44 protein-coding genes (1 of these 44 running past the window's edge) are annotated in these 57,671 nt (G+C 70.3%); 18 read left to right on the top strand and 26 right to left on the bottom strand.

Annotation, left to right across the window (positions count from 1 at the left end; genetic code table 11):
• The 8 genes in view from ACFWMR_RS20360 to ACFWMR_RS20325 are tightly spaced (at most 32 nt apart) and all read left to right on the top strand, a layout consistent with a single transcriptional unit that may run on beyond the window.
• A protein-coding gene (locus ACFWMR_RS20360; RefSeq protein ID WP_378379472.1) for a siderophore-interacting protein crosses the window boundary here: on the top strand, nt 1–607 show its 3' portion. The gene continues 248 nt to the left of window position 1, outside the view; the window shows 607 of its 855 coding nt (coding positions 249–855); its start codon lies beyond the left edge, outside the window; the stop codon is at nt 605–607.
• A 32-nt stretch (nt 608–639) separates the two neighbouring features.
• On the top strand, nt 640–1,644 hold the full coding sequence (locus ACFWMR_RS20355) for an ABC transporter substrate-binding protein (protein ID WP_093937294.1): 1,005 nt from the start codon (nt 640–642) through the stop codon (nt 1,642–1,644).
• Nucleotides 1,641–2,624 carry a FecCD family ABC transporter permease gene (locus tag ACFWMR_RS20350; RefSeq protein ID WP_378379471.1) on the top strand — a complete coding sequence of 328 codons (984 nt, stop codon included), beginning with the start codon at nt 1,641–1,643 and terminating at the stop codon, nt 2,622–2,624. The genes ACFWMR_RS20355 and ACFWMR_RS20350 overlap by 4 nt, the downstream gene beginning before the upstream one ends.
• Complete coding sequence (locus ACFWMR_RS20345; protein WP_378379470.1) at nt 2,621–3,661, top strand: FecCD family ABC transporter permease; 1,041 nt, start codon at nt 2,621–2,623, stop codon at nt 3,659–3,661. Before ACFWMR_RS20350 ends, ACFWMR_RS20345 begins: the two co-directional genes overlap by 4 nt.
• A complete protein-coding gene (locus ACFWMR_RS20340; RefSeq protein WP_093932285.1) occupies nt 3,658–4,434 on the top strand; it encodes an ABC transporter ATP-binding protein in 777 nt (258 codons plus the stop codon). Before ACFWMR_RS20345 ends, ACFWMR_RS20340 begins: the two co-directional genes overlap by 4 nt.
• A complete protein-coding gene (locus ACFWMR_RS20335; protein ID WP_378379469.1) occupies nt 4,428–14,387 on the top strand; it encodes an amino acid adenylation domain-containing protein in 9,960 nt (3,319 codons plus the stop codon). The genes ACFWMR_RS20340 and ACFWMR_RS20335 overlap by 7 nt, the downstream gene beginning before the upstream one ends.
• The gene (locus ACFWMR_RS20330; RefSeq protein WP_378379468.1) at nt 14,384–15,790 is read left to right on the top strand and encodes a DHA2 family efflux MFS transporter permease subunit; all 1,407 of its coding nucleotides are present in this window, start codon (nt 14,384–14,386) and stop codon (nt 15,788–15,790) included. Before ACFWMR_RS20335 ends, ACFWMR_RS20330 begins: the two co-directional genes overlap by 4 nt.
• Nucleotides 15,783–16,820: a 3-deoxy-7-phosphoheptulonate synthase gene (locus ACFWMR_RS20325; RefSeq protein WP_378379467.1), complete on the top strand. Its 1,038-nt coding sequence runs from the start codon at nt 15,783–15,785 to the stop codon at nt 16,818–16,820. Before ACFWMR_RS20330 ends, ACFWMR_RS20325 begins: the two co-directional genes overlap by 8 nt.
• Before the next feature lie 223 nt (nt 16,821–17,043).
• On the opposite strand, the gene ACFWMR_RS20320 is transcribed toward ACFWMR_RS20325, so the two are convergent.
• The 9 genes from ACFWMR_RS20320 to ACFWMR_RS20280 all read right to left on the bottom strand — a co-directional run bounded on the left by ACFWMR_RS20320 (nt 17,044) and on the right by ACFWMR_RS20280 (nt 26,295).
• Nucleotides 17,044–17,475: an SRPBCC family protein gene (locus tag ACFWMR_RS20320; RefSeq protein WP_378379466.1), complete on the bottom strand. Its 432-nt coding sequence runs from the start codon at nt 17,473–17,475 to the stop codon at nt 17,044–17,046.
• A 344-nt stretch (nt 17,476–17,819) separates the two neighbouring features.
• A complete protein-coding gene (locus ACFWMR_RS20315; RefSeq protein WP_093935925.1) occupies nt 17,820–18,446 on the bottom strand; it encodes a hypothetical protein in 627 nt (208 codons plus the stop codon).
• Between the two features lie 136 nt (nt 18,447–18,582).
• The gene (locus tag ACFWMR_RS20310) at nt 18,583–19,125 is read right to left on the bottom strand and encodes a hypothetical protein (protein ID WP_378277181.1); all 543 of its coding nucleotides are present in this window, start codon (nt 19,123–19,125) and stop codon (nt 18,583–18,585) included.
• A gap of 99 nt (nt 19,126–19,224) precedes the next feature.
• The gene (locus ACFWMR_RS20305) at nt 19,225–19,881 is read right to left on the bottom strand and encodes a response regulator (RefSeq protein ID WP_378277180.1); all 657 of its coding nucleotides are present in this window, start codon (nt 19,879–19,881) and stop codon (nt 19,225–19,227) included.
• Nucleotides 19,860–20,927 (bottom strand): histidine kinase, encoded by a 1,068-nt coding sequence (locus tag ACFWMR_RS20300; protein WP_378379465.1) that lies wholly within the window; start codon nt 20,925–20,927, stop codon nt 19,860–19,862. Before ACFWMR_RS20300 ends, ACFWMR_RS20305 begins: the two co-directional genes overlap by 22 nt.
• Nucleotides 20,920–22,023: a sensor histidine kinase gene (locus ACFWMR_RS20295; protein WP_378277177.1), complete on the bottom strand. Its 1,104-nt coding sequence runs from the start codon at nt 22,021–22,023 to the stop codon at nt 20,920–20,922. Before ACFWMR_RS20295 ends, ACFWMR_RS20300 begins: the two co-directional genes overlap by 8 nt.
• 24 nt (nt 22,024–22,047) lie before the next feature.
• Complete coding sequence (locus ACFWMR_RS20290) at nt 22,048–22,947, bottom strand: TolB family protein (protein WP_378379464.1); 900 nt, start codon at nt 22,945–22,947, stop codon at nt 22,048–22,050.
• Nucleotides 22,944–24,158, bottom strand: coding sequence for an MFS transporter (locus ACFWMR_RS20285; protein WP_378379463.1), 1,215 nt, complete (start codon nt 24,156–24,158; stop codon nt 22,944–22,946). The genes ACFWMR_RS20290 and ACFWMR_RS20285 overlap by 4 nt, the downstream gene beginning before the upstream one ends.
• A 16-nt stretch (nt 24,159–24,174) precedes the next feature.
• Nucleotides 24,175–26,295 (bottom strand): metallophosphoesterase, encoded by a 2,121-nt coding sequence (locus tag ACFWMR_RS20280; protein WP_378379462.1) that lies wholly within the window; start codon nt 26,293–26,295, stop codon nt 24,175–24,177.
• A 189-nt stretch (nt 26,296–26,484) separates the two neighbouring features.
• Here ACFWMR_RS20280 and ACFWMR_RS20275 point away from each other — a divergent pair, with 189 nt between their 5' ends.
• Both ACFWMR_RS20275 and ACFWMR_RS20270 read left to right on the top strand, forming a co-directional pair.
• Nucleotides 26,485–27,384, top strand: a complete 900-nt coding sequence (locus ACFWMR_RS20275; protein WP_378277172.1) for a helix-turn-helix domain-containing protein — start codon at nt 26,485–26,487, stop codon at nt 27,382–27,384.
• Nucleotides 27,385–27,455: 71 nt separating this feature from the next.
• Complete coding sequence (locus tag ACFWMR_RS20270; protein ID WP_378379461.1) at nt 27,456–29,111, top strand: choice-of-anchor A family protein; 1,656 nt, start codon at nt 27,456–27,458, stop codon at nt 29,109–29,111.
• On the opposite strand, the gene ACFWMR_RS20265 is transcribed toward ACFWMR_RS20270, so the two are convergent.
• Together ACFWMR_RS20265 and ACFWMR_RS20260 are read right to left on the bottom strand one after the other, a co-directional pair.
• Complete coding sequence (locus ACFWMR_RS20265) at nt 29,080–29,982, bottom strand: DUF2268 domain-containing protein (protein WP_378379460.1); 903 nt, start codon at nt 29,980–29,982, stop codon at nt 29,080–29,082. The two genes, ACFWMR_RS20270 and ACFWMR_RS20265, sit on opposite strands and share 32 nt — an antisense overlap.
• Before the next feature lie 342 nt (nt 29,983–30,324).
• Nucleotides 30,325–31,710, bottom strand: coding sequence for an alpha/beta fold hydrolase (locus ACFWMR_RS20260; RefSeq protein WP_378379459.1), 1,386 nt, complete (start codon nt 31,708–31,710; stop codon nt 30,325–30,327).
• Nucleotides 31,711–31,842: 132 nt separating this feature from the next.
• Between ACFWMR_RS20260 and ACFWMR_RS20255 the strand changes: the two genes are divergently transcribed.
• Complete coding sequence (locus ACFWMR_RS20255; RefSeq protein WP_378379458.1) at nt 31,843–32,736, top strand: helix-turn-helix domain-containing protein; 894 nt, start codon at nt 31,843–31,845, stop codon at nt 32,734–32,736.
• Here ACFWMR_RS20255 and ACFWMR_RS20250 read toward each other — a convergent pair.
• Together ACFWMR_RS20250 and ACFWMR_RS20245 are read right to left on the bottom strand one after the other, a co-directional pair.
• On the bottom strand, nt 32,733–33,404 hold the full coding sequence (locus tag ACFWMR_RS20250; RefSeq protein WP_378379457.1) for a GntR family transcriptional regulator: 672 nt from the start codon (nt 33,402–33,404) through the stop codon (nt 32,733–32,735). The genes ACFWMR_RS20255 and ACFWMR_RS20250 overlap by 4 nt on opposite strands.
• Nucleotides 33,401–34,834, bottom strand: a complete 1,434-nt coding sequence (locus ACFWMR_RS20245; protein WP_378277388.1) for an aldehyde dehydrogenase family protein — start codon at nt 34,832–34,834, stop codon at nt 33,401–33,403. Before ACFWMR_RS20245 ends, ACFWMR_RS20250 begins: the two co-directional genes overlap by 4 nt.
• Nucleotides 34,835–34,972: 138 nt before the next feature.
• On the opposite strand from ACFWMR_RS20245, the gene ACFWMR_RS20240 reads away from it, so the two are divergent.
• Entirely contained in the window at nt 34,973–36,418 is a 1,446-nt protein-coding gene (locus tag ACFWMR_RS20240) for a GMC family oxidoreductase (RefSeq protein WP_378277389.1), read from the top strand.
• On the opposite strand, the gene ACFWMR_RS20235 is transcribed toward ACFWMR_RS20240, so the two are convergent.
• The 3 genes from ACFWMR_RS20235 to ACFWMR_RS20225 are packed head-to-tail and all read right to left on the bottom strand — an operon-like array spanning nt 36,402 to nt 39,395.
• Complete coding sequence (locus ACFWMR_RS20235; protein WP_378379456.1) at nt 36,402–37,325, bottom strand: alpha/beta hydrolase; 924 nt, start codon at nt 37,323–37,325, stop codon at nt 36,402–36,404. The genes ACFWMR_RS20240 and ACFWMR_RS20235 overlap by 17 nt on opposite strands.
• Nucleotides 37,322–38,281: an aldo/keto reductase gene (locus ACFWMR_RS20230; RefSeq protein ID WP_378379455.1), complete on the bottom strand. Its 960-nt coding sequence runs from the start codon at nt 38,279–38,281 to the stop codon at nt 37,322–37,324. Before ACFWMR_RS20230 ends, ACFWMR_RS20235 begins: the two co-directional genes overlap by 4 nt.
• Nucleotides 38,282–38,291: 10 nt before the next feature.
• Nucleotides 38,292–39,395, bottom strand: a complete 1,104-nt coding sequence (locus ACFWMR_RS20225; protein ID WP_378379454.1) for a zinc-binding dehydrogenase — start codon at nt 39,393–39,395, stop codon at nt 38,292–38,294.
• A 100-nt stretch (nt 39,396–39,495) separates the two neighbouring features.
• Here ACFWMR_RS20225 and ACFWMR_RS20220 point away from each other — a divergent pair, with 100 nt between their 5' ends.
• Entirely contained in the window at nt 39,496–40,824 is a 1,329-nt protein-coding gene (locus ACFWMR_RS20220; RefSeq protein ID WP_378379453.1) for an amidohydrolase, read from the top strand.
• Here ACFWMR_RS20220 and ACFWMR_RS20215 read toward each other — a convergent pair.
• Nucleotides 40,741–41,457, bottom strand: coding sequence for an SDR family NAD(P)-dependent oxidoreductase (locus ACFWMR_RS20215; protein ID WP_143254569.1), 717 nt, complete (start codon nt 41,455–41,457; stop codon nt 40,741–40,743). The two genes, ACFWMR_RS20220 and ACFWMR_RS20215, sit on opposite strands and share 84 nt — an antisense overlap.
• Nucleotides 41,458–41,526: 69 nt before the next feature.
• Between ACFWMR_RS20215 and ACFWMR_RS20210 the strand changes: the two genes are divergently transcribed.
• Nucleotides 41,527–42,468 (top strand): aldo/keto reductase, encoded by a 942-nt coding sequence (locus tag ACFWMR_RS20210; RefSeq protein WP_378379452.1) that lies wholly within the window; start codon nt 41,527–41,529, stop codon nt 42,466–42,468.
• Nucleotides 42,469–42,650: 182 nt separating this feature from the next.
• On the opposite strand, the gene ACFWMR_RS20205 is transcribed toward ACFWMR_RS20210, so the two are convergent.
• The 5 genes from ACFWMR_RS20205 to ACFWMR_RS20185 are packed head-to-tail and all read right to left on the bottom strand — an operon-like array spanning nt 42,651 to nt 48,578.
• Nucleotides 42,651–43,343, bottom strand: a complete 693-nt coding sequence (locus tag ACFWMR_RS20205; protein WP_378379451.1) for an alpha/beta fold hydrolase — start codon at nt 43,341–43,343, stop codon at nt 42,651–42,653.
• 36 nt (nt 43,344–43,379) lie between these two features.
• The gene (locus ACFWMR_RS20200) at nt 43,380–44,300 is read right to left on the bottom strand and encodes an ABC transporter permease (protein ID WP_378379450.1); all 921 of its coding nucleotides are present in this window, start codon (nt 44,298–44,300) and stop codon (nt 43,380–43,382) included.
• Entirely contained in the window at nt 44,297–45,241 is a 945-nt protein-coding gene (locus ACFWMR_RS20195) for an ABC transporter permease (RefSeq protein WP_020636398.1), read from the bottom strand. Before ACFWMR_RS20195 ends, ACFWMR_RS20200 begins: the two co-directional genes overlap by 4 nt.
• Nucleotides 45,238–46,821, bottom strand: coding sequence for an ABC transporter substrate-binding protein (locus ACFWMR_RS20190; RefSeq protein WP_378379449.1), 1,584 nt, complete (start codon nt 46,819–46,821; stop codon nt 45,238–45,240). The genes ACFWMR_RS20195 and ACFWMR_RS20190 overlap by 4 nt, the downstream gene beginning before the upstream one ends.
• Nucleotides 46,818–48,578 carry a dipeptide ABC transporter ATP-binding protein gene (locus tag ACFWMR_RS20185; protein ID WP_378379448.1) on the bottom strand — a complete coding sequence of 587 codons (1,761 nt, stop codon included), beginning with the start codon at nt 48,576–48,578 and terminating at the stop codon, nt 46,818–46,820. The genes ACFWMR_RS20190 and ACFWMR_RS20185 overlap by 4 nt, the downstream gene beginning before the upstream one ends.
• A 234-nt stretch (nt 48,579–48,812) precedes the next feature.
• Between ACFWMR_RS20185 and ACFWMR_RS20180 the strand changes: the two genes are divergently transcribed.
• Together ACFWMR_RS20180 and ACFWMR_RS20175 are read left to right on the top strand one after the other, a co-directional pair.
• On the top strand, nt 48,813–49,799 hold the full coding sequence (locus ACFWMR_RS20180; RefSeq protein WP_378379447.1) for a methyltransferase family protein: 987 nt from the start codon (nt 48,813–48,815) through the stop codon (nt 49,797–49,799).
• Nucleotides 49,796–50,731: an alpha/beta hydrolase gene (locus ACFWMR_RS20175; RefSeq protein WP_378379446.1), complete on the top strand. Its 936-nt coding sequence runs from the start codon at nt 49,796–49,798 to the stop codon at nt 50,729–50,731. Before ACFWMR_RS20180 ends, ACFWMR_RS20175 begins: the two co-directional genes overlap by 4 nt.
• A 302-nt stretch (nt 50,732–51,033) precedes the next feature.
• On the opposite strand, the gene ACFWMR_RS20170 is transcribed toward ACFWMR_RS20175, so the two are convergent.
• Genes ACFWMR_RS20170 through ACFWMR_RS20155 form a run of 4 tightly spaced genes read right to left on the bottom strand, consistent with a single transcriptional unit; the run spans nt 51,034 to nt 55,968 of the window.
• Entirely contained in the window at nt 51,034–51,621 is a 588-nt protein-coding gene (locus ACFWMR_RS20170) for a TetR/AcrR family transcriptional regulator (protein ID WP_378278702.1), read from the bottom strand.
• Between the two features lie 41 nt (nt 51,622–51,662).
• Nucleotides 51,663–53,297 carry an amidohydrolase gene (locus tag ACFWMR_RS20165; protein ID WP_378379445.1) on the bottom strand — a complete coding sequence of 545 codons (1,635 nt, stop codon included), beginning with the start codon at nt 53,295–53,297 and terminating at the stop codon, nt 51,663–51,665.
• Nucleotides 53,298–53,300: 3 nt separating this feature from the next.
• On the bottom strand, nt 53,301–54,092 hold the full coding sequence (locus tag ACFWMR_RS20160) for a molybdenum cofactor biosynthesis F family protein (protein ID WP_378237040.1): 792 nt from the start codon (nt 54,090–54,092) through the stop codon (nt 53,301–53,303).
• 10 nt (nt 54,093–54,102) lie between these two features.
• On the bottom strand, nt 54,103–55,968 hold the full coding sequence (locus ACFWMR_RS20155; protein WP_378379444.1) for a primary-amine oxidase: 1,866 nt from the start codon (nt 55,966–55,968) through the stop codon (nt 54,103–54,105).
• 122 nt (nt 55,969–56,090) lie between these two features.
• Between ACFWMR_RS20155 and ACFWMR_RS20150 the strand changes: the two genes are divergently transcribed.
• Both ACFWMR_RS20150 and ACFWMR_RS20145 read left to right on the top strand, forming a co-directional pair.
• Complete coding sequence (locus tag ACFWMR_RS20150; RefSeq protein WP_378379443.1) at nt 56,091–56,810, top strand: SDR family NAD(P)-dependent oxidoreductase; 720 nt, start codon at nt 56,091–56,093, stop codon at nt 56,808–56,810.
• A 14-nt stretch (nt 56,811–56,824) separates the two neighbouring features.
• Nucleotides 56,825–57,622: an SDR family NAD(P)-dependent oxidoreductase gene (locus tag ACFWMR_RS20145; protein ID WP_378379441.1), complete on the top strand. Its 798-nt coding sequence runs from the start codon at nt 56,825–56,827 to the stop codon at nt 57,620–57,622.
• The last annotated feature ends 49 nt before the right edge of the window (nt 57,623–57,671 follow it).

The raw sequence follows: 57,671 nt of genomic DNA, 5'->3' as shown, positions 1-57,671 counted from the left end.
GGTGCAGGACGGCGACATGCTGCGCTGGCCGAAGCCGTCGCCGACGTCGCGCGAGTACACGGTCCGCCGGTACGACCCGGCTTCCGGCGAACTCGATCTCGACGTGGCACTGCACGAGGGCGGTCTAGGTTCCGGCTGGGCGGAGAAGGTCACCCCCGGCACGCCGGTGCACGTCGCCGGCCCGCCCGGCGGGCTGATCGTGCCGCACACCTACGACCGCTACCTGCTCGCCGGTGATCTCACCGCGCTGCCCGCGATCGCGCGCTGGCTCGAAGAGCTGCCGCGCACCGCCGCGGGATGGGCGTTCATCGAGGTCACCGACGCGAGCGAGGAGATCGCGCTGTCCGCGCCCGAGGACGTCGAGGTGCACTGGCTGCACCGGGGCGACGTCGCGGCGGGCGCCTCCGACGTACTGGCGCGCGCGGTCCGGACGATCGAGGTCCCGGCCGGGGAACGGCTCTACGCCTGGGTCGCCGGGGAAGCGGGACAGATCAAACCGCTGCGCCGCTGGCTCAAGAACGACCTCGGGCTCGGCAAGGACGACCACGACGTGACCGGGTACTGGAAACGCGGGGTCGCCGACTTCGACGACGAGCACGACCACTGATCCCCACCCAGAAGAAAAAACGAGGAAAACCCATGCGCACCACAAGAACTCGCCGGCTCACCGGAGCGCTCGCGCTCGCGTTGACGGTCGCGACCGCGGCCACCGCCTGTGGCTCCGGCGAAGACGGCAAGGCGGCCGAAGGCGGTCAAACCAGGGTGTTCGCGGCCGACAACGGCCAGATCACCATCCCGGTTTCGCCGAAGCGGGTCATCGCCACCGGCTACGCCGTGCCCGCGCTGCTCGAAGCCGGCGCGCCGCTGGTCGGGGTGTCCAGCTGGAAGCGCGGCATCCCGCTGTTCAACGAGCAGGAGCGCAAGAAGTACGACGAGCTGGCGAAGGTCGCGGGCGAGGCGGCTTCGGAGACGAACTACGAGGCGATCGCCCAGGCGGATCCGGACCTCATCGTCATCGGCGTGCCGAAGCCGGTGCTGGCCGACATCGACATCAAGCGGCTCGAAGCGATCGCCCCGGTCGTGGCGATCGGCCCGTCCGTGCCGTCGATGTGGCGTGACCTGTCCCGCAAGCAGGCCGACGCCGCCGGCGCGGCCTCCGGGTTCGACGCGCTCAAGACCGCGTACGACACCAAGGCCAAGGGGCTGGCCGAGAAGTACAAGGCCGTGGTGCCGCAGCTGAAGCTGGGTCACGTCGGTGCCTACGGCGAGGTCGCCAAGGGCAACTTCCAGCGCGAGTTCAACGGTTCCTGGGGCACCAACATCGCCCAGGACGTCGGCGCCACCTACTACGGCCAGGTCAAGGTCAAGGGCGGCGGCTCGAAGGACGTCAGCGAGTACCCGTCGATCGAAGAGCTGTCGACCGCGTTCGCCGAGGCCGACGCGATCACCTACTCGGTCAGCGCCGACGGTTCCGTGCCCGCGCCGGTCAAGTACGTCCTCGACTCGCCGCTGTGGAAGGAACTCCCCGCGGTGAAGGCGGGCAAGGTCTACCCGTTCCGCTACACCGAGGCCGCCACCTACCGGGCCGCGACGTCCACTTTGGACGCCGTCGACCAGGCGTTCGCGCCGCTGCTGAAGAAGTGACCACCACCGGGCGGGCCGCGCTGCTCGGCGCCGCACTGCTCGGGCTCGTCGTGGTCGCCGTGCTGAGCGTCGGCATCGGCGCGCACGCCATCGCCCCCGGCGAGGTCGTGCGCGCCCTGCTGGGCGACGGGAATCCGAGTGACCGGGCGGTCGTCCTGGACATCCGGATGCCGAGGGCGGTACTCGCGATCGGGGTCGGCGCGGCGCTCGCCGTCGGCGGGGTGCTCGTGCAGGCCCTGTCGCGCAACGCCCTGGCCGAACCCGGCGTGCTCGGCGTGACCGCCGGGGCCGGGTTCGCCATCGCGGTGGGGTCCTCCCTCGGTCTCGCCGCGTCGGCGCCGGCCGAACTGGGCCTGGCCGTGGTGGGCGCCGTCGGCGCGTCGGCGTTGGTGTACGCCGTCGGCAGCCGGTCGCCGCTGCGGCTGGTGCTGGCCGGGACCGCGCTGAGCGCCGTGCTGCTCGGCCTGACCCTCGGCCTGCGCCTGCTGTTCCCGGACACCTTCGACGTCTACCGGTTCTGGTCGGTGGGTTCGCTGGCGGGCCGGGAACAGGCGCCGACCACGGTCCCGCTGATCATCATCGGCCTGTCCCTGCTGGGCGCGTTCGCGGTGAGCCGTCACCTGAACGCGATCGCGCTCGGCGAGACGGTCGCGCACACGCTCGGCGCGAACGTCGCCCGGGTCCGGACGGTCACGTTGCTGCTGATCACGCTGATGGCGGGCGCGGCGACCGCGCTGGCCGGGCCGATCCTGTTCGTCGGGCTGATCGTGCCGCATCTGGTGCGGCGGGTGGCCGGCGCGTCGATCCCGTGGCTGATCGCGTTCGCCGCGCTGCTCGGCCCGGTCCTCATGCTCGCCGCGGACGTCGGATCCCGGGTCCTGCTGCCGACCGGCGAGGTCCCGGTCGCGATCGTGACCGCGTTCCTCGGCGGCCCGGTGCTGATCTGGGCCGTCCGCAAATACGGGGCGGCGCCGCTGTGACCACTGTGAAAGAAGCGACCGCGCTCGTCGTGCGGCGCGGGCGGTTCTCCGCTCGCATCGAACGCCGCACACTCTGGTTCCTGGTCGCGATGCTCGTGGTCATCGCCGGGCTGACCCTGCTCGGGCTCTGCTACGGCGCGGCGTGGGCGAGTCCCGCCCGCGTGTTCGCCGCGCTCACCGGTTCCGGTGGCGGCCCCGGCGTGGTCATCCGCGAATGGCGCCTGCCGCGCGTCCTGGCGGGGCTCGTCTTCGGTGCCGCGCTCGGGCTGGCCGGCGCGATCTTCCAGAGCATCACCCGCAACCCGCTCGGCAGCCCGGACGTGATCGGCCTCGACGCCGGCGCCTACACCGGCGCGCTGTTCGCGATCACCGTGCTTTCGGGGACGTCGACGCAGCTGACGATCGGTTCGGTGCTGGGCGGGGTGGTCACGGCGGCCGTCGTGTACGCGCTGTCGCTCGGCGGCGGGCTGTCCGGGTTGCGGCTGATCGTCATCGGCATCGCGATCAACGCGATGCTGATGGCGTTCAATTCGTGGATCGTGTTGCGCGCCGAACTCGAGATCGCGATCGCGGCGGTCGGCTGGAACGCCGGTTCCCTCAACGGGGTCGGCTGGGACGACGTCGCCATCCCGTTCGGGGTGCTCGCGGTGCTGTTCGCCGTGCTGTTCACCCGGGCACCGGCGCTGCACCAGGCCGCGCTCGGCGGCGCGCTGGCGGTCACCACCGGTGTCCGCTGGGACCGGCTGCGGCTGGTCCTGGTGCTGATCGGCGTCGGCTGCACCGCCACGGTCACCGCCGTCGCCGGGCCGATCGCGTTCATCGCGCTGGCGGCACCGCAGATCGGGCGGCGGCTGGCCCGCACGCCCGGGATCGGACTGCTGCCGGCGGCCCTCACCGGCGCCGTGCTGCTGACCGGTGCCGACCTGGCCGCCCAGATGCTGCTCGCGCCGGAATCGCTGCCGGTCGGTGTGGTCAGCACCGTGATCGGCGGCGGCTACCTGATCTGGCTGCTCACCAAGGAGGTGCGGCGCACATGAGTGCCCGCTTGACCGCGCGGGAACTGACCCTGCGCTACGGCGACCGGATCGTGTCGACCCGGCTGAGCCTCGACGTGCCCGACCGCGCGTTCACCGCCGTCGTCGGACCGAACGCGTGCGGCAAGTCCACCTTGCTGCGCGCGTTCGTCCGGCTGCTGAATCCGGCGAGCGGCGAGGTGCGGCTCGACGGGAAGAACGTCGGTTCCTTCCACGGCAAGGGTTTGGCCCGGGAACTCGGTTTCCTGCCGCAGGACCCGGTCGCGCCGGAGGACGTCCGCGTCCGGCAGCTGGTCGCGCGCGGCCGGTTCCCGCACCAGTCGCTGTTCGCGTCGTGGTCCGAAGAGGACGAACGCGCGGTGATCGAGGCGATGACCGCGGCCGGGGTGGCGGGACTGGCCGACCGGCCGGTGCAGGAACTCTCCGGCGGACAGCGTCAGCGCGTGTGGGTGGCGCTGGTGCTGGCGCAGAAGACGCCGTACCTGCTGCTCGACGAACCGACGTCGTTCCTCGACATCGCGCACCAGTACCAGCTGCTGAACCTGCTGGCGCGCCTGCGTGACGAGGGCCGCACGGTGATCGCCGTCCTGCACGACATCAACCAGGCCTGCCGCTACGCCGATCACCTCGTCGCGTTGCGGGACGGCCGGATCGTCGCCGAGGGCGCGCCCGCCGAGATCGTCGACGCGGAGCTGATGAAGGAGGTCTTCGATCTCCCCAGCGTCGTCGTGCCCGACCCGGTGACCGGAACCCCGATGGTGGTGCCCTCATGCTGAACCTGACCGGAGCCCAGCTGGGCATCTGGACCGCGCAGCGCCTCGAACCCGATTCGCCGTACTACGTCGTCGGTGACGTCGTGGAAATCACCGGCGATCAGCCGGTCGACCTCGGCGTGCTCACCGAGGCGATCCGGGCGACCGCGGAGGAGGCCGACAGCCTGCGGTTGCGCGTCTTCGAGACACCGGACGGCCCCCGCCAGCAGGTCTCCACGGAACCGCTGCCGTCGCCGGACGTCGTCGACCTGAGCGGTGAGGCCGATCCGGAGACCGCGGCGCACGCGCGGGTGGAGGCGGAACGGCGCCGCGTCGCCGAGGCCTGCCGGGGCATGCTGGACCGGCCGCTGTTCGCCCATCTCGTGCTGCGGCTGTCGGAGTCGCGGGTGTGGTTCACCCAGCTCGGGCACCATCTGGTGTTCGACGGCTACACCGCGGCGATGCTCGCGCGCCGGACGGCGGCCCGCTACACCGCCTCGGTCCAGGGTAAGGACGTGCCGCCTTCGACGTTCGCCCGGTTCGCCGATCTCGTCGAGGCCGACCGCGACTACCGCGCGAGCGAACGGTTCGAGCAGGACCGCGAGTACTGGCGCGAACGGTTCACGCCGCTGCCGGATCTCGACGACGGTGGCAGCGCGTCGGGTCCGCCCGAGAACACGGTGACCGCGCGGTCGGTGCTGCCCGCGTCAGATGTGGCGCGCCTGCGTGAACTGGGCAAACGGGCCGGAACGACCTGGGGCGACGCGCTGATCGCCTGCTACGCCGCCTTCCTGCACCGCGTGCTCGGCTGGACCGACGTCGTGTTCGCGATGCCGTTGATGTGCCGCGAAGGAGCGGCGTTGCGGACCCCGGCGATGGCGGTCAACGTGCTGCCGCTGCGGGTCACGGTGCTCCCGGAGGATTCGGGGACCGACCTGACCGCGCGAGTCGCGGGCGCGCTCAAGGAGATGCGCGCGCACCAGCGTTACCGGGGCGAGGACCTGCCGCAGGATCTCGCGGTCCCCGGCGCCGGAGCGCTGCTGCACGGCCGCGGCATCAACCTCAAGGCGTTCGACCTGAAGCTCGACTTCGCGGGCTCGCACGGCGTCATGCGCAACGTCGCGGGCGGTCCGCCGGAGGACATGGGCCTGTCCGTGCTCCCGACCTCGGACGGGGGACTGCTGCTCGGTTTCGAGGTCGACGCGCGGACCCACGACCAGGCCGCGGTCGACGCCAAGCTGACCGCGCTGCGCTGCCTGATCACCGCGCTGACCGAACCGGACGGCCCGGTCGTCGGCGGCGCGGACCTGGTCCCGGCGGGGGAGCGGGACGCGCTGCTGGAGGCATGGTCGACGCCCGCGCCTTCCTCGGACCTCGCCGGTGTGCCGGAATTGCTGGCCGGACTCGACCCGGACCAGACGGCCTTGGTGTCCGGTGACGAGCGGCTGACCGGCGGCGAACTCGTCACCCGTGTGCACCGGCTCGCCCGGGCGTTGCGGGCACGCGGTGTCGGGGCCGACGACGTCGTCGCGCTGGCCTTGCCGCGGTCGGCGGATCTCGTCGTCGCCCTGCTGGCGGTGCTCGACGCCGGAGCCGCGTTCCTGCCGCTGGATCTCGCCCATCCCGTCGAGCGGTTGCGGGAACTGGCGGCCGAAGCCGGTGCCGTGCTCACCGTGGCCCACGATCCGGAAATCGTGCCGGGGCCGCAGTTGCTGCTCGGCGAAACCGATCTGTCCACACTGGACTCAACGCCGCTGGAGATTTCGCGGCATCCGGAACATCTCGCGTACGTCATCTTCACCTCCGGTTCGACCGGCCGCCCCAAGGGTGTCCTCGGCCGGGTCGGCGGCCTGGCCACGTTGCTGCGTCATCACCGCGCGACCACGGTCGCCGAGACCGAACGCGCCGCGGGCAGGCGGCTGCGGGTCGCGCACACCTACTCGTTCGCCTTCGATTCCGCGCTCGATCAGCTGATGTGGCTGCTGTTCGGGCACGAACTCCACGTCTACGGCACCGACGTCGCCCGTGACGCCGACGAACTGCTGGCCGCGTTCGCCCGGGACCGGATCGACGTCGTCGACACCACGCCGTCGATGGCCGCGCCGCTCGTCGACGCCGGACTGCTCGACGGGCCGGACCGGCCCGCGTTGCTCGTCCTCGGCGGCGAAGCGACTCCGCCGGCGCTGTGGCGCCGGGTCGCGGAGTCCGGTGTCCGTGCCCGCAACATGTACGGCCCGACCGAGGCCACCGTGGACGGTGCCGGATCCTGGCTGGACGCCGGGGAACCGACCATCGGGACCGCGGTACCGGGGACTTCGGTCCGGGTGCTCGACGCCGCGCTGCGCCCGGCGCCCGCGGGTTCGCCGGGCGAGCTGTACCTCGCCGGACCGCATCTGGCGCGCGGCTACCTCGGGCGTCCCGGCGCGACCGCCGAGCGGTTCGTCGCCGATCCGTTCGGCGCGCCCGGCGACCGGATGTACCGCACCGGGGACCTCGTCCGCTGGGTGCCCGGTCGCGGGCTGGAGTACCTGGGCCGCCGCGACGGTCAGGTGAAGGTGCGCGGCCACCGCGTCGAACTCGGCGAGGTCGAGGCCGCGCTGGCCGCCGTTCCCGGTGTGCGCGCGGCCGCCGCCGCCGTGCGAGGACCGAGGCTGGTCGGGTACGTCGTCGGCGAGGTCGTCCCGGACGAGGTCCGCGCCGAACTGGCCGGGCGCGTGCCGGAGCATCTAGTCCCCGCCGCCGTGGTCCTGCTCGACGCGCTTCCCTTGACCCCCAACGGGAAGATCGACCGGATAGCGCTGCCCGCCCCGCGCGCGGCGGCCGGGCGGACCGCGGCCACCGACCGCGAACGGCTGCTGTGCGCGACCATCGCCGAGGTGATCGGCGTCGATGAAGTCGCGGTCGACGACGACTTCTTCGCGCTGGGCGGCGACAGCATCACCGCGATCAGCGTCAGCAGCAGGCTGCGCGCGCACGGCCTCGACCTGCGCCCGCGTGATCTGCTGGCCCGCCGCAGTTTCGAGGCGCTCGCCGCGGCGAGCGCCGAGATCGGCGGTCCGGTGGCCCCGCCGGACGAGCCCGACGGCGTTGTCCCGGCCCCACCGATCGTTCGCGCGCTTCTCGACCCGCATCCGGACGTCGCGACGGTCGCCGGCTACACGCAATGGACCGCGATCCGGCTCGGCGAGGACCTTCCGCCCACCCTGCTGATCGAGGGCGTCCAAACACTTCTGGACCATCACGACGTCCTCCGTCTGCGTTCAGAGGACGAACTGCGCGTCCGCGAGCGCGGCGCGGTGAAGGCGTCCGACGTCGTCATCGAGACGACCGGTGACCCGGCCGAGGTCGCGGCGGAACTCGCGGCGTCGCTCGACCTCCGGACCGGGGTGCTCCGGGTCGCGCTGCTGCCGGACCACCTCGTGATCGTGATCCACCACCTGGCGGTCGACGGTGTCTCTTGGCGCGTCCTCCTGCCGGACCTGCGTGCGGCCTGTGCGGGCGAACCACTCGAACCGGTCGGGACGTCGTGGCGACGGCACGCGCTTCTCCTTGCCGAGCAGGGGGAATCCGGCGCCCGGCGCGGAGAACTCGACCACTGGCGCGGCGCGCTCGACGGTCCGCGTCTCGGCCACCGGCCGCTGGACCGGGCCGCCGACACGGTCGCGACCGCGCGGCGTTCGGTCACCGTCGCCTCGCCGGAACAGACCGACGCGGTGCTCACGAGCCTGCCCGTGGCTTATCGCGCCGGACCGGACGACGTCCTGCTCGCCGCGCTCGTACTCGCCCTCCGGTCGTGGCGGGACGCCCCGGTCGAGGCGGAAACCGTGTCCCTCGAAGGACACGGCCGGGACCAGGACGGCCTGGACCTGTCGCGCACGGTCGGCTGGTTCACCGCCGAGCATCCGCTGCGCGTGCCCGCCGCGGCGGTGGCGGCGAGCACCGATTTCGACAGCGCGTGCGCGGGCGGCGACGCGGCAGGAAAGCTGCTGCGTGCCGCCAAAGAAGCCAAGCGCGCCGTGCCGGACAACGGGATCGGCTTCGGTGTCCTGCGGTATCTGGACCCGCTGACCCGGGACGAGCTCGCCGCCGTCCCGCCGCCGGACGTCGTCCTGAACTACCTCGGCCGGTTCGCGGCCCTGCCGGGGACGGGCTGGCGGCTACCGGAGGAGGACCCGTTCGCGGTCACCGAACCTGAGGCGAAGTCGCTGGAACAGGTACTGGCGCTGAACTGCTTCGTCCGGGAGGACGGCAGTCCCCGGCTCGCCGTCGAGTGGACCGCGGCCAGTGAAGTGCTCGACCCTGAGAGCGTCGAGGCCCTCCAGGAAGCGTGGTCACGAGCACTGGAGGCTTTGGCCGCGCACGCCGCCCAGATCGGACCGGACGGCGGCGGTCTCACGCCGTCCGACCTGCCGCTGGTCGGCTTGGACCAGGCCGATATCGACGCGCTCGAACGCCTGGGCCGCGTCGAGGACGTCCTGCCCGCGACCCCGTTGCAGACCGGGCTTTCCTTCCACACGCTGGCGCGGGGCACCGAAGACACCGACGTCTACGTGGTCCAGGCCGTCACCCTGCTCGGCGGCGCGCTCGAAGCCGACCGCATGCGTGAAGCCGCGGCGGAAGTGCTGCGGCGGCATCCCGCGCTGCGTGTCCACCTGCACACCACCGACGCGGGCGAGGTCGTCCAGGTCGTGCCCGCCGACGTCACGCTGGACTGGCGGTCCGCGAGCGTGTCACCGGAGCAGGTCGAGGTCGAGTGCCGTGCCGAGCTGGCCCGGCCCTTCGACCCGGCGACCCCGCCGCTGATCCGGTTCCTGCTGCTGACGCTGAGCCCGGACGAGCACCGCTTGGTGCTCACGAACCATCACGCGCTGCTCGACGGCTGGTCGATGCCGCTGGTGGGCCGCACCCTGCTGGCCACCTACGCCGAACTCGGAGGCGGCCCGGCGGCCCCCGTCGCCCCGCCGCTTTCCGAGTACCACCGGGTCCTCGGCGACCGTGATCCCGACGCGGCGTTGGCGGCGTGGCGCGAGGCGCTGGCCGGGCTCGACGAAGGCACGCGGCTCGCCCCGGCGAGCCTGGAGTCCACTGTGGAGCGTCCGGAGCGCGTCACCGTGGAACTGGGCGGAGAGTTCAGCGAGCGGTTGCGAGCCTTCTCCCGTGAACGCGGGATCACCCCGACGACGGTCTTCCAGACCGCCTGGGGCGTCCTGCTCGCCAGGCTGACCGGCCGCCGCGACGTCGTCTTCGGCTGCCCGGTGTCCGGGCGCCCGGCCGACGTCCCCGGCGTCGAGCGCATGATCGGGCAGCTCGGCAGCACGATCCCGGTGCGCGTGCGATTCGACGCCGCCGACACCGCGAGCACCGTGCTGGAGCGCGTGCACACCGAAAGCGTCCGGCTCACCGATCACCACCACACCGGGCTGCCGGACATCCAGCGCGCGGCCGGTGTCGGCGACCTGTTCGACACGATGCTGGTGATGGAGAATTTCCCGCTCTCCAGCCGCGCCCGCACCACCCTGGCGCCCGGCCTCGATCTCGTCGGGGTCGACATCACCGACGCCACGCACTATCCGCTCACGGTGATCGTGCTGCCGGGCGACGAGTTCACCGTCGGCCTCGGCTACCAGCCGCAGGCGTTCACCCGCGACGAGGCCGAGTCCTACGGCCGCTGGCTGCGGGCCGTACTGCACGAGATCGTCGCCGATCCCGCGCGACCGGTCTCCCGGCTGCGCGCGCTCGACGCCGACGAAGAACGCGCCATGCTGCGCCTCGGCGAAGGGCCGGAACCCCGCCGTGAACGCGGCGGCATGCTGGCGGAGTTCGGCCGCTGGGTCCGCGAGACCCCGGACGCCGAAGCCGTCGTGTGCCGCGATCGCAGCCTGACCTACACCGAACTGGACCGCCGGGCCAACCGGCTCGCGAACACCCTGATCGACGCCGGGGTGAAGCCGCAGGACCCGGTCGCGGTCCTGCTGCGCCGCGACGTCGACCTCGTGGTCGCGCTGTTCGGCGTGATCAAGGCGGGCGCGGTGCACGTGCCGATGGACCCGGACTACCCGGCCGATCGGCTGGCGTACATGCTCGGCGACATCGAGCCCGCCGCCGTCGTGTCCACTTCGGACATCGAGGATCTTCCGGTGATCCATCCGGATCAACTGTCCACTGAGGACACGGATCCGGCCGTCCCGTTCAGCGATGACGCGCTCGCCTACGTCATCTACACCTCCGGCACCACCGGCAAACCCAAGGGCGTGGCGGTACCGCATCGTGGCGTCCCGAGCCTGATCGCGTTGCAGGAGGACATCGTCGGGATCGGGACCGCCGAGCGGTACCTGCATTTCGCCTCGACGAGTTTCGACGTCGCCTTCTGGCAGTTCATGCTGCCGCTGCTGTCCGGCGGGACCTCGGTGATCGCGCCGGAGGAGGTGCGCGTCTCCGGCGACGACCTGCTGGCCTACGCCGCCGAGCACCGCGTCACCGGGCTCAACCTCCTGCCGTCGTTCCTGTCCGCGATGCCGGACGACGCGACCGTCGACCCGGACGTGTTCTTCGTCGTCGGCGCCGAACGGCTCGACCCGGAGCTGGCGCGGCGCTGGGGAAACCGGCGGGCGCTGTTCAACGCCTACGGCCCGACCGAGGTCACCATCAACTCGGTCACCTGGCATTACGACCCGGCCGACCCCGGACCGCTGCCGATCGGCCGACCGGACCCGGAGGTCCGCGCGTACGTGCTCGACGGAGGGCTGCTCCCGGTCGGGACGAACGTCACCGGTGAGCTGTACCTGGCCGGGCCGAAGCTCGCCCAGGGCTACGTCGGCAGGGCGGCACTGACCGCCGAACGGTTCGTCGCGGATCCGTTCGGGCCGCCGGGGGAGCGGATGTACCGCACCGGCGACCTGGTCCGCTGGCGGCCGGACGGGCAGATCGTCTTCCTCGGCCGCGCCGACCACCAGGTCAAACTGCGCGGCTTCCGGATCGAACTCGGCGAGATCGAGACCGCGCTGACCGCGCACGACGACGTGCGCGCCTCCGCGGTGATCGTCCGCGAGGACAGGCTGGTCGCGTACGTCGTTCCTGTGGACGGCACGGAACCCGAGCCGGCCGCGCTGCGCGAGTACCTCGCCGCGGAGCTGCCCGCGTACATGGTGCCGACCGCGTTCGTGCCGCTGGACCGGCTTCCGCTCGGCCCGAGCGGCAAACTGGACCGGGCCGCGCTGCCCGCGCCGGAGGCCCGCTCCGACGGCGGACGGGAACCCGCCACCCCGGCGGAAGCCGTGCTGCTGCGCGTGGTCCGCGACCTGCTCGGCCCCGATGTAGGCCTGGACGACGGTTTCCTCGACGCGGGCGGGGACAGCATCGCCTCGCTGCGGGTGGTGTCCCGCGCCCGCCGCGAAGGGCTGCACCTGACCGCGCGCGACGTCTTCGAAGGCGGCACGGTCGCCGGGATCGCCGCGCGCTGCGGCGAACCCGAACGGTCCGAGGAAGCCCACGCGGTCGGCGACGCCCCGCTCACGCCGATCATGCGCGATCTGTTGCTGCGCGCGGGAAAGGCGGCCGACGGGTTCTGCCAGTGGGTCGAGATCTGTGTGCCTTCGGCGGGCGACGTGCCCCGCTGGCGTTCGGTGCTCGACGCGATCCTCGCCCGCCATGACGTCCTGCGGGCACACCTGGTCGAGGACGCGCTGCGCGTCCCGGATGTCGGGGCCGTGACCGGCGCCGACGTGCTGACCGCGGTCCGGGTGTCCGGCGATCCGCGCACGGTGCTGGACGCGGAGGCCGGCCAGGTCGTGGCGCGGATGGACCCGCGCACCGGGCCGTTGTTCCGCGCGGTGCTGGCGGACGTGGGCGACGAGCGGCCGGGACGGTTGCTGCTGGTGGCCCATCACCTGGTCGCCGACGCGGTGACCTGGCGGGTGCTGCTCGACGACGTCGAACAGGCCTTCCACGGCAACACCCCGCACCGGCGCGGGCAGTCCTTCCTGGGCTGGGCGCGATCGCTGCGGGCGGCCGCTCCGCATCGAGAGGACGAATTGCCGTACTGGCGCGGAATCTCTTCGGCGCCGGTTGCCACGCTCGGCCGTACCCGGCTCGATCCGGCGCGGGACACCGTCGCGACCGCGCGGCATCACCGGATCGACGTCGGCGCGGACACCACCCACGCCGTGCTCACCGCCCTGCCGACGGCCTACCGCACCGGCCCGGACACCGTGCTGCTGACGGCGCTGTCCCGCGCGGTCGCGGCCTGGCGCGGGACCGACGCCGACCTGCTCGTCGCCGTCGAGAGTCACGGCAGGCCGGGGCACACCCCGGACTTCGCGGGTACGGTCGACCTGGCGCAGACCGTGGGCTGGTTCACCGCCGTGCACCCGGCGCGGATCGCCCCGCCCGCCGGACCGTTGCCGGACGCGCTGAGGGCCGTCCGCGATCACCTGCGTGCGGCAGGGGACGGCCTCGGCCACGGAATCCTCGGCGTCGAAGGGCCCCGGCCCGAGATCGCCTGGAACTATCTCGGCCGCTTCCCGGCGGCCCCGGTCACGGAAACCCCGTGGCAGCGCCCGCCGGACGCCGATCCGCTCGGTTCGGGCGGTGGCCCGGAAATGCCGCTGCCGTACGCGCTGACGGTGAACGCGATGGTCCCCGACGGCGGCACCCTCGGCGTCCGCTTCACCTGGCCGTCCGCGCTGTTCACCGAGGACGAGATCGTCGTGCTGGGCGAGCACTTCGGCCGCGCGCTGGACGAACTCGCCGCCGACGTGCCGGGGCCCGGCGAGGTCATGCCGCTGACGCCGTTGCAGGAGGTGATCCTGCGCGAGTCCCGGACCGCGGAAGAAGATCCGTACCCGGTGCAGGCCGCGTTCACGCTGTCCGGTGACCTCGACGTCGAGGCACTGCGGGCCGCTGCCACCGCGTTGGTGCGGCGGCAGCCGAACCTGGGCGCCGTGTTCCCGCCGTCGCACGAGGTCCAGGTGATCCCCGCTGAGCCACGTGCTGGTTTCCGTGTGTGCGAAGTGTCCGAATTGGACACAGCGGACGCCGCGCTGGACGAGGAGCTCGCGGAGCCGTTCGACCTGGCGAACGGGCCGCTGTGGCGCGTCACCGTGCTGCGGCACGGGCCCGGCCGTCAGACTCTCGTGCTGACCAGCCACCATCTGCTGTCCGACGGCTGGTCCGCGCCGCGCATCCTCGGTGAGTTGTTCGCGTTGTACGCGGGGAAGCCGCTGCCGGATCCGGTGCCGCCGACCCGGTACACCCGCCTGCTCGCCGCTGCCGATCACTCGGCGGACGTCCGGGCCTGGCGATCGGAACTCGAAGGTCTTCCCGAAGGTGACCACCTGCCGCGCACCGGCGGCGCGGCCGGACCCGCGCTGTTCACCGTGGACGGTCCGCTCGTCGCGGAACTGACCAGGCTGGGCGCGGCACGCGGGTTCACGGCCAACACCCTGTTGCAGGGTGCCTGGGCGGCCGTGCTCGCGACCCACGCGGGACGGCCGGACGTCAGCTTCGGCGTGATGACCTCGAACCGGACGTCCGATGTGGACGGTGTCGAGGAGATCATCGGCCTGCTGGCCAACAGTGTCCCGGTCCGCGCCCGGTTCGCCGGGACGGTCGCCGAGACCCTCGCGGACCTGCAAGCCCGGCAGCAGGCGATGGCCGGGCACCACCGGATCGGCCTGCCCGAACTCGCGTCGCTCGCCGGGCGTGAGCGGCTGTTCGACAGCCTGCTCGTGTTCGAGAACTACCCGGTGGATCCGGCGAAACTGCGCGAACCCGCGCCCGGCCTCACCGTCACCGGGACGAGGTTCCGCGAACGGACGCACCATCCGGTGAGCGTCACCGTCGTCCCGGGCGAGGACGGCTGGGAAGGTGTCCTGTACGCGGGGGAGGCTCAGCCGTTGGCCGACGACCTCGTCCGGTTCCTCCGGGAGCTGCCGTCGTGGCTGGACGGCGACGCGGCCGGGTTCGTGGGGAAGCGGTGACCGCGCGCCCGATCGACGCCGCGCTGTGGCGCACGGCGGCCGTGCTCGTGCTCGGCACCTTCATGGCGACCTTGGACAGCACGATCGTCTCGGTCGGCGTCGACACCCTCGCCGAGGAGTTCGGCGCGCCGGTCACCGGCGTCCAATGGGTGACCACGGCGTACCTGCTGGCCGTGGTCACCGCGGTGCCGGCGTCCGGCTGGCTCGCCGACCGGTTCGGCGGCCGCCGCGTCTGGCTCACCGCCGTCGCCGTGTTCCTGCTGGCGTCCCTGCTGTGCGCGCTGGCGCCGACCTTGCCCGCGCTCATCGCCTTCCGCGTCCTGCAAGGGCTCGCGGGCGGCCTGTTGCCACCGACCGGTCAGGCGCTGCTGGCGCGGGCCGCCGGCCCTGACCGCATCGGCCGCGTGATCAGCGTCGTCGGTCTCGTGCCGCTGTTGTCGCCGGTGCTCGGCCCGCTGGCGAGCGGCACCATCCTCGCCGTCGCGGACTGGCCGTGGTTGTTCTACGTGAACCTTCCGGTCGGCGTGGTGGCCGTGATCCTGGCCCGGCGCTGGGTCCCGGCGGGCGAGCCGGGCGGCCGGGGCGACCGGTTCGACTTCCGTGGCGCCCTGCTGCTTTCGCCAGGACTCGCGGTGCTGGTGTTCGGGCTGACCTGGTTCGAACAGGGGAGCCCGGTGGTCGCCGGGCTCGCGGTCGCGGCGGGTGTCGTCATGCTCGCGGCGTTCGTCCGGCACGGTCTGCGGGCCGAGGCGCCACTGCTCGATCCGCGGCTGTTCACCCAGCCGCCGTTCGGAGTCGCCGCGCTCGCGCTGGTGCTGCTCGGCGCGTCCGTGTTCGGCACCATGTTCCTGCTCCCGCTCTACCTCCAGCGCGGCGCCGGCCTGTCCACTTGGGACACCGGCCTGCTGCTGGTGCCCCAGGGCATCGGCGCGGCGGCCGGTTCGGTACTGGTGAACCGGCTCGTCGACCGGATCTCGCCGCGCACCCTGGTGCTGAGCGGGATCGGGCTGGTCGCCCTCGGCACCGCGTCCTTCACCCAGCTCGGCGCCGGTCTTCCGGACTGGGTGATCGTGGTTTCCCTGCTGCTGCGCGGTTTCGGCGCGGCGCTGATCGGCGCGCCGGTGATGACGATCGTCTACCGCCGGGTCGAACCCGCCCGGCTGCCCCGCGCGGCCGGGGCGCTGAACCTGCTCAACACGCTCGGCGGCTCGATCGGCACCGCGGTGCTGGCCGTGGTGCTGCAGGCCCGGCTGGCCGCGCGCGGCCCGGACGTCGCCGCGGCCTTCGCCGACGCTTTCTGGTGTGTTCTCGGCCTCGCCGTAGTGGCGGTCGCCGGTGCGACGCGGCTGCCCCGGGCCGGGGTGGCCGCCCCCGACAAGAAGAGAGGTCACGCGGATGCCTGACCAGGACACCCTGCCCAGCCCGGCCGAGGTGGCCATGAGCGACGTCGTGCCGGACGAGATCGCCCGGCACCGCGAAACCGTCGCCGACGTCCTCGCCCGGCGCGACTCGCGGTTGCTCGTCGTCGTGGGTCCGTGTTCGGTGCACGACACCGACGGCGCGCTCGAGTACGCGCACCGGCTCGCCGCGGTGTCCGGGCGCTTCGCCGACGACCTCGTCCTCGTCCTGCGCGCCTACCTGGAGAAACCGCGCACGATCGCGGGCTGGACCGGTCTGGTGCCCGACCCCACCCTGGACGGCAAGGGCGATCTCGCGTCCGGGATCCGGCTCGGACGGCGGTTCCTGGCCGACGCCGCCGCGACCGGACTGCCGCTGGCCTACGAGTTCGTCGACCCGTTCCTGGCGCCCTACTTCGCGGACACGATCAGCTGGGGCGCGATCGGCGCGCGGACCGTGGCCAGCCAGCCGCACCGGCAGCTGGCGTCGTGGCTGCCGATGCCGATCGGCATGAAGAACTGCGTCTCCGGGCGGCTGGACACGGCCGTCGCCGCCGTCCGGTCGGCCGCGCTGCCTCACGTGTTCCCCGGCGCCGCGGCGGACGGGCGAGCGCGGATCCAGCGCAGCACCGGCAACCCGGATGCCCACCTCGTCCTGCGTGGCGGCCCGAAACCGAACCATCACGCCCACGCCGTCGCGGACGCCCTCGACGCGCTGACCACCGCCGCCCTGCCGCACCGGCTCGTCGTCGACGCCTCACACGGCAACAGCGGCAAGGACCACAACCGGCAGCCCGTGGTCGTCGCGGATCTGGCCGATCAGATCTCGGCGGGCAACGACGCGCTGGCCGGGGTGATGATCGAGTCGTACCTCTCGGACGGCAGGCAGGACGTCGGGTCCACGCGGCCGCGTCCCGACCTGAGCATCACGGACGCCTGCCTGGGCTGGGACCGGACGGTGCCGCTGCTGGAATCCCTCGCCTGCGCGAACGCGGTGCGACGCCTGAGCGCCCCTAGGAAGGCCGGCGTTCTTTAGCGGTACTCGTGTGATCAGGCACGTGACTCGCGTGCTTGGGCACGTGACTCGCGTGCTTGGGCACGTGACTCGCGTGCTTGGGCACGTGACTCGCGTGCTTGGGCACGTGACTCGCGTGTTTGGAGACCGAACTCGCGTGTGCGGCTTTCAAGCACGTGAGTTCCGGCTCTGATCACGCGAATTCCGTGCCCAAGCACGTGAATGCGGTGTCCAGTCACGAGGCCTAAAGGGCTTCGAGGGCTTTCGTCATCTCCGGCACCAGTTCGTCGCCCATCTTCTCGAATTGCCGCTTCAGGAAGGGGTCCGCGAGTTTCGCCAGTCCGTGGAACTCGATGGTGGCGTGATAGCTGATGGTCGTCGTGCCGTCTTCTTCAGTCACCGTCAGATCGTCCGTGGATGTGGCTGTCTTGTTGTCGCCGACGAACACGATCCGGCCCGGCTCGAGCCGTTCGAGGCGATAGGTGAGTTCGGTCTTCTTGCCGCGGAACTCGGACACGTTGTGCCACTGGGTCCCGACGACGATCGGGCCGGTGTCGGCCCGGGTGCAGGACACGGTGCCGGGGTCCCACGCCTCCGCGTGCGCGAAGTCCTTCAAATAGTCGACGACGGTCTGGGCGGGGGTGCGGACGGTGATCGTCCGGTGCACGTGAACCACCATCCAAACGGTACGCACCCGTACCGCGCGCCGCAGTGTGGCCAGATCACGGACGGGGGGGAAGGTTCCCTTCACGTCACGTCCGCAAGGGTTCCGGTGTCCTGAGCAGCGCTGCGGAATGTCCTGAAGGGCCCCTTCAGAACACGACGTCGAGACACCGAACCTCAGGTGTCCCCGATGTGGCATTGGAGACGCTCAACGTCCCCAATGCCACATTCGGCGCACACCTCGACTGCACGCCACGTTTGCCTTACCCCTCAAGAGAACCGCGCACGCATGAAGGCCCCCTTCCTGTACCTAGGCGCAAGGAAGGGGGCCTTCATGTACTTGAAGCGGGTGGGGAGCTACTTCTTCCAGGTGATCGGCTTGTCCTTGTACCCGTCACCGTCGCCGAAGGTCGCGCCGCCGACCTCGTCGCCGTCCTTGACGGCCTGGAGCGCACAGGTCTCGAAGGTCGCGCCGACGGTCTTGAAGTCCTTCTTCGCCGTCTCGGACTGGCACTTCGGGGTCTCGCCGGTGATGATCACGCCGGTGCTCTTGCCGTCCGTGCCCACCGCGCGCAGCCGCACCGAGCTGTAGGTGAGGTCCGTGCCGCCGACGTTCTCCACCGACAGCCGGATGTACACCGGGGTCATGCCCTTGGCCTTGTCACCGTAGGCGGCGAGGTCTTCCTTCGCGCCCAGTTCGATCGCCTTGACCGTGATCGCGATGGTGCCGCTCTTGTCGTTGCCGTACTTGAACGGCACGACGGCGCGCTCGCCGACCTTCAGTTCGCTGCCCGGCGCGGTGGCGTCGGCGTTCGACACCGGGACGGTGCCGCTGGTCGCGGGCGAGGACTCGGCGGCCGACGACGTCGGAGCGGGCGCGGGGGAGGGAGCCGGGCTGCCACCCTCTTCCTTGCCGCCGCAGGCGGAAAGCAGCAGCACGGCCGCGCAGCCGGTGGCGAACAGGGCGATACGGTGGGACTTCATGAATCTCCTCGGACTTTTCGCCGGGTCGGCTCCGGCGTATACGCCAGGCACCGTAATCGACAGCGGAGTACACCACCGTGGTCCGTTCGCACCACGGGTGATCACGATTCGATTACGCTGATCGGCCCAGCTGTGGTTACTTCTTCCAGGTGATCGGCTTGTCCTTGTATCCGGCGCCGTCGCTGAAGGTCACGCCGCCGACCTCGCCGCCGTCTTTGACGCCCTGGGTGTCGCAGGTCTCGAAGGTCGCGCCCTTGGTGGCGAAGTTCTCCGGCTCCTCGCCTTTGCAGGCCGGGGTGCCGCCGGCCATGATCACCTTGGTGCCCTTGCCGTCCGCGTCCACCGCGCGCAGGGACACGTCGGCACCGGAGAGGTCCGTCCCGCCGACGTTCTCGATCACCATCCGGACGTACACCGGAAGCGTGCCTTCGCCCTTGTCCTTGAACTTGGCGAGGTCTTCCTTCGGCCCGATGTCGATCGACTTGACGGTGATGGCGATGGTGCCGGACTTCTCGGCGTACTCGAACGGGACGACGGCGCGTTCGCCGACCTTCAGTTCGCTACCGGGTGCCATGGTGCCATCGGCGTTGACGGTCTTCCCGCCCTCTTCTCCGCACGCGGAGAGCAGCAACGCGGCGGCGCAGCCGGTGGCGATCAGGGCGGTACGGGCGGACTTCATCGATCTCCTCGGACTCCTCGCCGGATCGGCTCCGGCCTGCGCTACGCAGGGTAATCACCCCCGGGGTCCGACGCTGTGGCCCGTTCGCACCACAAAAGATCACAGATCACTCACGCCGATCAGCCCGTCCTGGATCGCCCGCGCGACGAGCGCGGCCTTGGTCGGGGCCTCCCGGCCGATCTGGGCGTATTTGACCCGGATCCGCTCCAGATGCGAGTTGACCGTGTTCGGTGAGATCCCCAGCCGGTGCGCGACGAAATCCTTCGACTCGGACTGGAACCACTCGATGAGCACCTCGGTTTCCCGTGCGGACAGGGCCGGGCGCCGCTCCGAGCGGTCCCCGGCCAGCGCGCCCGCCAGCGACGGCGGCGTGTACGACCGGTCGGCCGCCGCCGCGCGCACGGCTTCGAGGAGGTGTTCCGCGCCCTCGGCCTTGGTCAGGTAGCTGAGCGCGCCGAGTTCGAGGCAGTGCAGGACGGTCTCGTCGTCGGCCCGCATCGAGTAGACGACGACGCGGCGGCCCGCCTCGGTGAGCCGGCGCAGATCGCCCATCGCCGGGGTGGTGCTGTTCAGGTGCAGGTCGAGGATGACGACGTCGGCCCGCGCACCCTCGCCGATCCAGGCGGCCCGCACGTCCTCGCCCTCGGCCACGACGGTGACCGGAGGGGTGCCCGAGGACAGCCAGTGCACCACGCCGGCCCGTACGGCCGGATGATCGTCGACGACCACCGCGGTCAGTTCGGTCGCGAACGCCATTTCGCCTCCATCCACGATCGTTCTCCCAATGCGTGCCATTCGACGTCGACGGCGCCCGATCCGTTCGCCGTCGCGCCGGGTTCACCGTCGGTGATCGCCGCGACCCGGATCTCGTCACCGGTCCGAAGGACGCTGACCCGGGCTTGGGACCGGGCGGCGACCAGGGCGATCATCAGCGGGCCGGTCAGTTCGCGGCGGATGCCGGTCGGCACCGGCGCCGGTTCGCCGCTGACCGCCAGTGTCACCGTCACGCCCCGTCGCTCGGCGAGATCGACGCACGCCGAAACCTCGTGCACCAACGGATCCGGGACGTCGTCGTTCTCCGCGAACAGCCGTCGCAGCTGCGTCGCGGCGAGCGTGCAGCGCTGCCGGACGATCTCGTCACGCGGATCCAGCGTGCGGTCGGCCAGTCCGGCGAGCAGCGGAAGGGTGGCGCCGAGCTGACCGGCGAACCGGCTCCGCTGATCGGCCTCCCGCTGCTCGGCGAGCGCCTTGCGATGGGCCTGCCGGTCCCGCTCGGCCGAGGCCTCCGCCGCTTCGCCCGCCCTCCGGTTGACGACCCTGATCAGCGTCAGCGTCGCGGCCTGGAAGGCGAGCACGCTGAGCCCGACGATCACCGCGCTGCCGATCTCGCCGCGATCGGTGGGCGCGGCACCCTGTCGGAGGAAGGTGAGCGTCATCTGGAAGACGAGCGCGGCCATCGCGAGCGTCGGCCGGTCCAGCAGCAGCACCAGGAGATGCCAGCCCGCGAGGCCGGACGCCCAGTCCCCGTCGCCGAACAGCCGATCCGGCGGCAGCGCCCAGGTCGCGGTCGCCGACGCGGCGAGCACGACCACCGCTCCGGGGAGCGCGACCGGCCAGGGGACCGGTTTCCAGCGCAGCACCCACCACGCCGCCACGACGAGCACCGCGGCGAGCGTGGTGAACGCGACCCGGCTCGCGGTGCCGTCGAGCCGGACCAGGCTGAGCCCGACCTGGATCACCGCCGTCGCGAGCAGGACCGCGATCCGGCAGCCGCCGAGTACGCGGTCCGCGGTCTCATTCATGGGGCCACACCAGGTCCACCGTGGTTCCCGCCCCGGGCGCGGAGGTCACTTCGGCCCGCCCGCCCGCCGCGGCCATGCGCTCGACGAGCGAACCGCGCACACCTCGCCGCTGCGCCGGCGTCGCCGCCGGGTCGAAACCGCGGCCCTCGTCCCGGACGGTCACGCGGACGCCGTCCTCCACCGTCAGCAGGGCTTCGCCGACGCCCGCGTGCCTGTCGACGTTCACCAGCGCCTCGCGCACGGCACGGACCAGCGCGAGGGCCGCCGACGCCGGGATCGGCGGGACCGGCGACCACCGTGTCTCGACCTTCACCGGGCTTTGCGCGAGGACGCCGCGCAACGACGTCTCGAGATCGACCACGCTGCCGGGACCGGATTCGCCGGTCAGGATCGCGAGATCCCGGCGGGCGTAGCCTGCCACCTCGGCCGGATCCGTCGTTTCGCCGCGCTGGGCCACCGTGAGGAAGGTGGCCGCCGCCGTGTCGTGCAGGACGGCCAGATACTCCCTTTCCTGCCGTCGCCGTTCCACCGCAAGGGATTCCTCCCGCGCCAGCCTGGCCCGGCGCTCGCGGAGGTGGTCGATCCGGCGCGTCGTGCGGGCCAGCAGGAGGAACGCGCCCCGGGCGAGGGTGGCTTCGAGCAGCACCCGCAGCACCACCGAGAAGCCGTCCTCGAAGCCGAGCGGCACCACCTCGATCGCCAGCAGGCAGGCGACGGCGGGCACGGTGATCTTCGGCGGCCACTCCCATTGGAGGGTGATCGCGGTGATGGTGAGGACGTTCAGCGCCCACTGGTTCAGCTCGCCCGCTTCGGGGGCGGTGAGGAACTGCGTGCCGCAGACGGCCGCGGCCCGGACCAGTGTCAGCGCGAACGCCACCGGCCTGCCCCGGCCGGTCTTTCCCGTCAGGTGTTCGGCCGCCGCGGTGCCCAGAGCCAGCGCGAGCAGACCGAAGGCGAGGGGGAGCGCGCCCGTCGGCGTCGCGAGTACGCCGAAAACGCTGATCACCAGCAGTCCGGCGCCCCGTGCCGGGCCGGCGAACCGGCCGACGACCGTCAGGAACTCCGCTTCGACGGAGGTCTCACGATCGGATGGCACGGCAGCAGTCAAGCAGGCAAAGGGTCACCGCACCACCGCGGGGGAGGAAGCGGCCGGGCGGAGAAGGACGGGCGCGCCGGTGCCGTCGGCGGGCACCGCGTAGATCGCCTTGTCACGGCCGTACGCGACGGTCCGGTCGTCCATCCACTGTGGCTGGTCGTCCAGGTGCGCGGGGTCGGCGAGCGGGATGTCGCGATCGTCCACGAGGGACAGCACGTGCAGCCGCCAGCGGTCGCCGTCCCGGAACTTGTACGCGACGCGGGTGCCGTCCGGCGAGAGCGACGGGCACTCGACGTTACGCCGCAGCGCGGTCAGCGTCCGGCTCCGGAGATCGCCCCGGACCAGCCAGGTGCCGCCCGCCGACCTGGCGGTGGCGTAGAACGTCCGATCGTCCCGGGCGAAGGTCACTCCCCAGTAGTTCAGATCCTGTCCCGGGTACGGCTTCCCGTCCACGATGAGCGCGAAGTCCTCCAAGGAGCCGTAGTGGCTTCCGGTGTCCAGGTCGAAGATCCCGGCGGTGGTGGAGAACGTGCCGACCCCGCCCAGGTAGGAGTCACCGGCGCGGAACACCGTCCAGCCCACCAGCCGCCCGGTCGGCGACACCCGGACCCGCGACGGCGTTCCCCATTCGGAGATCCGCCGCGGTTCGGCTCCGGGTTTCGTGACGACCAGTTCGGCCTGGTCGGGGATCGCCGTCGCGTGCAGGCACGCCAGTGTCCCGGCGGCGACGTCCACGCGCTGACAGGACGGCCCGACGCGGGCGTCCTGCCGGACCCGGCCCGACTCGTCCACGTAGATCATCCCGCCGTGGGCCAGGTCCAGCTGCTGTTCCGCGGCGGCGTCGCCGGAGCGGAGCCCGACGAAGACCGCCCCTGCCGCCACCGTGACCACCACGGCGGTGATCCCCGCCCACGTCCGTTTCATTTCACCCTCGTTCCGGCCAGGACCGACACCAGCATCACCACGGCGAAGATCGCGAACGCGGGACGCAACGACGTCCCGGCCGCGAGCGTGCCGAACAGCACCGTGCCCGCCGCCCTGGCGAGTGACTGTCCCGTTTGGACGAACGCGAGGCCGGTGGCCCGCAACGACTCCGGAACCAGCGGAGCGGCGTGCGCCATCAGGACACCGTCCGTGCACGCGTAGAACACGCCGTGTGCCGTCAGGACGACCGCCGCGACCGGCCACCCGCTCGCCGAAGCGGCCAGGACGACGTACGAGGCGAGCAGTACGAGGTGCCCGGCGAGGAAAACCTTCCACCGTCCGACACGGTCGGCGACACGCCCGATCGGGGACGCCAGAGCCATGAACGCGAGCGCCGTCGCCAGCGGTAGCAGGGGGAGCGCTGCCGGCGGCAGCCCGGCGGACTGCTGCACGCCCACGAACAGGAACATGTCGCCGACCGTGCAGACGCCGAGCAACGCGGCGGCCAGGCACGTTCCGCGCAGACCGGGCCGGCGGAGCAGCGCGAAACCCGCCCGGAGGCGAACCCGCGACCGCTCCGCCGCCCCGCCGGGGGCACGGACGAACACCGCCAGCACGATCACCGCGATCACGGCGAGGCAGAAACTCACCCCGAAGACGGCCGGGTAGTCGCCGACGAGGACGGTCAGCAGCCCGAAGGCGACGATCGGCCCGAGCAGCGCGCCGGCGGTGTCCATGGCGCGATGGACGCCGAACGCGCGGCCCAGGCCGTCCGCTGGGGTGGCGAGGGTGATCATCGCGTCCCTCGGCGCGGTGCGGATGCCCTTGCCGGCGCGATCGGCACCGATCACCAGGCCGATCGCGCCGACTGAGGACCCGGCGGCGGGGAAGGCGAGTTTGGTCGCCGCCGAAAGGCCGTAGCCCACCAGGGCCACGGCCTTCGGGCGGCCGAGGCGGTCGGCGAACCAGCCGCCCGCCAGTCTCAGCAGCGCCGTCGCGCCCGTGTAGAGCCCGTCGATCGCGCCCAGCTGCAGGTAGCCGACGCCGAGCCCATAGACGAGGTACATCGGGAGGACGGCCGTGACCATTTCGGCGGACATGTCCGTGATCAGGCTGACCACGCCCAGGCCGAGCACGGTGGCGGGTACGGCGTGCTTCGTGCGCCCGGCGGGCCGGGCGGGGTCAGTGGAGCGAACACTGGAGAGGTACATGTCCGGCCTTCCCGCGCTACGCGGTGACGCGCACGTCGTCGACCGCGGACTCCCAGAGCGACGCTGTGCTCGCGTCGGCTGCCTCGACCACCAGCCGCACGCTCCGCCCGGCGAACGACGCCAGATCCGCCGTGGCGCTTTGCCAGGCACCCGCGACCTCGGCCGCGGAGCCGAGCTTCTCGAAGACCGTCGTCGAAGCGGTGCCGTCGAGCACACGAAGCCGCAGGTAGTCGGCGGAGGTCGCGTTGTCGCCGTGCGCGAAGGTGTAGGAGAAGCTCAGCTTCCCGCCCGCGGGCACGGTGAACGCCGGTGAGGTCATCGACGACACCCCGCCGTCGAGGTCGTTGGCGCCGTACTCCGACCCGGCCAGCCTCCCGGTGACCAGGCAGTTCGCGCCACTGGTCGTGTCGCCGCGCTGCTTGATCTGGTTGCTGTAGGTCGACGTGGTCTGCTCCGGGACGCCGCGTTCCCATTTGCCCGAGGTGGCGGTGTCCGTCGCGGCCGCGTCGACCCGCCAGCCCTTGTCGGTCTCGAAGTCGTCGGCGAACGCCTCACCGCCGCCCGAACCCACGCTGACCACCACGTTCGCGGTCCGGCTGACCGAACCGGAGGACCCGGTGACCGTGGCCGTCGCCGATCCGCTCGCGGACGCCGACGCGGTCAAGGTCAGCGTCGCCGTCGCGGTGCCGTTGGCGGGTGGGGTGACCGACGACGGTGAGAGCGCGCCGGTCACCCCCGCGGGCAGGCCCGACACCGACAGGGCTGTCGCCGACGAGAACCCGCCAGTACTGCCGACGTTCACCGAAACCGACGCGGTGCCGCCCGGCTTCACCGACACCGACGAGGGGCTGGTGCCGATGGAGAACGTGGGGGAGGAGACGCTCTTCTTGCATTTGCCGGTCGTCGTGTCGGTGAAGGTGCGGCCCGACACAGGGACGAAGTCGCTGCGGTAGTCGGACGCGGTCAGCGTCAGCCTGCTCACGCCGAAGGTGTTGGTGTTGCCCACTTCCTGTACGGCGGCCGACGACTGGTCGAAGTTGTAGTAACCCCGGCCGCCGGTGCCGATCAGCAGTTGACGGACACCGTTGACGTCGTCACGCTTCCCGTCGGGCCGCGACGGCGCGAACCGCTGGTAGTTGTGGTCGTGGCCGACGACGACCAGGTCCGCCTTCGCGTCGTAGAGCGTCTGGAAGAACGGGTTCACCGACGTGTCGTCGCCGTGGGTGCCGCGGCTGAACCGCGGATGGTGGAAGAACGCGGCCGTGCACGGTTTGGTGCTCGCCGCGAGGTCGTTCTTGAGCCAGGTCACCTGCGCCGAACCGCTGCTGTGGGTGATGTTCGAGTTGAGCGCCACGAAATGCCAGTCGCCGACGTCGAAGCTGTAGTAGCCCTTGCCGCGTTCACCGGCCCGCGTGCCGAAATACTCGAAGTAGCCCGCCGCGCCGGAGGTGTTGTACTCGTGGTTGCCCGGTGTCGGGTAGGTGATCGACCTGAACTGGCCGTAGTAAGGGTCGAACTTGCTCTTGTATTCGGACAGCGAGCCCGAGTCGTAGGCGTTGTCCCCGGCGAGGATCAGTGCCTGCGGGTTCATGTTCTTGATCAGCGGGGCGGTCTGGTTGCACGAAGACCCGCAGACGTCGCCGACGGCGGCGACGGTCGTGGTCGCCTCGGCGAGCGGCCGGGCACCCGACTGATAGGAGTCGATGGCGAACCGGCTGGCGGGGTCGGACAGCGCCGTCGAGATCCGCACGCAGTCGCCCTCGAAGGCGCGCGTGTGGAAGGCCTTGCCCGGCCAGTGCTGGGCGGTGAGCGTGAACGAACCGGACCTGCTGCCGGTCAGCGTCACGGAGTCGCTGCCGCGCAACGAAAGTTCGGTGAACCGGACGCGCAACCACTGCGCGCCGGCCGCACAGACGGACCGGGGCGAGGTGGCCTGAGCGGACACCGACACGGGGCCGCCGGTGACACCGGACTCGATAAGTTGCGGAACCTGATCGGCCACTTCGGGAACGGCGGGTGGAGCGGCTTCACCCGCCTGCGGTTGGGCGGCGACCAGGAAGGCGCCGGCCGCCAGAGCGGAGGTCGCGACGGCGAGCGTCCGGTGCCGCCATCGCCGTTGTCTTGTCGCTGAGCACATGGGAATCCTCTTCCGGCTATGCAGGGACGACGATCAATTCGGGAATATGCAGGGAATTCCAGGATTCTTCCGACCCTAATCACGGCCGGGCCGTCGTCAACGAAAAGCCGTTCGGGACGCTGGACAACTCTGAACGGCCCGGGTTCACCCGACGAAAGTCGGGCGTTTCGGGCAGTACGCTACGCCTTCATGACGAGCACCGTTCCGGCGGAATTCGGGGCCGCTCTGCGCACTGCGATCGAGCGCAGCGGGCTGAGTCTCAACGAGATCAGCCGTCGTCTGCGCGCGCGGGAGACGCCGGTCAGCATCAGCGCGCTCAGTTACTGGCAGAACGGGGAGAACCGGCCCGAGCGGGCCAGTTCGCTCGCCGCCGTCACCGCCCTGGAGGCCATTCTCGGACAGCGGCCCGAAACGTTCACCGGTCTGCTGGGCCCGCGACGGCCCCGCGGCAAGGTGCACCACCGATCGGTGGCCTATGACCAGGTGTGGCGCCATCCGGAGACGTTCGCGCGCGCGTTGGCCAAAGTGGATGCGACGCCGGAGGACCTCGACACTCCACACCGGATCTCGCAGTACGTGTCGTTCCGAGTCGACGGCGCTGGTCACGAAGAGTCGATGCGGGTCCGGCGGCTGATCCGCGCCGATCACGACGGTACTTCGCGGTTCCTGTTCGTGATCCGTTGCTCCAGTCTCACCAGGGAACCGGTGGTGCTGTTCACCGAGGGCTGTCGTCCGTCGCGGTTCCGCGCGGACGTCCCGTCGTCCACCTGCGCCTTCGAATTCACGCTGGACCGTACCCTGGCCGCGGGAGAGCTGGCTTTCGTGGCGTTCGGCGTCCGGTTCCCGCCGGGACAGACCGGCGAGCACACTCAGATGGCGATCTTCCGGCCCGCGAGAGATCTCGCGTTGAGCATCGAGTTCGAGCCGGACTGCCTGCCCCGGCGATGCGTCGCGTTCTTCCAGCCGCGCTGCGCGGCACCGCCGGAAGAACGCGGAGAGACGACCTTCGACCAGGGGAACTCCACTTTTCAGTTCATCACGCTCGACCCGCTCCCCGGGCAATACGGAATTCGGTGGAGCTGGACCTGAAACCACCCGGTCGGGGGTATTTCCGGATTCCGATTGTGTTCATCCGGTCGATGGGTATGAGAATCGCCCTCATGCGTGCAAGGCGATTCGCGTCCATTTCTGCCGGTGCCGCCGCCGCGGTGTGCGTGGCGGCCCTGGTGGTCACCGATGGCGCGGTCGCCGCCCCCTTGCCGGGCGGACTGGGACCGTGTGTCGGTCCGGCCTGCCCCGGCAAATACCCGCCGGTGAACAACCAGGACTACGCCGGCCGGGACAACGGCATCAACGTCTATGTCGGCGGCGAATTCCAAGTACGCGAAGCGGCGGCGGAAGCCGAGGGGCGAGTCGTCGTCCTCGGCAATTTCGACATGGCGAAACGAGCGGGCGCGTCCGCCATCTACAACGTCGGCATCGCCGGTGTCGGCTCCCGGGTCCCGCCGCCGGACGGCGGTGACTTCCTGACCACCGGGGGCAACATCAGCGTCGCGGCGGACCAGCGGCTGCTCGCCGACGACGGCGTCGTCCGGCACGCGGGAACCGTCACCGGGACGGTGACCGGCACGCTCCAGAAAGACCCCGACGCGGCGAAACCCTATGCGGGGCTGCGCGAGGATCTTCGAGTGGCGAGCAAGTGTTACGCCCGGGAAGGCACCACGCCGCGTCCGGCCACGGGCACGGCACGCAACGAGGGATACCGCACCCTGTTCACCGGGGACGGGAAATCCACGTTGCAGGTGTTCAACGTCGACTTCGACCTGACGTCGGCGACCGGCGGCATGCAGGGGATCGAGTTCGAAGGCATCCCGGCCGGGGCGACGATCCTGGTCAACATGGTGGGATCCGCCAGGACGATCAACACCTTCACCGGCGACCTGAACGACCAGGACCCGCTGAACAAACTGCGGGAACGGCTCCTGTGGAACTTCCCGGACGCCACCAAGGTGAAGATCGCCGGTGGCGCCCAGTTCCAGGGCAGCGTGCTGGTCGGCGAGCCGGGGAGCACCGCGACCGTCACCGCGTCCGGGATGAACGGCCGCTTCTTCACCACGGGCTCGCTGGTGCACAGCTCCGAGGCCACCGGTGGCGGCGGCCAGGAGTTCCACGCCTACCCGTTCACCGGCGACCTGCCCGAATGCGGCAGCACGCCGACCACGACGCCGAGCAGCTCGACCTCGACGTCCACGTCTTCTTCGTCGTCGTCCAGCTCCACGAGCCCGACCACGACCAGCAGTTCGACGACCACCACCAGCAGCTCCACGTCGCCGACGTCGACCACGTCGACCTCGACCTCCAGCTCGCCGACCTCGACTTCCACCGAGCCGACTTCCACCGAGCCGACGTCGACCACGTCTTCGAGCCAGACGAGTACATCGTCGAGCAGCACATCGTCGAGCAGTACGTCCTCCAGCCCGACCTCTTCGAGCAGCACATCGTCGAGTTCCGCGTCGTCGAGCAGCAGCGCCACCACGTCGTCGAGTCCGACGTCTTCGAGCAGCGCGTCGTCGTCCAGCAGCACTTCGCCGACCACCAGCAGCTCGTCGAGCACCACGCCGGGGCCCGGGGTGACCACGTACACGACACCGGGTCAGCCGGGGGCGACCACTCCGGGCGGCGGGCCGACCGACAGCGGTCCGCTTGCCTCGACCGGTAGCGAGATCCGCGGCCTGCTGGTCTCCGGCGGGTTCCTGCTGCTTCTCGGTGGCGCGCTGGTGGCCCTCACGATCCGGTCGAGGCGCCGAGAGTCCTGAGCGCGGTGTCGATGACGTCGCGGCGGTCCGCCAGCAGGGCCTCCGCGGCGGTGCGGCCGGTCGCGGCCAGGTAGGCGTCGACGAGGCGGTTACCGGCCGCGTACCCGGCACCGGTCGGCAGGCCGACGGGAGTGCCGCCGTAGCGGACGGCGGTCTCGTCGCCGTGCACCCAGGCCGTGAAGTTCTGCATCCCGGTGATCTCCAGCCCGGAGACGACCTTCGCGAACACCGCGTCGTCGTGCAGATGCGGCACGCCGATCCGGGCGTAGCCGAGGTCGTCGCCGTACAACTGGCGGGCGAACGCGTCGGCCAGCCCCTCGGAGACGATCTGCTCGCCGACGGTGACCGTCGCCGGATCCCAGACCACCCCGCCGGGGCTGTAGCGGAGGTTGTGGTTCAGCTCGTGGACCGCCGTGGCTTCCAGTCGCGCCAGGTTCTCCGGATACGGCCAGAAGTTGAGGTGGATGTAGCCGGACACACTGCCGTTCGCCGTCATCCCCAGGTTCGGGCCCATGAAATGCCCGTCGCCGGGATCCCCCAGCACGGTGAGGACGGTGATGTCCGGTACCGCGAGCGCGGGCGTCGCCGCGAGCTGCGCTGTGACGGCGTCGTCGAGCGCCCGCTGGATCCGGTTCCAGGCGTCGGCTTCGTGCAAGGATTCCAGCGCTTCGAGGCAGCGCTCTTCGTCGCGGTCGAGCGGGAAACCGGAGCTCATCGCGTGCATCGCGACGAGGTCGACGTCGCCCGGGAAATAGCGGTACATGCCGGCGGCGGGTTCGGCCATCGCCTTGAACAGGGCGGCGCGGTCCGCCTGCGGCGCGCGCAGGATCTCGCGCATCGCGGGGTAGGTGTCGAGGACTCGGATCGTCATGGAAGTGACGGTAAAGCCTCCAGTGGGTGGAGACTCAAGTCTCGTGAGGGGTGCGGCAAAGGTGTTGTGCCGTTGAGGTGTGTGCCCAATGTGGCATTGGGGACGTTGAGTGCCCCCAATGTCACATTCGGGGCTATCTGGGATCGGGATGGCTCGGCGTCGTGTCTCGAAGGCCCTCTTTGAGACATCGACGTAGCGCGGCCCGGGGCATCGGAACGCCGACGGGGAGTGACGCGAAGGGAGCCTTCCCTGAGTGCGACGCGGCGAAAGTCCCCTTCACCCCGGCCGTACACACCCACCGGACTCGCCACCCGTCCTCACCACTCACGACACCCGGAACACTCACTCGGCGAGGAACTCCGCCACCGCCTTCCGCCCGGCGTCACCCGGCTCGCGGTTCTGGATGGAATGCGCCGCCCCTTCGACGATCACCACCTTCCCCCGCGGCGCCGCTTTCGCTTCCTCGTAGGCCCACTCCATCGGCGTCGACAGGTCGTGGTCGCCGTTGAGCAGCAGCACCGGGACGTCCGGGAGCTTCCCGGCCGGATTCGAACTCGGCGGTACGACAGGCCACGGCAAGCAGGTTTGGACGAACCCGACCCCGGTCGCGACTGCCGCGGTGAACGGCCACGTGTCCCGGGCGCTCAAGCGTTTTCCGGCCAGTTTCAGCAACGGCTCACGGGCGAAGGCCGGTGTTCCGGCGTCGCCCCAAGGGAAACGCATGTCCGTGCACAGGGTGGCCGCGTGCAGGCCCGAGCTGTACGAAGTGAGCGGATCCCCGCCCGACGCGAGATTCCGCAGCAGCGAGTCGAGTTTCGCGGTGTCGCCGTCGCGCGCGGCGCGCAGAGCGGTGATCAGATCGGTCCCCAGCGCCGAAGGGTTCCGATAAGTCGGGTCGACGAACTCGTAGGTGACGATCATGTCGAACAGCGCGACACCGGCCGCGGTGTCCCGGTTCCGGACCAGCCACGCGAGGTCCTGGGCCGGGTCGGATCCGCACGCGGGCGGCTTGGCGCACGCGTCGCGCAGCACCCGCGCGGTCGCCTTCAATCCCTGGAGGTACAACGACTGGTCGGTCGTCGCGTGGTGCGGGAGCACGGAATCGAGGACCACCTTGGAAACGTTGCCCGGATGCGCGACGGCGTACCGCGCGGCGGTGAGGGAGCCGTAGGAAACCCCGTCCACCACCATTTTCCGTGCCCCGAGGGCCCGGCGGAGCAGGTCGAGGTCGGCGACCGTCGAGTCGCTGCCGTAGAACCGTGCCTTGTCGCCGAGCGCCGCGGCACAGGCGGTGACCGCCTCGCGGGTCGGCGGTTCGATGTCGGAACTGCCGACCTGGGCCTGTAGTTCCGGGCAGTCGATGGCGTTCGCGCCGGTGCCCCGCTGATCGATCATCACCAGCCGGTGACCGGCGAACACTTCCGGCATCCGGTCGAAAAGGCCGGTGCTGAACGGGACGCCGGGTTGCCCCGGGCCGCCGGTGAGGAACAGCAGCACTCCTCGGGGCGCGTCCGCGTTGTTCGCGGTGGCGACCTGGAGTTTCAGCGTGCCGCGGGTGCGGCCGCGATGGTCGAGCGGAACGGTCAGCGTCGAGCAGGTGAACCGCGCGTCGTGCGCGCAAGGCCGAGGGTTCTCGAGCCGCGGGCCCGCGGCGACGGCGGTGGCCGGTCCGGCGAGTCCGGCCGACAGGGCGACGATCGCGGCGAGGACGAGCGTTTTCGATCGCATGGACCGATTCTGACCAGGTCCGTTCGGCGCCACGCGAGGTTTCACCCAAGTTGCTCCGGTCGGACGACCCTGAGGGGGAACCGGGGAAAAGCCCGGATGGCCAGAGCGCCACCCGCCCCTAACGTCGTGATCATGATCCGACGGATGCTGCTGACGCTGCTCGCCGGCGCGGCGGTTTTGCTCGTGCCCTGGACGGTCTACCTCGCGCACACGCTGCCCGACCGGTATGACACCGGCCAGTGGCGCACGGCCTGGGTCGGCTTCGACGTCGCGCTTTTGCTGTGTTTCGCGGCCGGGGCGTGGCTCGGGTTGCGCCGCCGCCGGGCGGCCGTGCCACTGCTGTCCGCCACGGCCGCGATGCTGTGCTGCGACGCGTGGTTCGACGTCATGCTCGGCTGGACGTCGTCGGAGCGGTGGGCCAGTGTCGCGCTCGCCGCCTTCGTGGAGATCCCGGTCGCAGCCCTGCTGGCCTTGGCCGCGAGGCGGCTGCTGAGCACCGCGATGCCGAAGCGGTCGGTGACCCTGCGAGACATCGCGATGCGTGAGGATCCGCGATTCCAGCGGGTGACGCGGGAGCTTCCCGCGGGCCCCGAGGAGATCGCGCGCCGGACGGGCCTCGCGCGCGCCGAGGTCACCGAATGCCTGAAAACGCTGGAGGACACCGGGTTCGTGCGGAAGGACCGCAAGGGGAGTTGGCTCTCGATCCCGCAAGACCTGCGTGAACCGAGGCCGGACGACTACGACGGCGCGGACCGCGAGCGGGTCACCGCGTTCCTCGACGCGAAATACGCGAACGAGGTCGCGCTGCTGTCCTGGGCGGCTGAGCACCGCGACGAGTTCGGTCCGTGGTCGACGGCCCAGCGCACCTCGACGCGGCTGACCGAGGAGGAATTCCGCGCACTGGAGGCGGAGTACCGCGAGCTGATCACGCGGTACTGCCGACGTCGTCGGCGTCCGGCGGCGGACGAGAAGGAGCTGTCGGTGCGCTTTTACGCGTTCCCGCCGCCGGAGGCCGCGACGGTCTAGGGGTGCCGCCAGGCCAGGAACGTCTCCAAGGTGGTCAGCCGGTGTTCGCGCACGGCCAGTTCGATCTCCCCGGCGGGCGCGTTCCGGTCGAACAGGTCGAGGATCTTCTGGTGCTCCTGCACGGATTCGTGCGCGCGGCCGGGGACGAAGCTGAACGTCGACGTGCGCAGCCCCGCCAGCCGGTTCCAGCCGCGGTTGACCAGGTCGAGTACCTGCGGGTTGGGGCAGGCGCCGAACAGGACGCGGTGGAAGTCGCGGTTCAGCGCGGTGAACCGCGACGGCTCGAAGTTGTCGAGGCAGGCGGTCAGTTCCGCGTTGAGCCCCTTGGCCTCGTCGAGCACCTCACCGGGCAAGGACGGCGCCGCCAGCGCGGCGGCGTAGCCCTCGACCAGCGCGAGCGTCTGCATGGTGTGCTGGTAGTCGCTCTCGTCGACCATCGCGACCTGCGCGCCGATGTTGTGCTCGTAGGTCACTAGCCCTTCGGCCTCCAGTCGCCGGACCGCCTCGCGGACGGGCACGGTGCTGACCCCGAGTTCCTGCGCGATCTGCCCGAACACCAGCCGGTAGCCGGGGGAGAAGGTGCCGTCGTCGATCCGCGCCTTGATCCAGTGGTAGGCGATCTGCGACTTGCTCTTCGGGGTCGAGTTCACCGCGTCGCCACTGGTCACGAGTAGTGCAGCCAGACTGATTTGATCTCGGTGTACGCGTCGATGGCCCACGGACCCATTTCGCGACCCCAGCCCGACGCCTTGTACCCGCCCCACGGCGCGGCCATGTCCGGGATCGGCGGCATGTTGACGAACACCGCGCCCGCCCGGATGCCGTTGGCGAACCGCTGCGCGACACCGAGATCACGCGTCCACACGGTGGCCGCGAGCCCGTATTCGGTGTCGTTCGCGCGGGCCAGCAGTTCGTCCTGATCGTCGTAGGCGGTGACGGCGAGGACCGGGCCGAAGATCTCCTCGCGCATGATCGTCATGTCGTCGGCGACGCCGGCGAACAGCGTCGGCTTGTAGAAGTAGCCGTCGCGGTCCAGCGTCTGGCCGCCGGTGACGAGGTCCGCGCCCTGTTCGCGACCGGTCGAGACGAGGAAGTCCACGTGCTCGCGGTGCTTCGCGGACACCAGCGGCCCGAGCTGGGTGGACTCGTCGAGACCCGGCCCGAGCTTGAGACCCTCCAGCCCGGCGGCCAGCTTCGCGACGAACTCCTGTTCGCGCTTGCGGTCCACGAAGAAGCGGGTGTACGCGGCACAGACCTGGCCGCTGTTGAGCGTCGCACCCGCGAGGTTGCCCGCCACGGCGGCGTCGATGTCGGCGTCGCGTGCGATGATGCTGGGCGCCTTGCCGCCGAGTTCGAGGGTGAGCCGTTTGAGGTTGGACTCCGCGCTCGCCGCCGTGATCAGCTTCCCGACCGCGGTCGACCCGGTGTAGGACAGGTGGTCGACGTCGCCATGCCCGCTCAGGAGCGCGCCCACCGCGCCGTCGCCGGTGACCAGGTTGACCACCCCCGGCGGGAATCCGGCCTCTTCGACGAGCTCGACCAGCCGGATGCTGGTCAGCGGCGTGACCTCGCTGGGCTTGATCACCACGGTGTTGCCGGTGGCCAGCGCGGGCGCGAGCTTCCAGACGAGGATCATCAGCGGGAAGTTCCACGGCGTGATCAGCGCGTTCACCCCGACCGGCTCGCGGCGGGTGTAGTGCAGCGTGTCCGGGTAGGACACCGGGTTGGTGGTGCCCTGGATCTTGGTCACCCAGCCCGCGAAGTACCGCAGGTGCTCGGCCGCGCCGGTGACGCTGACCTGGCGCGAGATGCCGATCGGCTGGCCCTGGTCGCGCGTTTCGAGCGCGGCGAGCTCTTCGTGGTGCGCGTCGACCAGGCTCGCCAGTTTGAACAGCAGCGCGGCCCGCTGGACCGGCAGCAGTCCCGCCCAGGCCGGGTCGTTCAGCGCCTTCCGGGCGGCGCCGACGGCGGCGTCCACGTCGGCCGCGGAAGCGGTGCCGACATCCTCGATCACCTGGCCCGTGGCCGGATCGTACGTCGGCAGGGACCCACCTCCGGCGGTGGTCCACTGTCCGTCGATGAACAGGCGTGTGGCCATGGCTAGCTCCTCCTCGACCGGTGTGTGATCGAGTATCGGGCGCCACGCCGTCTCCGGTCTTGCCCGCCAGGGCACGCCGATTGTCGGCCAGCGAACCGAATCCGCCGGACCTCGCCGGGCCTTGCGAGGGTGGGGGACATGGACGTCATCGTGGTGGGAGCGGGTTCGGCCGGTTCGGTGGTCGCCAGGAGACTGGCCGACTCCGGGGCATGGGTCACCCTGCTCGAAGCGGGCGGGCCGGACACCAACCCGGCCATTCACGACCCTTCGCGGGCCGGGGAGCTGTGGCACGGCCCGGAGGACTGGGACTACTACACGGTGCCGCAGCCGCACGCGGCGAACCGGCGGCTGCATCTGCCTCGCGGCAAAGTGCTCGGCGGATCGCATTCGCTCAACGCGATGATCTGGGTGCGCGGCGCTCCCGCCGACTACGACGGCTGGGACCTGCCCGGCTGGCGGTGGGACGACGTGCGCCCGGTGTTCGAGCGGATCGAGAAGGATCTGCTCGACGTCGTGCCGAACGAGCCACTGCACCCGATCCAGCAGTCCATTGTGGACGCGGCCGTGCAGATCGGGTTGCCGTTCAACCCGGACTACAACGGGGACGCGCTCGACGGCGTCTCGGTCCAGCGCGTCACCACCCGGGGCGGCAAACGGCTCAACACCTGGCTCGCCTACGGACAGCCGGTCGCCGGCCGGATGACCGTCCACACGGGAGCGCTCGTCCACCAGCTGCTCTTCGAGGGCGACCGGGTGATCGGCGTGCTGGCCGAGGTCGACGGCGAACTGCGGAAGGTCTTCGCCGACGAGGTCGTGCTCGCCGCCGGCGCGCTGGCCTCGCCCGCGATCCTGTTGCGCAGCGGTGTCGGCCCGGTCGACGAGCTGGAGGTGCACGGCATCGACGTCGTCGCCGAGCTGCCGGGAGTCGGGAAGAACCTGCACGACCATCTGCTGGCGCCGGTCATCTTCGCGACCGATCGCCGTCAGGTCGACCCGCCCGCGCCCGGCCGTTCCGTCACGCAGACGCATCTGTTCTGGCGTAGCCGCCCTGGACTGGAGGTGCCCGACACCCAGCCGATCCACTTCAGCGTGCCGATGTACGAGGACTGGATGACGGGCCCGGAGACCGGGTTCTCGCTGATGGCGGGCATGGTAACGCCGCGTAGCCGGGGCAGTCTCCGGCTTTCGGGGCCGAGCCCGCTCGACGAGCCGCTGATCGACCTCGCCGCCCTGGAGGACCCGGCCGACTTCGAGAGCCTGGTCGCTTCGGTGGAGCAGTGCCGGGAGATCGGCCGGGCGGCCGCGCTGGCCGATGACTGGGGTGCCCGTGAGCTGTACCCGGGGCCGGACGCTGACGTCCGCGAGTACGTCCGGCGGACCGCGATCACCTACCACCACCAGGTCGGGACCTGCCGGATGGGCACCGACGCCGAATCCGTGGTCGGCCCGGAGCTCGCCGTGCACGGGATCGGCGGGCTCCGGATCGCCGACGCGTCGGTGCTGCCGCGGGTGACCACGGGCAACACCAACGCGCCGGCGGTGCTGGTCGGCGAGCAGGCCGCTCGGTTCATGCTCGGCCGATAGTGCGGCGCAGCCAGGAGGCCCGGGCGGCGAGCGCGGCCCGGGTCACCTCGCTGTCCGGGGCGAACCGGTCGAAACCGTGATACGCCCCCGCCCAGACGTGCAGTTCCGTCGGCACTCCGGCCTGCCAGAGGCGCCGCGCGTAGTCGACGTCCTCGTCGCGGAAGATCTCGGCCGCGCCGACCTCGATGAAGGCGGGCGGGAGCCCGGCGAGATCCTCCGCGGTCGCCGGGACCGCGTACGGCGAGGTCTGTCCATTCAGGAGTGACCGCCAGCCGAACTCGTTGGCCTCCCGCCCCCACACGCCGCGTTCCGCGAATTCCACTGTGGACGCCGAATCGTTGCGGCTGTCGATCATCGGGCACAGCAGCAGCTGACCGGCCAGCGCCGGTCCGCCGCGATCCCTGGCGAGCAAGGCGATCCCCGCGCTGAGCCCGCCGCCCGCGCTGCCGCCGCCGACGATCAGCCGGTCAGGATCGAAGCCGAGTTCGGCCGCGTTCTCGACCATCCAGTTCAGGCCCGCGTAGCAGTCTTCGATAGGTGCCGGATGCGGATGCTCGGGGGCGAGCCGGTAGTCCACCGTCACCGCGACGAAGCCGAACTCCTCGACCAGCGCGACCATCCGCGGCAGATCCGCGAACCGGTTGTCGAGGACCATGCCGCCGCCGTGGATGTTGTAGAACCCCGGAGCGCCCTGAGCACCCCGTGGCTTGACGACGGTGACGACCACGTCGGTGCCGGGGACCTCCCGGTCTTCCCAGACGAGATCCCGGTCGCCGATCGCCTCGGCGCAGCTGAGGTTCGTCTCGGCCATGGCCTGCCGCATTGCCGCCAGTGACTCGGCACTGAGCGGCGGTCCGGACGGCAGGTCCTTGAGCGCTTCGGCGAGCTCGGGATCGAAGGCCGTCACGGTCCCTCCGGATCGACGATGTCGCGGTCCGCCCAGTGCGGTTCGACGAGGGTGCGGAGCTCTTCCGCGCCTACGCGTTCGACGAGGTCGACAGCGCCCAGGTTGTCCTTCAGCTGCTCGGTGCTCGTCGCGCCGAAGAGCGTGGTCGTGTTGGCCGGGTGGGTGAGGGTGAAGGCCAGGCACAGCTGGGCGGGCGTGGTGCCCAGTTCGGTCGCGATCTTCGCCAGCTCCGGAGCGGAGGCGGCGATGCGCTCCCGGATGTCGCCCGGGTCGCGGCCTACCTGGCGGGCGCCGCTGTTCTTGCCCAGCAGGACCCCGCCTTCGAAGATGTCGGAGGACTGGAGCGAAACCCCGAGTTCGCCGAACACCTTCTTGAAGGGCTCACCGTCCGGAATGGACCGCCGGGCGACGCTGTACTTCAGCTGCGCGATCGCGGGACCGGGTACGTTCTCCGCGGCGGCGAAGTCGTGCAGGGCCTGGATCGTGGTGGCCGACCAGTTGTTCACGCCCCACTGCCCGATGAGCCCGGCCTCGCGCAGTTCGTTCAGATCCAGCACCAGCCGGTGCAGGTCGGTGTCGTCGCGCCGGAGATCGCCCAGCACCACCAGATCGGCGTGCTCGACGCCCGCGCGGAACAGCGCGTTGTCCAGCTGGTCGCGGAGGTTGTGCTCCGGATAGCCCTCCAGCCACAGCTTGGCCGAAAGCAGGTAGTCCTCCCGGCGGATCCCGGCCGCGCGGACCAAGGCGGAGAAGAGCACGTCGGTGTAGACCGCGGTGGCACCGGGGAAACCGTAGACGCCGACGTCGAAGAGCGTGATCCCGGAATCGACCGCGGTGCGGACGAGGTTCACCGCCTCGCGGAAGTCCATCCGGTCGTAGGTGTGCCAGGAGCCGAGCGAGAGCACGCCGGTGAGCGGGCCGTCTCGGCCGATGCGGCGCTGGGGGATGACTGGCATTGCGGGTCTCCTAGGGAAGGCGGGGATCGATGACGGCTTTGAGCTCGCCGAGCCGCGACATCGACTCGACGCTCTTGGACGCTTCGGAAAGCCCGACGGGCGCGCTGAACAAGTCGTCCCAGGGCATCCGGCCGGCGAAGGTGCGGAAGAAGTCCACCGAGCGGTGGTAGTCGGCGATGTCGCCGTTGAGCGACCCGACGACCGTGAGTTCCTTGCCCATCACAGTGCCCAGCGCCACGGGGGAGGGCATGGGGCCGGTGGAACCGACGATGGCGATCGTGCCGCGCTGGGCGGCGAAGGCCACGGCCTCCTCACCGATGGTCGGACCCCCGGCGAAGTCGAAGACGTGGTCGGCGCCGCGGCCGCCGGTGAGTTCCTTGACCCGTTCGACGCGGTCTTCGACGGAACCGTCGACCGGGATCGTCGCCGTGGCGCCGAAACGCTCGGCGGTCTCCAACCGGTCGGCCGGGCCGCCGATGGTGATGACGTCGCCCGCGCCGGAGATCCGCGCGACCGCGGTGGCGAACACGCCCAGCGCGCCGGCGCCCTGGACCACGACCGTCGCACCGGGACGGATCCCGCCGGACCGGGAAACGGCCCGCAGCACGGTTTTGCCCGCACAGCCCGACATCGAGGCCCAGGTGTCCTTCACGTCGTCCGGCAGGAGGAGCTTGGCCGCGCCGGGTGTCACGTAGCAGTACCGGACGAGCCCGCCGGTGGCGTACGGGAAGACGTCGGAACGCTGGAGGAAGCCGTATCCGCGCTTCTCGCAGGCGACCGGTTCGCGCAAGATCGTGCAGCCGTAACACTTTCCGCAGGTCGACTCCGACCAGCCGATACGGTCGCCCTCGGCGATCTCCCGGCCGAGGGTGTCGGTGGTGCCCTGTCCGACGGCCACCACTTCGCCGACCATTTCGTGTCCCAGCACCATCGGGAGCATGCCGGGGAAGGTCATCTGGCCGGACCAGATGTGCACGTCGGTGCCGCACAAGGTGGTGCAGGTGATCCGGACCAGCGCGGCGCCTGGTTCCGGCTCTTCCGGTAGCGGTAGTTCCCGCAAGGTGAGCGCGGAGCCGTGTTCGGTGAGCACCGCCGCTTCGGTTCTGTTGACCATCTTTTTAGTCTACAGTCGTAGGAGAAAAAGTCCAGATCCTGGAGGAACCATGCCGTCGCAACGTATTCGCCCCGCTTCACTCGTGGTTCGCGGCGGTCCCGTGCTCACTTTCGACCCGGCGGGCACCGTCGTGCGGGCGATGGCCGTGCGGGATGACCGGATCGTCGCCGTCGGTGACGTCGCCTTGGATCACATCGGCCCGGAGACCGAGGTGATCGACCTGGCGGGGAGAACCGTTCTGCCCGGCGTCAACGACGCCCACCTGCACGCGACCTGGCTGGGTGCCCGGTGGCCGGACACGCTCATCGGTGGTGCCGGATTCACCGGGGGAGAAGAGAAAACGGTCCGGAACTCCGCCGAACGGCGGGCCGCGATCCTGCGGGCGGGTGATCTTTGCGCCTCGCTCGGCATCACGAGCTACACCGAACCCGGCCTCGGGCCGGGCGAAACCGGGTGTTTCGGCGCCGAGGTACTGGAGGAATACGCGGCGCTGGCCGCGGAAGGGCTTCTGCGCGCGAGGGTGACCGCGCTGCGGTTGTTCGGCCTGCTCGACGGCGCCAGTTCGCTGGCGGACTTCCAGGCCGGGCTGGCGACGCCGTCACCGGCCGCGGATCCGTTGTGGCTCACCGTGCCCGGCGTGAAGATCTTCGCGGACGGCATCCCGCCGATGCGGTCGGCCTGGACGCATCACTGCTACGCCGACGGTTCGCACGGCGCGCTTCTGGTCGACGGGGACGACGATCCGGGCCGCGCGCGGAACCTCACGGCGATGATCCACCTCGCGCACGACGCCGGGATGGTGGTCGCGGTGCACGCCACGGGGGACCGCAGTATCGAGGCCGCGCTCGGTGCGCTCCGCCAAGGCGACCACCTGGTGCACGGCGATCTGGTGACGTCGGATCAGCTGGCGCGGATGGCTTCGGCGGGAGTCGGCCTGACCACGCAGCCCGCGATCGCGGTGGCGATGCGGGGGATGCTGACGGACGCGCTCGGCGCCGAGGTGGGTGCCCGCGCCTGGCCGCTGGCGCAGATGCTGGACTCGGGCGTCCCGCTGACCTTGAGCAGTGACGCGCCGGTGGTCACCCTGGACTGGCGGGTGCACGTCGCCGCGGCCGCCGAGATGCTGGAAGCGTCCGAAATGGACTCGGAGCTGATGGCCCGGCTGCTGCGGTGTTACACGGTCGCGGCCGCCGAGCAGGACGGCTCGGCGGAGTGGAAGGGCTCGCTGACCGTGGGCCGCGTCGCCGACTTCTGCGTGCTGGCCGCGAATCCACTCGAGGTCGCGTTCGCGGACCTGCCGGACGTCGGTGTCGAACTCACCGTGTCCGGCGGCCGCGTCGTGTACTCAGGTGAGCAGTTGCCCGCCGTCGACCTGGAGGCTCACCCCGGTGAGATGGCCGGCGTCGGCGGAGGCGAGGAACAGGACTGACGGCACCACGTCGGCGACGGAAGCGATGGTTCCCAGGGGAATCCTCGCTTCCCACGCCGCGCGGGCGGCGGTGTCCGAAGCGAAACCGGCGGTCATCGGGGTCAGCACCGGGCCGGGGGCGACGGCGTTGACCCGGATGCCGTGTGGCGCCAGTTCGAGCGCGGCCGAGCGGGTGAGCGCCTCGACCGCGGCCTTGGTGGCCTCGTAGTGGCCGAGTCCGGGGGTCGGCTGCCGGGCGCCGATGGAGGTGATGTTGACGATGGCACCCCGGGTCCCGGCCGCCAGCATGTGCGCGCCGACCGCGCGCGTCATCAGGAAGGTGCCGCGGAAATTCACCCGCATGCACAGGTCGAAGACGCCGATGTCCAGTCCCACCAACGGTCCGCCGCCCCCGGCGAGGCCGGCGTTGTTGACCAGGACGTCCACCGCGCCGAACCGTTCGGTGATCAGCGTCAGCGCCGCGTCGACCGAGCCGGGGTCGGAGATGTCGAGTTCCACGTGTTCCGCGCCGAGTTCGCCGGCCAGCTCGTGGGCCGCGCGCGCGTCGACGTCGGCGATGACCACGCGGTCGCCCGCGGACTGGAAGGCTTCGGCGACTCCGCGGCCGATGCCACTGGCACCGCCGGTCACCACTACGAGTCTCTTGTTCATTCTACAATCGTAGACTAAAACTGGTTTCTGTTGCCAGAGAAAGGAAAACTCGTGCACGAGAAGCAGAACGGACTGGGCTTCGCCACTTCGGCCCTGAGCCTGGGATCCTGGAACACCTGGGACCGCATGGAGTTCGACGACGCGGTGCGCCTGATCCGGTACGCGATCGAAGCCGGGGTCACGCTGTTCGACGTCGCCCACTACAACATGGGGCCGCATGCCGAACAGTCACGCACGGACCTCATCTTCGGCGAGGCGGTCCGCGCGGCCGGGATCAAGCGCGACGAGTACCAGCTGTGCGGGAAACTCTGGCTCTGGGACTACCCGAACACCGGCTTCGCCGAGCAGCTCGCGACCTCCTTCGACCGTGTCGGCGTCGACCGTGCGGAAGCCGTCGTCGTCGGCGATTACTTCGAACAGCCGGACATCCCGCGGATCGTCACCGAAGTGGCCGAACAGATCCGGCTCGGCAAGTTCGACGTCTGGGGTGTCAACAACTGGCGGGCCCCGGATCTCGACCGGGCGATCGAGTTCGCCGCCGCCGAAGGACTTCCGGCGCCCCGGTTCGCTCAGCTGAAGTACAGTGTCGCGCGGCGGTCCATGGCGGAAGGTCCGTTCTACGGGCCGCATTTCGAGGCCGGACGGCTGACCTTGCAGGCGTCGGACGTGTTCGAGGGCGGCGTGCTGCTCGGCAAGACGCCAGAGCGGAAGATCGGCGCGGACATGGGTGGGATCCGGGAGTCGATCCGGGACGCCGCCTCGCGGGTCGCCGCGGTGGCCGGGGACTTCGGGGCGAGTCCTTCGCAGCTGTCTCTCGCGTTTTGTCTCGCTTACGAGCCGGTGGCGAACGTGCTGTTCGGGGTGAGCCGGATGACCCAGCTGGAGGACAACCTGGGTGCCGTCGCGCTGGCCGCTTCCCATGGTGCGGAGATCCGGGCGGCCCTGGAGGATCTCTGGCTGGACCGTTCGGTCGCCGCCGATGGCACCTTCTGACGGCGCCGCGAGTGTCATGAGGGGTCCCCATAAGACATTTTTTGTCCTATGGGGACCCCTCATGACATCGGCGCAGGTGTGACCCCCGGACGCGCGCCGAACCAGCGGTAACGCTATGAAAGGTCCTTTCCTTGCAAATTTCGCAAGGAAAGGACCTTTCATAGCGCGCGTCGGGGCAAGTCTCAGGCCAGGAACTCCAAAACGGCCGCCTTGAATTCCGCGCTCCGCAACGCCCCGCCGTGGTCCCCGGGCACCCGCACCAGCGAAGCCCCCGGCACCAGCTCGACCAACGTCTCGATGCCGTGGCTCACCGGATCGTCCACGCCCGCCACGAACCGCGTTGGAACGGAGATCGCACCGGCGACAGGCGCGAAAGGTTCCCCGCGCAGGTCTTCGATGCACCGCGCGAGCGCGGCCGGATTCCGGCCCGGCGTGGTGATCATGTGCGCGATCATCCCCGTCAGCGGATCCGACGGCGCCTTGCCGCCGTCGGCGAACGCCAGCGCCGCCGCGATGTCGACGGCGCCGAACGGTTCGAACGGGCTCACCCCCGCGAGCACGAGCCGCCGCACCGGAGCCTGCGCGGGCAGTTCCCACGAGAGCCGGGCACCCAGCGAGTAACCGACGACGTCCACTTCGGACAGACCCGCGACGAGCGCCGCCAGTTCGGCGGTGATCGCGGTGGCCCCCAGCGAGCCCGACGGAGCCGGGCTGGAGCCGTGCGCGGGCAGATCGGGCACGAGCACCTCACGGCCCGCGGCGGTGAGCGCGGCAGGCCACCCCGTGGTGATCCAGTCGGTGTGCCCGTCGGAGGCGAATCCGTGCACCAGCAGCACAGGCGGTCCCGAGACGGTTTCGGGAGCGAATCGGCGCACGGCCAAGGAAGTAGTGGCAGACAACGGAATCCTTTCTCAGCTGCCGGAGGGACGGCGGGTGCGCAGGCGCTGCATCTCGCTCAGCGTCCGCGCGCGGGCGTCGACGGCGATCCGCAGCGACGATCCGATGAGGTTCAGCAGGAACACGCACACCATGATCGTCACGCCGGGCGCGATCACCAGCCAGGGCGCCTGCACCAGGTACGACCGGCCTTCGGCGATCATGTTGCCCCAGGTCGGGGTCGGGGGAGCGATGCCGAGACCGAGGAAGCTCATCGCCCCGTCGACCAGCATCGCCGCCGCGGACAGGATCACGACCTGCACCAGCGCCAGCGGCAGCACGTTCGGGAACACGTGCACGACCAGGATCTTCCACTTGCTCATCCCCGACACCCGGGCCGCGCCGATGTAGGCCCGGCCGGCGATGCCGAGCACGCGGCTGCGGATGACACGGGCGGTGAACGGCGTGAAGATCACCGTCAGCGCGATCAGCTCGGTCCAGATGCTCGCGCCGAGCGAGATCGCCAGCGCCATCGCGAGGATGATCGCCGGGAACGACATCCAGGCGTCCATCACCCGCATCAGCACCGCGTCGGCCGCCCGGAAGAACCCGCTGATCAGCCCGATCACCAGGCCGGTGAAGGCCGCGCACAGGGTGATCAGGGCCGACAGCCCGAGCGACGCCCGTCCGCCCGAGACCAGCCGGGCGAGCACGTCACGGCCGAACGAATCCGTGCCGAGGAGATGCGCGCCGGACGGCGGCAGCAGCCGGTTCACCGGGTCGGTCGCGCTGACACTGGGCAGGAAGAATGGCAGCACGATCACGGTCAGGACGATCAGCGCCAGCAACGCGGTGGTGATCACCAGCATCCTGTTGCGCCGGAACACCTTGGCCGCGCGACCGGACGGAGGCTTCTCCCGCACCGACGACGTCTTTTCGATCAGTGCCACGCTCACGAGACACGCACCTTCGGGTCGAGCAGCGCGTACGACAGGTCCACCAGCAGGTTGACCAGTACGAACAGCACCGCGACGAACAGCGTCACCCCCTGGATCAGCGGGAAGTCGCGAGTGGACACCGCGCCCATCAGCAGATGGCCCAGCCCGGGCACGACGAAGATGGATTCGATGATCACGATCCCGCCGACCAGCATGGCGAAGTTGCTGCCCAGCTGGGTGATCAGCGGCATGAGCGCGTTCGGCAGGACATGTTTGGTCATGACCTGCCGCTCGGACAGCCCCTTGACCCGTGCGGTGCGCAGGTACGCCAGGGGCAGTTCGCCGAGCAGGCTTTCGCGCAGGGTGAGCACGAACAACGCGGTCTGCCCGATGACCAGCACGGTCAGCGGCAGCACCAGCGCGGGCACCGCCGTCGCCGGATCGGTGAACAGGTTTTCGTAGCCGCTGGACGGGAACCAGCGCAGCGTCACCGAAAACACCAGCACGAGCATCAGGGAGATCCAGAAGTCCGGCATCGCCATGCCGAGCGCCGAGAGCCGGTCCAGCGCGCGGGCCACCGGGTTGCGCGGCGACACCGCCTGCCAGGAGGTGATCGCGACCGAGAGGAAGAAGCTGATCACCGTGGACAGCACGGCCAGGGTCAGCGTCGGCAGGATGTGGTCGGCGACCACGCCCAGCACCGGCGCGTGATAGGTGATCGACGTGCCGAAGTCGCCGTGCAGCACGTTCCCGGCCCAGCTGAGGTACTGCTCCCACAAGGGGCCGTTCAGTCCCATGCTCTCCCGCAGTGCGTCCACATCGGACGGTCGCGCGGTCGGGCCGAGGATGGCCTGCGCCGGGTCGCCGGGGATCAGCCGGATGACGAAGAACATCATCGTCCCGACGATCACCAGGATGATCACCAGATCGCGCAGCCGGCGCAGCAGGAGACCGGTCATGACGCCAGCCAGGTGTTCCAGAAGACGCGGTAGAAGTCGCCGTAGCCCTTGAGCTTGGGGGAGTAGGCCGCGTACAGCCTGGACTGGCTCAGGGTGATCACCGACAGCTGCTTCCAGGTGAACGCCTGCAGCTTGTCCACCACCGCCTTCGCCTGCTCAGGCGTCGTCGAGGCGTTGAACTCCGCCATCAGCCCGTCCAGCTCGGGCGAGGTCGAACCGTTGAGCGTGCCCAGGGTGAGGGCGGGCATCTGCGCGGGCGAGGTCAGCGCCGAGTCGAAGAACAGCGTGGTGATGTCCCAGCCGCCCGGTTCCTTGGTCAGCGTGCCCAGCATGGTCGCGAAGTCGAACGTGTCGATCTTGGTGTTGATGCCGATCTTCGACAGGCTGTCCTGGATCAGCACGGCCCACTTGCCGAACTCCGGGTACGAGTTCGTGGTGACGATGCGGATCGTCGCCCCGGCGGTGATCCCGGCCTCGGCGAGCAGCTGCTTGGCCTTCTCCGGGTCGTGCTTCTTGTAGACCTCTTCGCCCGCGGTGGAATAGAACTGCTTGTTGTCCGGGGAGGCGAAGGCGCCGGTCTCGAGGGTGAGGTCCTTGCTGCCGCCGGTCGCCGCGTTGATCGCGGGCTTGTCCAGGATCAGGTTCAGCGCCTCGCGGGCCCGGGGGTCGGCGAACTTCGAACCGGTGTTGAAGTTCGGGATCACCACGTTGTCGTTGCCGCCGGGCAGGTTGTGCACGACCACGGCCGGGTTGTTCCGCAGCGTCTCGTACTGGTCGTTCGTGGGCATGATGTGGTCCCACTGCCCGGTCTGGAGGCCGTTGATCAGCGCGTCCTGGTCGGAGACCACCTTGTAGGTCACGGTGTCCAGGTACGCGTGCTTGGCGCCCGCCTGCCCGCCCCAGTCCTCTTCGGACCGGGACTTGTAGCCGGAGTACTTTTCCAGCACCAGTTCACGGCCGATGTCCCAGCTCTTGAGCTTGTACGGCCCGGTGCCGATCGCCTTGTCCTGGGCGAAACCGGTCGCCGGGGCACCGGCGAGGTTCTTCGCCTCGTAGATCTCCGTGCCCGCGCCGGCGAGCTCGTTGATCAGCGGGTACCGCGGCTGCTTGAGCTTGATGATCACCGTCGCCGGGTCGGCAGGCGTGATCGCCTCGATGTCCGGGGTGACCAGCTGGCCGGTGCGGTGGACCTGCTGCCACCGCTTCAGGCTCGCCACGACGTCCTCGGACGTCAGCGGGTTGCCGTCGTGGAAGGTGACTCCCTGGCGCAGCTTGAAGGTGTAGGTGAGCCTGTCCGGGCTGGTGGTGTAGTCCTCGACCAGCATGGGCCGGGAGGTGAAGCTCCGGTCCACCTCGAACAGCTTCTCGTACATCATGTTGCCGATGTGCGCGGTCACCTGGCCGGGGTTCGCGACCATGTCGAGGGACTGCGGGTCGGTGGGCACGGCGACGTTGAGGTTGCCGCCGGGCTTCGGGGGCCCGTCCGCGGCTCCGCCACCGCCCGCCTGCCCTCCCATACACGAGCTGAGCAGCAGGACGGTCGCCAAGCCGAGGGCGGCCGAGGTCAGGGTTCGTCTCATGGGTTCCGCACTCCAGTGTGAGGGTGGGCGGGCAGTTCGGGGTTCGCCGCGAGGAGGCGGCGGGTGTATTCGTGCCGGGCGTGAAGCCGGATCTCGTCCGGGTCGCCGATTTCGATCAATTCGCCCCGGTACATGACGCCGACGCGGTCGGCGACCGAGAGCACGAGGCTGAGGTTGTGCGTGATGAACAGGAAACTGAGCGCGCGAGTGCGCCGCAGTTCGAGCAGCAGGTTCATCACCTGGCCCTGCACCGAGACGTCGAGCGCGGAGGTGGGCTCGTCGGCGACGATGAGGTCGGGTTCCGCCGCGATCGCGCGGGCGATCGAGACGCGCTGGCGCTGACCGCCGGACAGCTGCGACGGCAGCTTCTTCGCCGTGTCCGAGGGGAGACCGACCTCGTCGATCAGTTCGGTGACCCGGCGGTCCAGTTCGGCGCCGCGGAGGCCGGTGAGCTCCCGCAGCGGTTCGGCGATGATCCGGGCGGCGGTGTGCCGGGGATCGAGCGAACTCTGCGGATCCTGGAAGATCAGCTGCGCGCGGCGGCGGAACGCGCGCTCGTCGCCGTCGAGCCCGGCCGAGGTGCAGCGGTGCTCACCGAAGGCGATGGTGCCCGAAGTGGGCGGTTCCAGCGCGCTCACCAGGCGGCCGAGCGTGGTCTTGCCCGAACCGGATTCCCCGACCAGGCCGAAGAACTCGCCGGGCGCGATCTCCAGCGAGACGTCCTTGACCGCGTGCACCTCGGGTTCGCGGTTCAAGGAGAACCGGCCGCGCCGTCCGTACACTTTGGACACGGAGTCGATGACGAGCGCGGTGCCCTCGCCGGCGTTCTCCGCCTTCGCGCGGTTGAGCGTCCTGGTCTCGGTCGCGACCGCCGAATCGCCGTTCATCGCGGCTTCGAGCAGCGCCTCGGAGATGGTGGGGAAGCCGTCGCGCCTGCTCACCCCGAGCTTCGGGACACAGTCGAGCAACGCCTTGGTGTAGGGATGCTTCGGCGCGTGCAGAATGTCCTCTTTGGACCCGAGTTCGACCAGTTCGCCGCGGTACATCACCGCGATCCGGTCGGCCACCTGCGCGGCCACGCCCATGTCGTGCGTGATGAAGACGCACGCGGTGCCGTGGTCGCGGCGGACGCGGTCGAACAGGGTGAGGATCTCCGCCTGCGTGGTCACGTCCAAGGCCGTCGTCGGCTCGTCGGCGATCAGCAGGCTCGGGTCGGCCATCAGCGCCAGCGCGATCATCACGCGCTGCTGCATCCCACCCGACATCTGGTGCGGGTACAGGGAAAGCACCCGGTCGGTGTCGGTGAGGCCGACCTCCTTCAACAGGCCGCGTGCTTTCGCCTCGGCCTCGCGGTGCAACGGAGTGCCTTTGCGCGCGGCCTGGCGCGGCAGGGAACCGGGCTTGCGGTAGGCCTCGATCAGCTGCTTGCCGACCCGTTGACTCGGATTGAGCGAATCCAATGCCTCCTGGAAGATCATCCCGATCCGCGGCCCGCGGTAGGAGCGCATCTCGTCGGCGGAGAGGCGTGTGACGTCCACGCCGTCGACGGTGATCTCACCGCGGGTGAACACCGGTGCGACGAACTCCAGTAACCGGATGATCGACAAGGCCGTCACCGTTTTACCGCTGCCGGATTCGCCGACCACGCAGAGTGTCCGGCCTTGTTCGAGGTCGAACGAAAGTTCTCGCACCAGTTCGCGTTCGGTTTCGTCGGCGATGACGCCGACGGTCAGTTCTCGTAATTCGAGCAGGGTCATGAATCCCCTTTCCCGTGCCCGCCCGAAGCGGACCGCACTGCCGGGGAACGGGCCTCCGGCGGGGGTAGTTCTACGCATGTTGACACTGGGCGGGGGTGCTGTCAATGGGTATATTCTACGAATGTAGGAAGTTGATATCCGGCAGGTTTTTCCTGGTGGTGGGCGAAAACTTGCACTGGATTCTTTTGTCTACGTCTGTAGACTCTCGCTCGAAACGAGCTAAGGAGGGCACCCGTGAGCGGGTCGACCAAGACTGCCGGTCCCGAGCGGATCGTGGACATCGCCGTGGGCTACATGGCGGCCAAGCAACTCTTCGCGGCGAGCCGGATCGGCCTGTTCACCGCGCTCGCCGACGGGCCGCTGACGGCGGCCGAGCTGGCGGAGAAGACCGGCAAACCGGAGAAGATCACCCGGATCCTCGGTGACGCCATGTCATCGCTCGGTCTCCTGTCCCGTGTGGACGGACGGTACGAGGCGGCCGCGGACGCGGCGGAGTACCTCGGCGGTGGTGAACTGGACCTCGCGCCGTTCCTGACGTTCCTGGACTCGATCAGCTACCCCCATTGGTTGCAGTTCGGCCACACCGCCGACACCGGCGAACCCGGCAAACTGGAGATGGACGACGCGCGCTGGGGCACGTTCATGAACGGCGTGATGACCTACAACGCCCTGCACGCCAAGATGCTGGCCGGCGCGTTCGATTTCGGCTCCCATCGAAAGCTTCTCGACCTCGGCGGGCTTTCGAGCGCGTTCGCGGTCGAAGCGATGAAGGCCAACGAAGAGCTGCACACCACGTTCGTCTTCGACCCGGGCTTCACCGAGTCGGTGACCACCGCGGCGGCGCTGGCGGGTCTCGCCGACCGTGCGACCGTGGTCGGGGCGGAGACGCCCACCGCGCGTCCCGAAGGCGAGTTCGACCTGGTGATGGTCAACCACGTCGTCCACCGTTTCGACGCGAAACAGAACGCGGAGATCCTCCGCAACGCCCGCGCGGCCGCGGCGCCCGGGTCCACCCTGCTTCTGCTCGATTTCTTCCTCGACGACGACGCGGTCCAGCGGCCGATCGACGCGCTGCACGCGGGGGAGTACCTGGTGATCGACGGGACGGTCGTCTACCCGGAGGCGGAGGTTCGGGAATGGCTGACCGACGCGGGCTGGCGGGTCATCGACCGGCTCGCGCTGCCGGGCAGCCCCCGGGTGCTCGTCGCGGAAGCGGTGTGACGGTGACCCTCGATCCCGCGGTCAAGGAACTCCTGGCCCGCAGTGCGCCGTCCGAGGCCCCCGCCGGGCCGCTGACGGCTCCCGAGCTGCGAGCCGCCTTCGCCGCTTCGTGGCGACGTCCCGACACGGTCGAAGAGGTCGCCTCGGTGACCGACCACGTCCTGCCCTCCGGTGTGCGCGTGCGGGTCTACCTGCCCGACGTCGCCACGCCGGTGCCCGCGTTCGTCTGGATCCACGGCGGTGGCTGGACGATCGGCTCGATCGACGAGAACGAGGTCGCCTCGCGGGCGGTGTGCAACGCCGCCGAGGTCGCCGTCGTCGCGGTGGACTACCGGCTCGCGCCGGAGCACCCGTACCCGGCTGCCCCGGTCGACTGCTACACCGTCGTCGAATGGCTCGCCGCGGGCGGCGCCGGTCCCGCGGTGGACGGGGCGCGGATCGCGGTGGGCGGGGAAAGCGCCGGAGGCAACCTGTCGACGGTGGTCTCGATGATGTCCCGCGATCGGAACGGGCCGCCGCTGGCCGCGCAGGTGCTGATCTGCCCGGTCTACGGCCACCCGGACGACGGCTTCCGGTCCTATGTGGACTACGCCGAGGGCTACGGCATGACGGCCGGGGCGATGCGGTTCTTCTTCGAGCAGTACGTGTCGGACCCGGCGCAGCTGAACGACCCGTATCTGCTGCCGCTGCGTGCCGACGACCTGACCGGGCTCCCGCCGGCGCTGGTCCTGACGGCCGAGTACGACGTCCTGCGGGACGAGGGGGAGGAGTTCGCGCGGCGCCTGACCGACGCGGGGACGAAGGTGGAGATGACGCGGTATTCGGGGCAGATCCACGGGTTCTACGGTCTGTACACGGACCTGCCCGCTTCGCCGCGCTCGCACAAGCACGTGGCGAGCTTCCTGACGCGGGTGTTCGACCGCCGCGTTTAGTCCTCTGAATGCGGTCCCTTCCCCGCTTCAAATGCGAGGAAGGGACCCTCGGGACGCCAACGCCGTGCACGCACACCGATCTCGCGTGATCAGAGCCGTAACTCACGTGCTTGGAGCCGTAACTCGCGTGTTTAAAGCCGTAACTCGCGAGTTCCGTCTCCAAGCACGTGAGTTACGGCTTTAAACACGCGAGATCGGTCTCTGAGCACGGGAGGTCCGTCTTTGATCACGCGAGTCGCGCCTGCGGGGTCGGCGACCTGCCGCGGCTAGTCACTTGAATGCGAGAAAGGCCTTCAGGGACGTCAGGGGCGGGTGAGGCGCGCGAAGAACGACTCCAGATGCTGCCCCTGCAAAGCGATCGTCGAGAACTCCCCGGCGACCAGGCTCATCACGTTGGCCCCGGCGTTGATCAGCACGACCTCGTCGACCAACTGCTCGTCGGGGGTCTCGCAGACGATGTCGCCGTCCTCCCGGCCCTCGGTGAGGTACCGGTGCAGCAGACCCCGCCACGAGCGGATGTGCTCGAGGTACTTGTCCTGCAATTTCGGGTTGGTCAGCGACAGCTGCCAGAAGGTGAGCAGGACGCGCCCCGCGGCGATGCGGTCCTCGTCGATCGGCATCGACGAGACGCACAGCTCGCGGAGCGCTGTCAGGCCTCGCAGTTCGTCCAGCTCCACGTACTCGCGCATCATGCCGAGCGCACGTTCGTAGGTGGCCTGGATGATGTCTTCCTTGCTCGGGAAGTACAGCTTGAGCGCGCCGTTGGCGAAGCCGGCGGCCGCCGCGATCTCGCGCATGGTGGCGGCCTCGATCCCGCCCTGGGTGATCAAATCCCAGGTGACGTCGACGATGTGGCTGCGCCGCTCGTCGTGGTCGATGATCTTCGGCATCGGCAGACCTCCCGCACTGGTTCTTCTACCAGTGTAGGAGATCAGGCGCGCTGATACACGCGGTGCCCGGCGAACCACGTTTGTGTCACCTTTGTCTTGACGAGCGCAGACGGATCGGTTTTGAACGGATCGCGGTCCAATACGACGAAATCAGCCGACTTCCCGGGAACCAGCGAGCCCGTGACGTCGCCCAGTCCCATCGCGCGGGCGGCGGCGAGGGTGAAGACCTCGACGGCCTCGGCCAGGGTGATCGCCTGCTCCGGCCACAGCGCCCCTGGGAACGTGCCGGTCGGATCCTGCCGGGTGACGAGGCCGTGGATGCCCTCCCACGCGTTCGGCGACTCGCTGACCGGCCAGTCCGAACCGCCCGCGACCAGCGCGCCCTCGTCCAGCAGCGACCGGTTCGGCTGCATCCGCCCGGCCCGCTCACCGGGCAATACTTCGGCGATGGCCGCCGGGATGACCCCGGGGACCCACAGGAACGGCGAGATGTCAGCGGCGACACCCAGCGATGCGAAGCGCGGAAGGTCGTCGGGGTGGACGAACTGCCCGTGTGCGACCTGGAACCGCGCGTCGCTGAATCCTTCGGCGCGGATCTTCTCGACCGCGTCCAGTGTGGCGCGCACCGACGCGTCCCCCGTGCAGTGCACCTTGGCCGACAGCCCGGCCGCGGCCGCGGTACGCAGCCAGCCCGTGAGCTCGTCGCCCGGCATGGTGGTGGCGCCGTGGTGACAGGCGCCGTGCGCGGCGTCCGGCAGGTACGGCTCCAGGAAGGCGGCGGTGCGCGTCGGCGGGACTCCGTCGAGGAAGATCTTCACGAAGTCGGGCCGGTGGTGCTCGCTCCGGTACTGCCCGGCGACCTCCAGCAACGGCGCGCCGATCGGGTCGAAGCCGAAGATCGGGTCGTTGATCAGCAGCGACGACACGACCCAGGCGTGCAGTTCGCCCGCGTCGTCGAGCGACTTCAGCGCGCCGAGGATATCGGCGGAGACGCCGGCGTCCTGGAACGCGGTGACCCCATACGAGTGCAGTGTGCCGATACCGTGCCGCGAAGCCGCCACGTGCTGCTCGGCGGTGAGCTTCCGCGTCTCGCTGAGCGCCCGCTCGACGGCGACACCCGCCGCCTCGAGCAGGACACCGACGGGCTCGCCGGTCGACGGGTCGCGGACGATCTCCCCGCCCGCCGGGTCGGCTGTCGAGGTGGCGACGCCCGCGAGTTCCAAGGCCCGGCTGCTCACCCAGCGGTTGTGCCTGCTGTCGTCCGAAAGCATGACCGGACGCCCGCCCGCGGCCTCGTCGAGCGCGTGCCGGGCCGAAGTCCGCGAAAGGGTACTGACCAGTGTGGACGCCCAGGCGCCACCGACGACCCATTCGTCCGGTCCGAGCGCGGCGGCGTGCGAGCGGACCGCGGCGAGGATGTCGTCCAAGCCAGCGTCGAGGCCGAAGGTCAGCTCGAACAGGGCCGCGCGCCCGGCGAGGGCGTGGTGGTTGTGCACGTCGACCAGGCCAGGCATCACGAAGGCGCCGTCGAGGTCGACGACCTCGGTGTTCGGCCCGCGTTCGATGTCCTCCAGGGACAGCACCCGGCCGTCCTTGATCGCCAGTGACGACGCCCAGGGCCGGGCACCGTCCACTGTGTACACCGTGGCGTTGGTGAGGATGAGGTCGGCGGTCAAGGCTCAGCTCCCGGCGGGGTCGTAAGCCTCGGGGTGCACGGTGGTGCTCAGCAGCTTGCCGTGCGCGCCGAAGGTGAAGTGGGTCGGAGTGCTCCCGGTGGCGTCCAGTCCGAAAAGGACACCGTGTGAGCGCAGCCGCTTGGCGTCACGGTGATCGGCGACGGTCACCGACGCGCACGGGATGACCTTCTCCCGCCAGGCGAAGACGTAGATGCCGGGACGCAGTTCGTAGACCGAGTTCTCGTCGGTGTCGGCGAGCCCCCTCTCCGGTCCGGCCAGGCACTGCCACGTGTACCAGTGCGGGCTGAGGTAGACGTGCTCGTAGGCGTGCTCCGTGCTGTACACCCACAGCACCCGGCGCCCGACCAGCGACGTGGTCGGGGCCAGTGACTCGCCGCTCGGCTCGATCCCGCCGATCGTGGCGGCCACGAACTGCTGCGTGACCCGGGGCGAGGTGTCACCGATCTTGCTCAGCACGAGCAGCGCGCGGCCGCGGCGCAGGTCGAGCAGGAGGGTGAACGCCTCTTCCTGCCGTGCCTGCGGGTGGAACTGGACGTAGTACAGGTCGTCGTCGACCAGGAACGTCTCGCAGCGGTCGGTGCCGGTGCCGTGGTAGGTCCATTCGATCCGGGTGCCGGAGAAACCCGCGGTGAACGTGGTGCCGTCTTCGCAGGCGAGTTCGAAGGTGCGGCCGTGCAGGTCGCCGACCGTGGGGGCCTTGTTCGCGTCGAAACCGGGGGCGAGACCGTCCAGCGGCAGCCAGGTGGACGTGTCGGACAGGGTCAGTTCGGGCATCGGGGCAGTCCTAGTGATCGTGGGCGGAACAGTGCTCGTCGGCAGCGCCGGAAGGCAGGTCGAGGGCCGGATTGCGGTCCAGGAAGCCATAGGGGCGCAAGGAGAAACCGGAGTAGTCGACCGGCATGACCGGCCAGTCCTCCGGGCGCGGGATGTGGGTCGGGCCGAAGACGTGCCACAGCACGAGATCGGTGTCGGTCAGGTCCCGGTCGGCGGCGGTCCACGCGGGCAGGCCCGCGCCACCGGGATGGGCGTTCGGCCGTTCGCCCGCCGGGTAGCGCTCGTCGGCGCGGTACGGCGTCGCCCACAGGTGACGGGTGGCGAACGTCGCCCGCTGGTGGACGGTCGATTCCGGCTGCGCCATCAGGGTCGCGGACGGCCGGGGGACCAGTTGGTACGCCGTGGGGGTGCCGAGCCGGTTGGTCCGTTCCGCGCTGCGGATCTCCCAGACCCGGGCCTTGGCCGGATCCGCGTGCCGCCGGGCCTCCAGCTCCGACCGCAGCGGGGTCTCCTTCCAGGTGAAAGCGTTCCCGTACGGGTTCTGCTCGCCCATCGGCACCCGTTCGACGTCGATCTCGACGAGCGAGTTGCGTTCGCCGTCGATCGCCACGTCCAGTCGCGCGCAGAAGAGGTGCTGGTGCACCGGCGCGAACAGGCCGGGCGCGATCTCGTTGGCGTGCGGGTGTTTCGTGCCCGTGTGCGCGGCGCCGGCGAACACGATGCCGGTGGCCTTCGCCTCCAGCTCCACGGTGCCGTCGAGATAGAGGTACCAGAAGAACCCGTAGTCGTAGTTGCCGATGGTGGAGATCGACGAGATCACCAGCCGCCGCGACCGGCGGACCTCGGCGCGGCCGTCGAGATCCGTGTGCTTCCACAGGATCCCGTAGTCCTCCTCGTGCATGCAGATCGCGCGCGGGATCTCGACCGGATGGCCGTGGTCGTCGGCGACGTACGCGGGGAAGTAGTGGATGACGCCGAGACAGTCGCAGCCCAGCCGCAGGTCGTTGGCGTTCTTGCCGAGCAGGTACTCGCCCGCGTCGAAGTAGCTGATCCAGAACCGGCCGGGCGCGGTGTCCCCGTACGGCACCACCATCTCCGGTACCGACGCACGGTGCAGCACCGACCGGTCCTGAAAGCTGATCTGGTGCAGCGTCAGTCCTTCGCGGGCGTTGAAGCCGACGCGGAGTTTCCAGCCTTCCCAGGTGACCTCGTTGCCGTCGACGACGAAACTCGGCCCCTCGGGCTGAGTGATCTCGATCGGCTTGAGCGTTGTGCGGGCAGGCACGTCGCCGTAGCGGCCGTGTTCCGGCGGGACGGGCACGTCGCCCACGTCCTCGACCCTGATGACCCGCTGTTCGGTCAAGTTGATGTGCACGATCAGGCCCTCGACTGGATGTGCCCACGGGCTGTCGGACTCGTCGTCGCGCAGGAACGTCAGCGAGCGGATGACGCGGCCGGTCTCGTCGGGCCTGCCGAAGAAGCCGGGCGCCAGGGGAGCGCAGAAAGCGTGCTCGATCCGGTCGGAGAGCCCGCGGCGGTCCATCGCGGCCCGCCATTCCGGCGACGCCTTGGTGATGGACGCGGCGAGGTCGTACTCCTCGAACAGGTACGCGGGCTGGCCGTCGCCGCAGTCCTCAGTGGAGACCACTTCGCGTTTAGTCAGCGAAACGACCACGTCGCGAGCGTGCCCGGTCGCAGTGTCCAGCAGCGTGTACTGGACCCGGCGATCGGGGGCGGCGTCGCCCTTGTCCGGCTCCACGGGCAGTACCGCCGGAAACCGCGTGGTCGCGGTCAACTGGCCCTCGTCGGCCAGGATCGCGCGGCCTGCGGTGAGTTCGTCGGCGGTCAACGGGTCGAGCGGATGCGGCCTGGTCATGCTTCGCAGTCTTGCCTCTCCACCCCTTCCTGAAAAGACCGCGTGGCCGTCGTGCGGCTGCCGACAAGAAGGATGCACTGACGGCCAACCCCCGTGAGAGGCCCGGACCGCAGGATGGCGCCATGGGACTGGAGCTCGCGGGCAAGGCCGTGCTGGTGACCGGCGCGGCATCCGGGATCGGTCTTGCCTGCGTCCAGGCGTTCTTGGCCGAGGGCGCGCGGGTCGGCGCCCTCGACCGGGTACCGGTGCCCACCCTCGCGGACGGTCTCCTGGCGGTTCACGCCGACGTGACGGACGAGCCGTCCGTGGCCGCCGCTGTCGACGCCGTGGCAGGCCGGTTCGGCGGGCTCGACGTCGTGGTCGGCTGCGCCGGGGTCTCCGGCCCGGTGGGGACACCGGTCACCGAAACCTCGGCGGAGGACTTCGCCGCGCTGATGGCGGTCAACGTCACCGGCCAGTTCCTGCTGGTCAAACACGCCGCGTTGTGGCTCACCGCGTCGAACGGCTCGGTCGTGCTGCTGGCCAGCGACTCGGCTTTCACCAGTGCTCCCGGCATGGTGCCCTACTGCGCTTCGAAAGGCGCCGTGGTGGCGATGACCAGGGCGCTCGCGGTGGATCTCCCCGGTGTCCGGGTGAACTGCGTCTGCCCGTCGGTGGTCGACACCCCGATGGCGCGCGGCGATCTGGGCGAGGTGCTCGACGATCCCGCGTTCCCGGTGCAGGCTCCCGAGGAAGTCGCCTGGCAGGTGCTCCATCTCGCGTCCGCGCGTTCGCGGACGGTCAACGGCCAGGCCGTGCTCGCCGACTTCGGCGTCTCGGCCCGCTCGGGTTTCCCCGCTTAGAAAGGACTCCGCAAGTGAAGAAGGTTGTCGCGATCACGGGTGGCGGTACCGGTATCGGTGCCGCGGTCGCCCGCCGGTACGCCGACGAGGGCGCCCAGGTGGTGGTGCTCGGACGACGGGTCGAACCGTTGGAGAAGGTGGCCGCCGAAACCGGCGCGCACGTCATCGCTTGCGACGCCAGCGATCGCGAAGCCGCCGAGGGCGCGGCGGCGGAGATCGTCGGCAAGTTCGGCAGGATCGACGTCGTGGTGGCCAACGCCGGCGGGCACGGCCTGTCCTCGGTGGTCGACACCGGCGACGAGGAATGGGAACTGGCCCTGCGGTCGAACCTGTCCAGCGCCTTCGTGTTCTGCCGGGCCACCCTGCCCACGCTGGTCGAAACCGGCGGCCAGGTCGTCATCGTGTCGTCGCTGGCCGGGCTGTTCGCCGGGCCGAACGTCGCCGGTTACACCGTCGCGAAGCACGCGCTGATCGGGCTGACCCGCTCGATCGCCCGCGACTACGGGCCCAAGGGCGTCCGCGCGAACGCGGTCTGTCCCGGCTGGGTGCGCACCCCGATGGCGGACGGCGAGATGGACCAGTTCGCCGAGGCCGCGGGCTTCGACGGCGGTCACGACGAGGGCTACCGCCGCGTCACCGCCGAGGTCCCGCTGCGCCGTCCCGCCGAGCCGGAGGAGATCGCGTCGATCGTGCGGTTCCTGGGGTCCTCGGAGTCGTCGTACATCACCGGCGCGGTGATCGTCGCCGATGGCGGCGCGCACGCCGTCGACCTGCCGACGCTGGCCTTCGAACGCGCGGGCATGGGTTCTTAAGCAGCCAAGTACATGATGGCCCCCTTCCTTGCGTCTAGCGCAAGGAAGG

The organism is Amycolatopsis thailandensis, assembly GCF_042723255.1.
In the GTDB taxonomy this organism is placed as follows: domain Bacteria; phylum Actinomycetota; class Actinomycetes; order Mycobacteriales; family Pseudonocardiaceae; genus Amycolatopsis; species Amycolatopsis thailandensis.
This window is presented reverse-complemented; position numbering and strand designations above follow the sequence as displayed.

Coding starts and splice junctions, on each gene's coding strand:
- ACFWMR_RS20195 (WP_020636398.1), bottom strand. CDS start 45,241: ATGACCGGTCTCCTGCTGCGCCGGCTGCGCGATCTGGTGATCATCCTG.
- ACFWMR_RS20155 (WP_378379444.1), bottom strand. CDS start 55,968: ATGACCAGGCCGCATCCGCTCGACCCGTTGACCGCCGACGAACTCACC.
- ACFWMR_RS20150 (WP_378379443.1), top strand. CDS start 56,091: ATGGGACTGGAGCTCGCGGGCAAGGCCGTGCTGGTGACCGGCGCGGCA.
- ACFWMR_RS20340 (WP_093932285.1), top strand. CDS start 3,658: ATGAGTGCCCGCTTGACCGCGCGGGAACTGACCCTGCGCTACGGCGAC.
- ACFWMR_RS20240 (WP_378277389.1), top strand. CDS start 34,973: ATGGACGTCATCGTGGTGGGAGCGGGTTCGGCCGGTTCGGTGGTCGCC.
- ACFWMR_RS20255 (WP_378379458.1), top strand. CDS start 31,843: ATGATCCGACGGATGCTGCTGACGCTGCTCGCCGGCGCGGCGGTTTTG.
- ACFWMR_RS20260 (WP_378379459.1), bottom strand. CDS start 31,710: ATGCGATCGAAAACGCTCGTCCTCGCCGCGATCGTCGCCCTGTCGGCC.
- ACFWMR_RS20265 (WP_378379460.1), bottom strand. CDS start 29,982: ATGACGATCCGAGTCCTCGACACCTACCCCGCGATGCGCGAGATCCTG.
- ACFWMR_RS20270 (WP_378379461.1), top strand. CDS start 27,456: ATGCGTGCAAGGCGATTCGCGTCCATTTCTGCCGGTGCCGCCGCCGCG.
- ACFWMR_RS20285 (WP_378379463.1), bottom strand. CDS start 24,158: ATGTACCTCTCCAGTGTTCGCTCCACTGACCCCGCCCGGCCCGCCGGG.
- ACFWMR_RS20245 (WP_378277388.1), bottom strand. CDS start 34,834: ATGGCCACACGCCTGTTCATCGACGGACAGTGGACCACCGCCGGAGGT.
- ACFWMR_RS20290 (WP_378379464.1), bottom strand. CDS start 22,947: ATGAAACGGACGTGGGCGGGGATCACCGCCGTGGTGGTCACGGTGGCG.
- ACFWMR_RS20325 (WP_378379467.1), top strand. CDS start 15,783: ATGCCTGACCAGGACACCCTGCCCAGCCCGGCCGAGGTGGCCATGAGC.
- ACFWMR_RS20280 (WP_378379462.1), bottom strand. CDS start 26,295: ATGTGCTCAGCGACAAGACAACGGCGATGGCGGCACCGGACGCTCGCC.
- ACFWMR_RS20160 (WP_378237040.1), bottom strand. CDS start 54,092: ATGCCCGAACTGACCCTGTCCGACACGTCCACCTGGCTGCCGCTGGAC.
- ACFWMR_RS20230 (WP_378379455.1), bottom strand. CDS start 38,281: ATGCCAGTCATCCCCCAGCGCCGCATCGGCCGAGACGGCCCGCTCACC.
- ACFWMR_RS20310 (WP_378277181.1), bottom strand. CDS start 19,125: ATGAAGTCCGCCCGTACCGCCCTGATCGCCACCGGCTGCGCCGCCGCG.
- ACFWMR_RS20300 (WP_378379465.1), bottom strand. CDS start 20,927: ATGAATGAGACCGCGGACCGCGTACTCGGCGGCTGCCGGATCGCGGTC.
- ACFWMR_RS20190 (WP_378379449.1), bottom strand. CDS start 46,821: ATGAGACGAACCCTGACCTCGGCCGCCCTCGGCTTGGCGACCGTCCTG.
- ACFWMR_RS20170 (WP_378278702.1), bottom strand. CDS start 51,621: ATGCCGAAGATCATCGACCACGACGAGCGGCGCAGCCACATCGTCGAC.
- ACFWMR_RS20185 (WP_378379448.1), bottom strand. CDS start 48,578: ATGACCCTGCTCGAATTACGAGAACTGACCGTCGGCGTCATCGCCGAC.
- ACFWMR_RS20335 (WP_378379469.1), top strand. CDS start 4,428: ATGCTGAACCTGACCGGAGCCCAGCTGGGCATCTGGACCGCGCAGCGC.
- ACFWMR_RS20225 (WP_378379454.1), bottom strand. CDS start 39,395: ATGGTCAACAGAACCGAAGCGGCGGTGCTCACCGAACACGGCTCCGCG.
- ACFWMR_RS20275 (WP_378277172.1), top strand. CDS start 26,485: ATGACGAGCACCGTTCCGGCGGAATTCGGGGCCGCTCTGCGCACTGCG.
- ACFWMR_RS20355 (WP_093937294.1), top strand. CDS start 640: ATGCGCACCACAAGAACTCGCCGGCTCACCGGAGCGCTCGCGCTCGCG.
- ACFWMR_RS20305 (WP_378277180.1), bottom strand. CDS start 19,881: ATGGCGTTCGCGACCGAACTGACCGCGGTGGTCGTCGACGATCATCCG.
- ACFWMR_RS20315 (WP_093935925.1), bottom strand. CDS start 18,446: ATGAAGTCCCACCGTATCGCCCTGTTCGCCACCGGCTGCGCGGCCGTG.